The organism is Nocardioides sp. zg-1228 (genome assembly GCF_017086465.1).
Classification (GTDB): domain Bacteria; phylum Actinomycetota; class Actinomycetes; order Propionibacteriales; family Nocardioidaceae; genus Nocardioides.
The window spans coordinates 1,982,021-2,036,963 of sequence record NZ_CP070961.1 but is presented as its reverse complement, the minus strand read 5'-3'; the positions used below and the strand labels follow the sequence as shown (position 1 = coordinate 2,036,963).

53 protein-coding genes (2 of these 53 cut by a window edge) are annotated in these 54,943 nt (G+C 72.7%); 18 read left to right on the top strand and 35 right to left on the bottom strand.

Features of this window, described 5'->3' with window-relative positions:
- The 5 genes from JX575_RS09720 to JX575_RS09700 form a co-directional block, all read right to left on the bottom strand.
- On the bottom strand, positions 1-375 hold the 5' portion of the coding sequence (locus JX575_RS09720) for a Na+/H+ antiporter subunit E (protein ID WP_186342213.1). 201 nt of this gene lie to the left of the window's left edge; 375 of the gene's 576 nt are visible here — the first part of the coding sequence; its start codon is at positions 373-375; its stop codon lies off the left edge, out of view.
- Entirely contained in the window at positions 372-2,066 is a 1,695-nt protein-coding gene (locus JX575_RS09715) for a Na+/H+ antiporter subunit D (protein ID WP_186342212.1), read from the bottom strand. The genes JX575_RS09720 and JX575_RS09715 overlap by 4 nt, the downstream gene beginning before the upstream one ends.
- Entirely contained in the window at positions 2,063-2,554 is a 492-nt protein-coding gene (locus JX575_RS09710) for a Na(+)/H(+) antiporter subunit C (protein ID WP_186342211.1), read from the bottom strand. Before JX575_RS09710 ends, JX575_RS09715 begins: the two co-directional genes overlap by 4 nt.
- Entirely contained in the window at positions 2,551-5,421 is a 2,871-nt protein-coding gene (locus JX575_RS09705) for a Na+/H+ antiporter subunit A (RefSeq protein WP_206054622.1), read from the bottom strand. The genes JX575_RS09710 and JX575_RS09705 overlap by 4 nt, the downstream gene beginning before the upstream one ends.
- A 297-nt stretch (positions 5,422-5,718) precedes the next feature.
- Positions 5,719-6,315: a hypothetical protein gene (locus JX575_RS09700; RefSeq protein ID WP_206054355.1), complete on the bottom strand. Its 597-nt coding sequence runs from the start codon at positions 6,313-6,315 to the stop codon at positions 5,719-5,721.
- 94 nt (positions 6,316-6,409) lie between these two features.
- On the opposite strand from JX575_RS09700, the gene JX575_RS09695 reads away from it, so the two are divergent.
- The gene (locus tag JX575_RS09695; RefSeq protein WP_206054354.1) at positions 6,410-6,748 is read left to right on the top strand and encodes a helix-turn-helix domain-containing protein; all 339 of its coding nucleotides are present in this window, start codon (positions 6,410-6,412) and stop codon (positions 6,746-6,748) included.
- 54 nt (positions 6,749-6,802) lie between these two features.
- On the opposite strand, the gene JX575_RS09690 is transcribed toward JX575_RS09695, so the two are convergent.
- The gene (locus JX575_RS09690; RefSeq protein WP_186342208.1) at positions 6,803-7,642 is read right to left on the bottom strand and encodes an alpha/beta hydrolase; all 840 of its coding nucleotides are present in this window, start codon (positions 7,640-7,642) and stop codon (positions 6,803-6,805) included.
- A 38-nt stretch (positions 7,643-7,680) separates the two neighbouring features.
- Here JX575_RS09690 and JX575_RS09685 point away from each other — a divergent pair, with 38 nt between their 5' ends.
- Positions 7,681-8,163, top strand: coding sequence for a MarR family transcriptional regulator (locus JX575_RS09685; RefSeq protein ID WP_206054353.1), 483 nt, complete (start codon positions 7,681-7,683; stop codon positions 8,161-8,163).
- A 341-nt stretch (positions 8,164-8,504) separates the two neighbouring features.
- Here the strand turns inward: JX575_RS09685 and JX575_RS09680 are convergent, their stop codons facing one another.
- The gene (locus JX575_RS09680) at positions 8,505-8,894 is read right to left on the bottom strand and encodes a MerR family transcriptional regulator (RefSeq protein WP_186342207.1); all 390 of its coding nucleotides are present in this window, start codon (positions 8,892-8,894) and stop codon (positions 8,505-8,507) included.
- A gap of 51 nt (positions 8,895-8,945) precedes the next feature.
- On the opposite strand from JX575_RS09680, the gene JX575_RS09675 reads away from it, so the two are divergent.
- Together JX575_RS09675 and JX575_RS09670 are read left to right on the top strand one after the other, a co-directional pair.
- A complete protein-coding gene (locus JX575_RS09675) occupies positions 8,946-10,145 on the top strand; it encodes an MFS transporter (RefSeq protein WP_186342206.1) in 1,200 nt (399 codons plus the stop codon).
- Between the two features lie 248 nt (positions 10,146-10,393).
- The gene (locus JX575_RS09670) at positions 10,394-11,089 is read left to right on the top strand and encodes a hypothetical protein (RefSeq protein WP_186342205.1); all 696 of its coding nucleotides are present in this window, start codon (positions 10,394-10,396) and stop codon (positions 11,087-11,089) included.
- Between the two features lie 20 nt (positions 11,090-11,109).
- On the opposite strand, the gene JX575_RS09665 is transcribed toward JX575_RS09670, so the two are convergent.
- Both JX575_RS09665 and JX575_RS09660 read right to left on the bottom strand, forming a co-directional pair.
- Positions 11,110-11,301, bottom strand: a complete 192-nt coding sequence (locus JX575_RS09665; protein ID WP_206054575.1) for a hypothetical protein — start codon at positions 11,299-11,301, stop codon at positions 11,110-11,112.
- Between the two features lie 115 nt (positions 11,302-11,416).
- Positions 11,417-12,391 (bottom strand): calcium-binding protein, encoded by a 975-nt coding sequence (locus JX575_RS09660; RefSeq protein ID WP_206054574.1) that lies wholly within the window; start codon positions 12,389-12,391, stop codon positions 11,417-11,419.
- Between the two features lie 95 nt (positions 12,392-12,486).
- On the opposite strand from JX575_RS09660, the gene JX575_RS09655 reads away from it, so the two are divergent.
- Complete coding sequence (locus tag JX575_RS09655) at positions 12,487-12,933, top strand: MarR family winged helix-turn-helix transcriptional regulator (protein ID WP_186342203.1); 447 nt, start codon at positions 12,487-12,489, stop codon at positions 12,931-12,933.
- On the top strand, positions 12,930-13,583 hold the full coding sequence (locus JX575_RS09650; RefSeq protein ID WP_186342202.1) for a maleylpyruvate isomerase family mycothiol-dependent enzyme: 654 nt from the start codon (positions 12,930-12,932) through the stop codon (positions 13,581-13,583). Before JX575_RS09655 ends, JX575_RS09650 begins: the two co-directional genes overlap by 4 nt.
- 8 nt (positions 13,584-13,591) lie before the next feature.
- On the opposite strand, the gene JX575_RS09645 is transcribed toward JX575_RS09650, so the two are convergent.
- The 10 genes from JX575_RS09645 to JX575_RS09600 all read right to left on the bottom strand — a co-directional run bounded on the left by JX575_RS09645 (position 13,592) and on the right by JX575_RS09600 (position 23,180).
- A complete protein-coding gene (locus JX575_RS09645) occupies positions 13,592-14,314 on the bottom strand; it encodes a YoaK family protein (protein WP_186342201.1) in 723 nt (240 codons plus the stop codon).
- Positions 14,311-14,964, bottom strand: coding sequence for a GntR family transcriptional regulator (locus JX575_RS09640; RefSeq protein WP_186342200.1), 654 nt, complete (start codon positions 14,962-14,964; stop codon positions 14,311-14,313). The genes JX575_RS09645 and JX575_RS09640 overlap by 4 nt, the downstream gene beginning before the upstream one ends.
- A 7-nt stretch (positions 14,965-14,971) precedes the next feature.
- The gene (locus JX575_RS09635) at positions 14,972-16,666 is read right to left on the bottom strand and encodes an ABC transporter ATP-binding protein (protein ID WP_186342199.1); all 1,695 of its coding nucleotides are present in this window, start codon (positions 16,664-16,666) and stop codon (positions 14,972-14,974) included.
- Positions 16,650-18,470: a gamma-glutamyltransferase gene (locus JX575_RS09630; RefSeq protein ID WP_186342198.1), complete on the bottom strand. Its 1,821-nt coding sequence runs from the start codon at positions 18,468-18,470 to the stop codon at positions 16,650-16,652. The genes JX575_RS09635 and JX575_RS09630 overlap by 17 nt, the downstream gene beginning before the upstream one ends.
- Positions 18,470-19,357: an ABC transporter permease gene (locus JX575_RS09625; RefSeq protein WP_186342197.1), complete on the bottom strand. Its 888-nt coding sequence runs from the start codon at positions 19,355-19,357 to the stop codon at positions 18,470-18,472. Before JX575_RS09625 ends, JX575_RS09630 begins: the two co-directional genes overlap by 1 nt.
- Entirely contained in the window at positions 19,354-20,310 is a 957-nt protein-coding gene (locus JX575_RS09620) for an ABC transporter permease (protein ID WP_186342196.1), read from the bottom strand. Before JX575_RS09620 ends, JX575_RS09625 begins: the two co-directional genes overlap by 4 nt.
- Positions 20,310-21,998: an ABC transporter substrate-binding protein gene (locus JX575_RS09615; RefSeq protein ID WP_186342195.1), complete on the bottom strand. Its 1,689-nt coding sequence runs from the start codon at positions 21,996-21,998 to the stop codon at positions 20,310-20,312. Before JX575_RS09615 ends, JX575_RS09620 begins: the two co-directional genes overlap by 1 nt.
- Before the next feature lie 139 nt (positions 21,999-22,137).
- A complete protein-coding gene (locus JX575_RS09610) occupies positions 22,138-22,347 on the bottom strand; it encodes a sigma factor-like helix-turn-helix DNA-binding protein (protein WP_186342194.1) in 210 nt (69 codons plus the stop codon).
- A 31-nt stretch (positions 22,348-22,378) separates the two neighbouring features.
- Complete coding sequence (locus tag JX575_RS09605; RefSeq protein ID WP_206054573.1) at positions 22,379-22,735, bottom strand: DNA polymerase ligase N-terminal domain-containing protein; 357 nt, start codon at positions 22,733-22,735, stop codon at positions 22,379-22,381.
- A gap of 4 nt (positions 22,736-22,739) precedes the next feature.
- On the bottom strand, positions 22,740-23,180 hold the full coding sequence (locus tag JX575_RS09600; RefSeq protein ID WP_206054572.1) for a YiiD C-terminal domain-containing protein: 441 nt from the start codon (positions 23,178-23,180) through the stop codon (positions 22,740-22,742).
- A 67-nt stretch (positions 23,181-23,247) separates the two neighbouring features.
- Here JX575_RS09600 and helR point away from each other — a divergent pair, with 67 nt between their 5' ends.
- Both helR and JX575_RS09590 read left to right on the top strand, forming a co-directional pair.
- Entirely contained in the window at positions 23,248-25,449 is a 2,202-nt protein-coding gene (gene helR, locus JX575_RS09595) for an RNA polymerase recycling motor ATPase HelR (protein ID WP_186342327.1), read from the top strand.
- Between the two features lie 59 nt (positions 25,450-25,508).
- Positions 25,509-26,138, top strand: coding sequence for a sensor domain-containing protein (locus JX575_RS09590; protein WP_186342192.1), 630 nt, complete (start codon positions 25,509-25,511; stop codon positions 26,136-26,138).
- Between the two features lie 13 nt (positions 26,139-26,151).
- On the opposite strand, the gene JX575_RS09585 is transcribed toward JX575_RS09590, so the two are convergent.
- Complete coding sequence (locus JX575_RS09585; RefSeq protein ID WP_186342191.1) at positions 26,152-28,515, bottom strand: excinuclease ABC subunit UvrA; 2,364 nt, start codon at positions 28,513-28,515, stop codon at positions 26,152-26,154.
- 163 nt (positions 28,516-28,678) lie between these two features.
- On the opposite strand from JX575_RS09585, the gene JX575_RS09580 reads away from it, so the two are divergent.
- The 3 genes from JX575_RS09580 (at position 28,679) to JX575_RS09570 (ending at position 31,886) form a co-directional block, all read left to right on the top strand.
- Positions 28,679-29,161, top strand: coding sequence for a pyridoxamine 5'-phosphate oxidase family protein (locus tag JX575_RS09580; protein WP_186342190.1), 483 nt, complete (start codon positions 28,679-28,681; stop codon positions 29,159-29,161).
- Positions 29,162-29,171: 10 nt separating this feature from the next.
- Positions 29,172-29,972, top strand: coding sequence for an SRPBCC family protein (locus JX575_RS09575; RefSeq protein WP_186342189.1), 801 nt, complete (start codon positions 29,172-29,174; stop codon positions 29,970-29,972).
- A gap of 237 nt (positions 29,973-30,209) precedes the next feature.
- Positions 30,210-31,886 carry an alpha/beta-hydrolase family protein gene (locus JX575_RS09570; protein ID WP_186342188.1) on the top strand — a complete coding sequence of 559 codons (1,677 nt, stop codon included), beginning with the start codon at positions 30,210-30,212 and terminating at the stop codon, positions 31,884-31,886.
- A gap of 28 nt (positions 31,887-31,914) precedes the next feature.
- On the opposite strand, the gene JX575_RS09565 is transcribed toward JX575_RS09570, so the two are convergent.
- Positions 31,915-33,030, bottom strand: a complete 1,116-nt coding sequence (locus JX575_RS09565; protein ID WP_186342187.1) for a crosslink repair DNA glycosylase YcaQ family protein — start codon at positions 33,028-33,030, stop codon at positions 31,915-31,917.
- Between the two features lie 135 nt (positions 33,031-33,165).
- Between JX575_RS09565 and JX575_RS09560 the strand changes: the two genes are divergently transcribed.
- The gene (locus JX575_RS09560; RefSeq protein WP_186342186.1) at positions 33,166-33,312 is read left to right on the top strand and encodes a hypothetical protein; all 147 of its coding nucleotides are present in this window, start codon (positions 33,166-33,168) and stop codon (positions 33,310-33,312) included.
- A 7-nt stretch (positions 33,313-33,319) separates the two neighbouring features.
- Here the strand turns inward: JX575_RS09560 and JX575_RS09555 are convergent, their stop codons facing one another.
- On the bottom strand, positions 33,320-35,116 hold the full coding sequence (locus JX575_RS09555) for an alkaline phosphatase D family protein (RefSeq protein WP_186342185.1): 1,797 nt from the start codon (positions 35,114-35,116) through the stop codon (positions 33,320-33,322).
- On the bottom strand, positions 35,113-36,129 hold the full coding sequence (locus JX575_RS09550; protein WP_186342184.1) for a zinc-dependent alcohol dehydrogenase family protein: 1,017 nt from the start codon (positions 36,127-36,129) through the stop codon (positions 35,113-35,115). The genes JX575_RS09555 and JX575_RS09550 overlap by 4 nt, the downstream gene beginning before the upstream one ends.
- A 103-nt stretch (positions 36,130-36,232) precedes the next feature.
- Here JX575_RS09550 and JX575_RS09545 point away from each other — a divergent pair, with 103 nt between their 5' ends.
- Positions 36,233-37,756 carry a UDP-N-acetylglucosamine 1-carboxyvinyltransferase gene (locus JX575_RS09545; protein WP_186342183.1) on the top strand — a complete coding sequence of 508 codons (1,524 nt, stop codon included), beginning with the start codon at positions 36,233-36,235 and terminating at the stop codon, positions 37,754-37,756.
- 24 nt (positions 37,757-37,780) lie between these two features.
- Here JX575_RS09545 and JX575_RS09540 read toward each other — a convergent pair whose 3' ends face one another.
- Positions 37,781-38,041 carry a zf-TFIIB domain-containing protein gene (locus tag JX575_RS09540; RefSeq protein ID WP_186342182.1) on the bottom strand — a complete coding sequence of 87 codons (261 nt, stop codon included), beginning with the start codon at positions 38,039-38,041 and terminating at the stop codon, positions 37,781-37,783.
- Positions 38,042-38,075: 34 nt separating this feature from the next.
- Here JX575_RS09540 and JX575_RS09535 point away from each other — a divergent pair, with 34 nt between their 5' ends.
- From JX575_RS09535 to JX575_RS09525, 3 genes are all read left to right on the top strand, one after another.
- On the top strand, positions 38,076-38,888 hold the full coding sequence (locus JX575_RS09535; RefSeq protein WP_186342181.1) for a glycerophosphodiester phosphodiesterase family protein: 813 nt from the start codon (positions 38,076-38,078) through the stop codon (positions 38,886-38,888).
- Positions 38,885-40,237 carry an MFS transporter gene (locus JX575_RS09530; RefSeq protein ID WP_186342180.1) on the top strand — a complete coding sequence of 451 codons (1,353 nt, stop codon included), beginning with the start codon at positions 38,885-38,887 and terminating at the stop codon, positions 40,235-40,237. Before JX575_RS09535 ends, JX575_RS09530 begins: the two co-directional genes overlap by 4 nt.
- Positions 40,238-40,493: 256 nt before the next feature.
- A complete protein-coding gene (locus JX575_RS09525) occupies positions 40,494-40,874 on the top strand; it encodes an RNA polymerase-binding protein RbpA (RefSeq protein ID WP_186342179.1) in 381 nt (126 codons plus the stop codon).
- A gap of 12 nt (positions 40,875-40,886) precedes the next feature.
- Here the strand turns inward: JX575_RS09525 and JX575_RS09520 are convergent, their stop codons facing one another.
- From JX575_RS09520 to JX575_RS09490, 7 genes are all read right to left on the bottom strand, one after another.
- Positions 40,887-41,408, bottom strand: a complete 522-nt coding sequence (locus JX575_RS09520; RefSeq protein WP_186342178.1) for an FxsA family protein — start codon at positions 41,406-41,408, stop codon at positions 40,887-40,889.
- Positions 41,405-42,148, bottom strand: coding sequence for a polyprenol monophosphomannose synthase (locus JX575_RS09515; protein WP_241005408.1), 744 nt, complete (start codon positions 42,146-42,148; stop codon positions 41,405-41,407). The genes JX575_RS09520 and JX575_RS09515 overlap by 4 nt, the downstream gene beginning before the upstream one ends.
- A 23-nt stretch (positions 42,149-42,171) precedes the next feature.
- Entirely contained in the window at positions 42,172-43,710 is a 1,539-nt protein-coding gene (gene lnt / locus JX575_RS09510; protein ID WP_186342177.1) for an apolipoprotein N-acyltransferase, read from the bottom strand.
- Between the two features lie 403 nt (positions 43,711-44,113).
- Positions 44,114-44,524, bottom strand: coding sequence for a hotdog domain-containing protein (locus JX575_RS09505; RefSeq protein ID WP_186342176.1), 411 nt, complete (start codon positions 44,522-44,524; stop codon positions 44,114-44,116).
- Entirely contained in the window at positions 44,521-45,288 is a 768-nt protein-coding gene (locus tag JX575_RS09500) for an OAM dimerization domain-containing protein (RefSeq protein WP_186342175.1), read from the bottom strand. The genes JX575_RS09505 and JX575_RS09500 overlap by 4 nt, the downstream gene beginning before the upstream one ends.
- The gene (locus JX575_RS09495; RefSeq protein WP_186342174.1) at positions 45,285-46,877 is read right to left on the bottom strand and encodes a lysine 5,6-aminomutase subunit alpha; all 1,593 of its coding nucleotides are present in this window, start codon (positions 46,875-46,877) and stop codon (positions 45,285-45,287) included. The genes JX575_RS09500 and JX575_RS09495 overlap by 4 nt, the downstream gene beginning before the upstream one ends.
- Complete coding sequence (locus tag JX575_RS09490) at positions 46,877-47,956, bottom strand: L-erythro-3,5-diaminohexanoate dehydrogenase (RefSeq protein ID WP_186342173.1); 1,080 nt, start codon at positions 47,954-47,956, stop codon at positions 46,877-46,879. Before JX575_RS09490 ends, JX575_RS09495 begins: the two co-directional genes overlap by 1 nt.
- Positions 47,957-48,125: 169 nt before the next feature.
- On the opposite strand from JX575_RS09490, the gene JX575_RS09485 reads away from it, so the two are divergent.
- Both JX575_RS09485 and JX575_RS09480 read left to right on the top strand, forming a co-directional pair.
- Positions 48,126-49,604, top strand: a complete 1,479-nt coding sequence (locus tag JX575_RS09485; protein ID WP_186342172.1) for a lysine 2,3-aminomutase — start codon at positions 48,126-48,128, stop codon at positions 49,602-49,604.
- A gap of 182 nt (positions 49,605-49,786) precedes the next feature.
- Entirely contained in the window at positions 49,787-50,725 is a 939-nt protein-coding gene (locus JX575_RS09480; RefSeq protein ID WP_186342171.1) for a hypothetical protein, read from the top strand.
- A 132-nt stretch (positions 50,726-50,857) separates the two neighbouring features.
- On the opposite strand, the gene JX575_RS09475 is transcribed toward JX575_RS09480, so the two are convergent.
- From JX575_RS09475 to JX575_RS09460, 4 genes are all read right to left on the bottom strand, one after another.
- Positions 50,858-51,508: a maleylpyruvate isomerase family mycothiol-dependent enzyme gene (locus tag JX575_RS09475; protein ID WP_186342170.1), complete on the bottom strand. Its 651-nt coding sequence runs from the start codon at positions 51,506-51,508 to the stop codon at positions 50,858-50,860.
- 40 nt (positions 51,509-51,548) lie between these two features.
- Positions 51,549-52,001, bottom strand: a complete 453-nt coding sequence (locus tag JX575_RS09470; protein ID WP_241005407.1) for an Lrp/AsnC family transcriptional regulator — start codon at positions 51,999-52,001, stop codon at positions 51,549-51,551.
- Positions 52,002-52,011: 10 nt separating this feature from the next.
- Positions 52,012-52,947: a 5'-3' exonuclease gene (locus JX575_RS09465; protein ID WP_186342168.1), complete on the bottom strand. Its 936-nt coding sequence runs from the start codon at positions 52,945-52,947 to the stop codon at positions 52,012-52,014.
- A 65-nt stretch (positions 52,948-53,012) separates the two neighbouring features.
- Positions 53,013-54,943, bottom strand: the 3' portion of a protein-coding gene (locus tag JX575_RS09460; RefSeq protein WP_186342167.1) for a DEAD/DEAH box helicase. It continues 874 nt past the right edge of the window; 1,931 of the gene's 2,805 nt are visible here — the last part of the coding sequence; its start codon lies off the right edge, out of view — the gene reads right to left on this strand; its stop codon occupies positions 53,013-53,015.

The window sequence follows — 54,943 nt, the reverse complement described above, 5'->3', positions numbered from 1 at the left end:
CGACGCGACCAGGGTCAACAGGAAGTCGGACTCGGTCTCCAGGTCGACCGCCACGACGGCGTTGCGCACCGGCCGGCGGCGCAGGACCACCCCGGCCACCTCGATGCTGGCCCGCACGATCTCGGCCAGGAAGTGGGCGATCACGCCGAGCAGCGGGATCGGGCGTACGCGCGAGCCCAGGTCGATCGGGGGCAGCGGGAAGGCGAGGCAGACCAGGACCGCCACGATCACCCCGCCCACGACGAGGAGCGGCGTCACGTCGCCCCACATCGCCAGCCACACGACGAGCAGCCAGGCGACCGCACGCGGCTGGACGGCCCGGTGCCGAGCGGGCCGGGTGCTGCCGTCGGGGCGGGTGCGCACCACCGGGCTCATGGCTGGTCCTCGGTGAGGACGGAGGAGAGGTAGGGCGTGCGCTCGTGCAGGTCGACGGCCGCACGGTCGCCGAGCGCGTAGAGCGGTCCGGCGATCACCGTCAGCAGCACGCTGGCCACGACCAGGCCGCTGGCCGGCAGCAGCATGCCCAGCGGCGACGTGCGGCTGTCCTCGCCTGCCTGGATCAGGGTGTAGAAGTCGCGGTCGGGCTCGTTGTCGTCGCCGAGGCGTCGCGCCTCCTCGATGTCGCGCCTCGACACGCTGCCCGACGCGGTGTGCACGTGCCCGCGGTGCTGGAGGGCGGGCTGGCTGTCGTAGCCGGGGATCGGGTCGCCGCCGGTGTCACCGATGGCCTCGAGCGCCTCGTGGGCCTCGCGCGGCGTGCGCCAGAACGCGACGGTCCACGTCTTGGCGACCGCGTAGAGCGTGAGCAGGCTGGTCGCGGCGCCGGCGGCGACGAGCGTCCAGGCGAGCGGGCTGCCGTCGAGCTGGGCCGCCTGGAACAGCCCGACCTTGCCGATGAACCCGGAGAACGGCGGGATGCCGGCGAGGTTCATCGCCGGCACGAAGAACAGCACCGCCAGCACCGGGGCGAGGCGCGCGAGCCCGCCGATGCGCATCAGGGCCGTGCTGCCGGCTCGCCGCTCGACGAGGCCGAGCACCAGGAAGAGCGCCGTCTGGATGGTGATGTGGTGGACGACGTAGAACGTCGTGCCCGCGGTGCCCGCCCGGCTGTCGAGCGCGATGCCGAGGATGAGGTAGCCGATGTGGCTGACGAGAGTGAACGACAGCATGCGCTTGATGTCGGACTGGGCGATGGCGCCGAGGATGCCGATGATCATCGTGAGCAGCGCCGCCCACAGCAGCAGGCCGGTCAGAGGGCTGTCGGGGAAGAGGAGGGTCTGCATGCGCAGGATCGCGTAGACGCCGACCTTGGTCAGCAACCCGGCGAACACCGCGGTGACCGGCGCGGGGGCGGTCGGATAGCTGTCGGGCAGCCACAGCGACAGCGGGAACACCGCCGCCTTGATCGCGAACGTCGTGAGCAGCAGGAGCTGGATCATCAGCGACACGTGGTCGGGCAGCTCCGCGAGCCGCTCGGCCAGGTGGGCGAGGGTGAGCGTCCCGGTGGCGGCGTAGGTGACCGCCAGGCTGATCAGGAACAGGGTCGAGGAGAGCAGGTTGACCAGCACGTAGATCGTGCCGGCCCGCACCCGTGCCGCGGTGCCGCCGAGGGTGAGCAGGACGTAGCTGGCGAACAGCAGCATCTCGAAGCTGACGAACAGGTTGAACAGGTCGCCGGCGAGGAACGCGTTGGCCACGCCCGCGACGAGCACCAGGAAGGTCGGGTGGTAGATCGAGATCGGCGCACCCTCCTCGTCCTCGGTCATGCCCTGCCCGACCGAGTAGGCGAGAACCGCGAGTGTCACGACGGCGCTGACGAGGAGCATGAGCGCGGCGAGCCGGTCGGCGACCAGGACGATGCCGATGGTCTCCGGCCAGGCGCCGATCCACACCGTCTGCGGACCGTGCTGGTCGGCCTGGTAGAGCAGCACCGCGGCGACCACGACGACGACGCTGAGCACGCCGAGGGCGAGCCAACGCTGGATGCGCGGGTGGTGCAGCAGCGCGAGCGACGCGCCGGCACCGAGGATCGGCAGCAGCACCGGGAGCGGGACGAGGGCGTTCACTGTGACCTCATCTCGGCGGCGTCGGCGGCCAGCGGGTCGTCGTCGGGACCTTGGCCGAGGTCGCCACTGGAGTCGTCGCCGGGGAAGTCGGAGGTGGTGGCGTCGTAGGCCTCGGACGTGACGTCGCGGTGCGCGAGCCTGCGGATGGTGTCGTCCTCGATGTCGTCCTGCACGTCGTCGTGCCCGTTGAGCTGCCAGCTGCGGTAGGCCATGGCCAGCACGAACGCGGTGGTGGCGAGGGTGATGACGATGGCCGTGAGCACCATCGCCTGGGGGAGGGGGTCGGTGAGGCCCGTGGTGTCGCCGCCCTTGGTCACGATGGGCGCCCGGCCGGCGGGACCGCCGGCCACCATGAAGGACAGGCTGACGCCGTTGCCGATCATGACGAGGCCGATGAGCACCCGAGACAGGCTGCGCTCGAGGACGAGGTAGACGCCGCAGCCGAGCAGCGACGCCGCGATGAGGACGAGCGTGAGGTTGACGGTCATGCGTTCTCCGTCTCCGTGCGGCGCAGCTCGCGCTGGATGTCGCGGTCGATGTGGGACCCGAGCGCGCGCAGCAGGTCGAGGACGAGCCCGACGACCACGAGGTAGACGCCGACGTCGAAGAGGGCGGACGAGACCAGGTGCAGGTCGCCGAGGAGCGGCACGTGCAGGTCGATGACCGCGGACTGCAGCACGACGCCGCCGAACGCCAGGGGCAGCAGCGCGGCCAGCGCGGCGACGGCGAGTCCGCCGCCGATCAGGCGCCCGGCGTCCACCGGCGCGGCCTCGTCGAGCTCGTAGCGGCCGCCGGCCAGGTAGCGGATCACGAGGGCCAGACCGGTGGTCATGCCGGCCGCGAAGCCGCCGCCCGGGGCGTTGTGCCCCGCAAGCAGGAGGTAGACCGAGATCACGATCAGCGTGTGGAAGAGCAGCCGGACGATGACCTCGAAGACGATCGAGCGCTTCTCGGGCGCCAAGGTGCGCGAGCCCGGGAGCCAGGCTCGTCGGCCGGGGGACGTCGCGACCTTCTTGACGCCCACGGGGAACGGGATGTCGTGGACGCGGCGGATGTCGGCTCCGCGGGCGTTGACGTAGACCAGGCTGGCCACACCGGTGGCCGCCGCCACCAGCACCGAGAGCTCGCCGAGCGTGTCCCACGCGCGGGTGTCGACGAGGATGACGTTGACGATGTTGCCTCCGCCGCCGAACTCGAGCGCCTGCTCGGGCAGCGTCAGCGAGACCGGGTCGCTGACGCGCGCCGCGCCCGCCATGAGGAGGAACCCGGCGACGACGACCGCCACTGCGAGCCCCAGCGCCATGCGGACCCAGCGCTGGGCGGTGAGCGGGCGGTCGGTGAAGTACTCGGGCAGCCGGCGCAGGGCCAGCACGAACACCACCACGGTCAGCGTCTCGACGAGCGCCTGCGTGAGGGCGAGGTCGGGGGCTCCCTGGAGGACGAACAGCAGTGCCGTGCCGTAGCCCGTCACGCTGACGAGCAGCACGGCGCGGATGCGGCGGCGCGACCGGGCGGTCAGCACGGCGGCGGCGACGATGATGACGCCGATGACGGCTTGGGCGGGGTTGTCCCACGCCTGCACGTCGACGTCGCCGAGGCCGCCGAGGAGCGTCGAGCCGGGCAGCACCACGAGGACGACGAGGATGATGCCGAGGTAGGCCGCCGCGGAGCCGCGCTGGACCACACCGGTGACCTCGACCGCGGTGCGGTCGAGCAGCCGCATCCCGCCGCGGTAGGCGCGTTCGAGGCTCCAGTCATGGGCAAGGGCGGCCTGGAAGCGGGCGACGGGCTCGCGGGCGACGAACAGGACGGCGCCGGCGGCGAGCGTGATCGCCGTCAGCAGCAGTGGCAGCCCCGTGCCGTGCCACAGGGTGAGCTCGGGCTCGTGGGCCCCGGGCGGGAACGCGTCGGCCTGCCCCGCGAGGAGCGAGGTGAGCGGCCCGCCGGAGGCGCCGAGCAGGAGCGACAGGGCGGCCAGCACGACGGGCGCGGCGACGAAGGCGGCGGAGGGGGAGTGGACCGACGGAGGGGACGCGACGCCGCGGTTGGCGAACGCGCCCCACAGGAACCGCGCGGAGTAGGCCGCGGTGAGGATGGAGCCGACGACCACGCCGGCGACCAGCAGCCATCCGTTGGCCGTGGTGATCCCCGTGCCGTCACCGTCGCGGGCGACGTCGACGAGGGCGACCAGGACGCTCTCCTTGGCGACGTAGCCCAGGAGCGGCGGGACGCCGGCCATCGAGGCGGCGGCGAGGGCCGCGGCACCGGCGAGGACGGGCATCCGGCGGGCCAGGCCGGTCAGCTCGCGCAGGTCACGGGTGCCGGTGCTGTGGTCGATGATCCCGACGACGAGGAAGAGCGTCGCCTTGAACAGCGCGTGGGCGAGCAGGAGCGCCAGGCCGGCCATCATCGCGCTGCGGGTGCCGGTGCCCAGCACGAGCACTAGGAAGCCGAGCTGGCTCACGGTGCCGTAGGCGAGCAGCAGCTTGAGGTCGTGCTGGCGCAGGGCGCGGACCCCGCCGAGCACCATGGTCGCGAGGCCGAGGACGAGCAGCGTGGTGCGCCAGCCGGTGACGGCGGCGAAGGCGGGCGCGAGGAGGGCCACGAGGTAGACCCCGGCCTTCACCATGGACGCCGCGTGGAGGTAGGCGCTCACCGGGGTGGGCGCCGCCATCGCGGAGGGCAGCCAGAAGTGGAAGGGGAGGAGGGCCGACTTGCTGATCGCCCCGACGAGGAGCAGCAGCACGCCGACGGTCACCGCGATGCCCGTGGGCGGGTCGGCGAGGATCTCGGAGATGCGGTAGGTCCCGGCGGCGTGGCCGACCAGGATCGCTCCGACGAGGAGCACGAGGCCGCCGAGCGTCGTGACGACGAGCGCCTGGATGGCGGCCCGCCTGCTGGCTCGTCGGGCGGAGTCGTGGCCGATCAGCAGGAAGGAGAAGACCGTGGTCAGCTCCCAGAACACGTAGAGCAGCAGCAGGTCGTCGGCCAGGACGAGGCCCAGCATCGAGGCCACGAACGCCACCAGCACGCCCGCGAAGCGAGGCACGCCGTCGTCGTCGTCGTCGAAGTACCAGGCGCAGTAGCCGAGGACGAGCGCACCGATGCCGAGCACGATGAGGGCCATCAGCCACTGCAGGGTGCCCATGGCGAAGGCGAGATCCATGCCGATGCTGCCGACCCACGGATGCACCTCGACGAGCATCTCGCCGTCGTGCACGGCGGGCGTCTGCGCGGCGACCCAGATCGCACCGGCGAGAGGTACTGCCGCCAGGGCCAGGAACACGCGCCGTCCGGCACGCAGCACGAGCCACGGCGATGCCACTGCCGCCGCCAGCAGCACGGCGATCAGCATCAGCACAAGCGGGGGTCCTCGTCGTCGGTGGCGGGTATCCCCAACCGTACAGGCGCTCTCGACCCGATCACGCCCGTGCGGGCGCCGGCGGACAAAGATGGGGGACGGACCCCATCTTCGGTGATCGCGCCCCGTCGGACGGGGGCTTCGGAGATGGAGGACCCCGGCCGCTACGGGGGAGGAGCGGTCGGGGTCTGAGACCAGAATAGCGACCCGCGACCCCCCGTTGGGGTGATCGTGAGGCGGCTCACCCCGTCAGGGGTGTGGTCCCGGCCACGCACGCTGGAGTCGGCCCGGCTACCGGATCCGCCGGTCGACGGCGATCCAGTTGGTCTCCCAGGTCACGCCGCCGTCGTCGGAGAACGCCTGCTCGAACCGCGCGGTGTCGCGGCCCATGCGGAAGACGAGGAACCGCACCTCGATCGATCGTCCGTCGAGCTGGTCCTGGCCGTAGAACTCGCCGACCCCGTCGTCGCGGAAGCCGCCGTAGACCGATGGCGTGAGGAGGCCGTCACGCATGTTGACGAATGTCGAGCTCCAGCGATCGGCCTGCGGCTCGTACAGACGCAGGTTGAGGCCCTCGATGCGGCCCGCCTCGCCGGAGACGTCGAGCTCGACGACGTTGGCCCGACCGCCCATCAACGCTCGCACGACGCTCCGCCCCCGGAACCGCAGCCACTCCTCCGACCCGGAGAGCGGATCGGCCAGCACGCGTACGTCGGTGCGCCACACCCCGAGCTCCCAGTCGAAGTCATGGCGCCCGTCTGACGTGGCGGCGGCAGGGACGGGCGCCGCGGGCTGCCCGGTGGCGGCCGTCGCGGTCAACAGGACCGCCGCGAGGGCGGTGACCAGCATCCGCCGAGGTGCCAGGATCCTTCTGAGGGAGAGGTTCATAGACCGAGCATCCGAGCGGAGCGAGACCATGGACAAGAACGCACCTTCAGGTAACGCCCACTCGTCGCGGCCCAACCCACTGCCCGGGTGTCCGATGGCCGCGGCGTTCGCGGCGGTCGGCGGCAAGTGGAAGCTGACCTTGATCTACTGGCTGGCGCACGGTGAGTCGCACTTCGCCGGACTGCGCCGCCACGCTGAGCCGATCACACCGAAGGTGCTCGCCGAGCAGCTCCGCGAGCTGCAGGCCGACGGACTGGTCGAGCGGACCGAGACCGGGCCGGTGCCCGCACCCGTCGTCTACCGCCTGACGCCCTACGGCGCCACGGTGCTGCCGGTCGTGGAGAGCGTCCGGCTGTGGGGGGAGTCCCACCTCGAGCGCACCGGCGGGCCGACCCGCGACGATGCGATGGCGTGCGGTCGGGTGGTCGCCTGATCCGCTCCACACCGGACCGTGCCGGCGGGTGCGCCCTTGCCGGCCCGGGCCTGCTCAGCGACGCCCGACCTGCCGGGTGAGGAACGCCGCTGCCGAGTCGACCGCCCGCGCGGCGGTGGGGTCGGTGAGGTGGTCGTGATGGAAGACGTGGGTGGCGCCCGCGTACACCTCGAGCGCGACGTCGACGTCCGCGGTCGCGGCGAGGGCGGCGAGGCGGGTGCTGTCGTCGAGCAGGACCTCCCGCGAGCCGACCTGGAGCAGGAGCGGGGGCAGTCCCCGCAGGTCGGCGAGCAGAGGGCTCGCGCGCCGGTCGTTGCCGTCGCCTCCGGCGAGGTAGGTCTCCGCGTACGCCGTGATGTCGGCGGCGTCGAAGACCGGATCGGCCTCCTCCTTGCCCGTCAGGCTCGCTCCGGAGAGCGTGAGGTCGAACCATCCGGACAACGCGACCAGGCCGGCCGGGAGGTCCAGCCCGGCGTCGCGCGCGGCGACCACGGTCGCCAGCGCGAGTCCGCCGCCCGCCGAGTCGCCCGCGAGCACCAGGCGCGCCGGGTCGACGTCGAGGAGCAGCTGCCGGTAGGCCTCGAGCGCGTCGTCGGTCGCCGCGGGGAAGGGGGCCTCCGGAGCGAGTCGGTAGTCGAGGGAGACGGCGCGCAGCCCGGCCCGCGCGGCGAGCGCGGCGGCGAGCGGGACGCCCGTGTGCGCCGAGCCCACCGCGTATCCGCCACCGTGCAAATAGAGCAGCGTCCCGGCCGGCGGTTCGGACACCGGCACCGTGATGGCGACGGCCGGCACGCCGCCGATGGTGGTCTCGGTGGTGCGGGTGCCCTCGGGCAGCGGCCGGTGGCCGAAGGAGGCGTAGAAGGAGCGGATCCCGGCGAGCGACTTCTGGTCCATCGGTTCTCCTGGGGTGGGGTCGGGGTAGGCATGGGAAGATGCATTCCATGGAAGATAAAGCGGATTCCCGGGAATCTATTCCGGGGGAGGTGGACGGGGCGCGGCTGCTCGACGACCTCGTCCGTGTCGAGGTGCGGCTCTACGCGGTCGTCGACGCTCGTCTTCGGTCCGCGGGCGGGCACGGCCTCGGCAGGCTCGAGGTGCTGCGCGCGGTCGCGCGGGTGCCCAGCTGCCGGGTCGCCGACGTGGCCGGCCAGCTCGGCATCACTGTCGGTGCGGCGAGCAAGGCGGTCGATCGCCAGGTCAGGGACGGACTCGTGGAGCGCCTGCCCCACCCCGAGGACGGGCGCTCGTCGATCCTCGAGCTGACCACGTCGGGCCGAGCGGCCCTCGACGACCTCGAGCCGTTGCTCGACCGCATCACTGCTGAGGTCTTCGCGGCCTCAGGCGTCGAGCCGGCCGAGCTGCAGCGCCTGGGACGCACGCTCCGGGATCTGCGCTCCTCCTTGGCGGCCCTCTGACGAGGGCGACCTACGCCGGGGGACTGCGCGGGGCGGGCGCCGCGCCGGGTCGCCCGCGGTGGCGCTGGGTCGTGCGCCCCAGCCGCGGCACGGCGCTGGGGGAGGAGGGGTCGGTGGCGGTTGGCCGCTCGGACATGCGGTGCCTTTCGTCGATCGTCGAGGTCACCGATCGTCGCCCGGCTCGGCTGAAGCGTCGTCCGCCGAGGGGCGGTGGGGCTCACGCACATCGGCGTAGCCGGTCACGCTCTGAGGCGCAGCCGTGAACGCCCTCGGGCGATTGGCCTGCTGTCTCGGCCATCGCAGTGCCACTCGCCCTGACGGGGCGAAGGCAAGTGGGTGGGTCAGCCCGAAGAGGGAGGTGAACCAGCCGGGGTGCGCAGCAGCGTTCTGCCGTTGGCCCGCCGCAGGTAGTCGCGCACGGCGTCCCGGCTGAGCGTGAGGCAGGCGATGCGGCGTTCGAGCCGCTCGGCCTCCTCGCCGAGGAGTGCCCGCACCTCGGTGTCGGCCCCGACGTCGACCGACCGGGACCTCTCGAGCAGCACGCCGATGAGACGAGTAGGAAGGCCAGAACGGATGAGGCTGCTGACAAGCGTTGCGCGCTCGACGTCGTCCTCTGTGTAGGAGCGGTAACCGTTGCGCTCCCGACCTGGCGCGAGCAAGCCCTGCTGCTCGTAGTAGCGCAGCATCCGCACCGACACCTGGGTGCGCTGGGAGAGCTCTCCGATTCGCATGCGCATCCTCCTTGACCCTGACACCGGTGTCAGACTTTAGCGTCTGGTGGCGTGACATCCTCAGACAACGGCCGGGGCTCGACGCGGGACTTCCAGCTCCCGCTGCGTCCCTTGATCTTCCTCTCCGCGACCGCCTTCGCCACGGTGACGGCGGAGCTCATGCCGGCGAGCCTGCTGCTCGAGCTGTCTCGCGATCTGGAGGTGTCGAGGGCTCAAGCAGGACTCGTGGTCGCTGCCTGGGCGCTGACCGTGGCGGCGACGAGCCTCCCGATGGTGCGAGTGACGCGCCGCATCAAGCAGCAGGTGCTGGTGCCATCGATCTTGCTCGTGCTGTCGCTGGCGACGTTGGTGACAGCGTCGGCGCCGACGTTCGAGGTCGCTGTCGCAGGGCGAGTGGCGGCGGCGGTGGCGCACGGCCTGTTCTGGTCCTTGCTGGTGCCGATCGCGGCGGCGCTCGTGCCACCCGAGAAGGCCGGTCGGGCCATCTCGGTCGTCCTGGCCGGACCGTCGGTGGCAGGCATCGTCGGCATTCCGCTCGGTGCGGCGGTTGGATCGGCCCTCGGTTGGCGCGTGTCCTTCGGCGCCCTGGCGCTGCTTCTCCTGGCTGCGGCGGGTGTGGCCGCACTGCTTCGCCTTCCTGACGCCACTCGCCCCGGCCAGGACCGAGCTCCGCAGGCGTCCGGGTACAGGAGTGTCGTGCTGCTCTCGTCGGCAGGAGGGCTGATCCTCACGGGGCACTTCGCGCTGTACACGTTCGTCTCGCCTCTGTTGGAGGACCTCGGGCACTTCGGCTCACGTTCGAGGGCAGCACTTCTGCTCGTGTTCGGGGCGGCCGGGGTCGTGGGCACGCTGCTCGCCGGGTCGATCTCCGATCGCCACCCCACGCACGCCTTCACCTGGGTCGCGGTCGCGTTCGCGCTGAGCGCCTTCTCCCTCCGGCTCGTCGCCCAGAGCACCCCGGCCGCCGTCGCGGCCATCACGGCGTGGGGCCTCCTGATGGGTCTGCTCCCTCCGGTGTTCCAGACCCGATTGCTTCGCTCGGCGCCACCGGGCCGGGAAACGACGGTCAGTGCGCTCGGCATCACCGTGCTGAACCTGGGCATCGCCGCCGGTGCGGGCATGGGCGGCGTCACCGTCGCGGTCGCCGGACCGGGCGCCTTGCCGTACGCCGCGGCGGCCGTCATCGGGGCAACGGCGGCCGGCCTGATCGTCTCGGCGGCGCCCATGCGCGAGGCCCCGGCCCGCCGTTGAGCCCGGTGGCGGCCCATCAACTTGTTGTCACGTCGACCTCAGCGGTCAGCGGTCTGGTGACTGTCGGCGGGGTAGGGGATCAACCGGAGACGACCTGGTCCCATCTGGTGCTCCGAAACACGGAGAGTGACATAATGTCAGTTATCGGCGAACCAAACTCACGGGTGCGCAGCCCCTGTCCAGGCCGAGATGTCCTCGTGGCGCTGGCTGCGATGACAGGGCGGACTCGGCGACGTAGCGTGGTTCGCATGTTGCGGACGGTCGTCGCCCTTGCCGCGGGAACTCTCGTGGCCCCTTTGGCTACGGCCGCTCCAGCCCACGCTGCCAACGAAGTCTCGATCAGCATGCCTGGCGGGGTGCTCTACGACAGTTGCGGCAACTATGCCTACTCGTACAGCGCCGCCCTGCCAGCCGGGTACGCCAGCAACTGGGACATGGAGCTCCGGCTCGTCGGGCCAGACGGCAACGACGTCGACACGGACTCTCTCTCGGGGCGCACCTTGTCCGGGGCCGGCGACTTCTTCCTGTGCGAGTCCCCGAATCTTGCAGGCACCTACGCAGTCATCGGAACTGGACAGGCCTGCAATGCGGACGATGAATGCGTGCCGATCAGCGCTAGCGGTTCAACGTCTTTCCGGCTCCCCCAGACGCGTACCACCCTGCGATTCGCCCCGAAGCGGCCAGCCAAGGGCGAGACCATCCGGTTCGTCATCACGTCGAAAGACGAGCGTCCGGCTGGATACTTCGGGACCTCGGCCGCAATGGTGCGACTCCAGGCGCGGCGGAGCGGATCGTGGCGCACGATCCGCAAGGCCGGCACCAATGACTTCGGCAAGGCCGTGATCAAGGCGCGCTACTCGGGCCGACCCGTCAAGGTGCGCGCCGTGACGAGATCAGACGGCCACCGCACCGGGTCTGCCTCACGCGTCGTCGTTGTGCGCTGACCAGCCCCTCCGGCTCGACGTCAACCGGGTTCGCCCACCGGTCGCACCAGCGCCGCCGAGACCCACGCCTGCGTGAGCAGGACCTCGACACCGACGCCCGTCGAGTACGACTCCGCGCGCACCACCCACGCCTCCCAGCCGCGGCGGTCGGTGCGCCGCCAGGCCAGCAGGACCCCCGGCGCGGGTCCCGACCACTTGCCCGTCAGGTCCACCCATACGTGGAACGGGGGCGTACGTGGCATGTGCCAAGAATAGAACACGTGTTCGATTCATGGATCTGTCCCCTGGCTCGCCAACGTGTGCGTCCGCGACGGGCTCGGCGCGCGGTCAGCGCTCGCAGCGCCGCTCCCGCTCGGCGTTGCAGCGGTCGCGGCCCTGGCCGCCGTCGGCCCGGTCGCGGCCCGGGCCGCCGAGCAGGAGGTCGTCGCCGCCCTGGCCCCGGATGTCGTCGCGGCCGGGTCCGCCGCGCAGGACGTCGTCGTACGCCGTCCCGATGATCTCGTCGTCGCCGGCGCCGCCGAACGCGGACACCCGGCGGTGCGGGCACTCCGCGCGTGGGGTCGCACGGTCGACGAACGCGACGAGCTCGTCGTCGCCGCCCCGTCCGCGCAGCACGCTCGTGCCGCACGCGGCACCGGCCAGGCGGTCGAATCCGGGCGTCCCGACCAGCGTGACCCGCTGCGCGACGCCGTACAGCATGCGGGGCGAGACGTCGAAGGTGGTCACCACGCGGCCGTCGAGGCGGACCACGCCCTCCGGGCCGTCGATCACGAGCCGGCGGCCGGGGGCCACCACCTTGATCCAGCCGTCCGTGCGCTGCGCCGTCAGCGTGCCCACGACGTCGGAGACGGGTGCGCCGCGGTCGATCGTGTAGGTCACGTCGTCGCCGCCGCGGTCAGCGACGACGGTGTCGTCGAGGCTGGCCTTGACCCAGTCCTCGCCGTCGCCTCCGTGGAACACGTCGCGCCCCGGGCCGAGGTCGGTCGTCGAGCTGGTGCCCTCCCGCTCCACCAGGACGACGTCGTCGCCCGCGCCTGCCCGGACCCTCGTGTTGGTCACGTGGGGGTCGTCGGCGGGACGCGTCACACACACCACGTCATCACCGTCGCCGGCGTCGACCCGGCTCGACCCGTTGGTGACGATCACGTCGTCACCGACCGTGCCCAGCACCGAGGTGTCGGGCGCCCCGACGATCGTCGCCGGTCTGCCCCCGCACGTCTCGGCCGCACCGGCGGCGCCCGTCGGAGCGAGCAGGGCGACGCCGAGCAGGCCCGCAGCGGTCAGTGTCGTCGTACGACGCATGGTGTCTCCCCCGGGATCGTGTGGTGGTGCATCCGCGGGTGGGATGCACCCCGACGGCAGAGAGTTGCGCGCACCACTATGACATCATTGTTGTCATGAGTCGATCCGAGCTCGTGTACGACGTGCTCCGTCACGTGCGACCGCTGGTCCTCAGCTCCGGGCGGGTCGTGGAGAGGCGGGTGCGGAGGGAGGGCTGGACGCTGGGCATGCGTGCCGTGGTGGAGGCGCTCGCCGATCAGGGCGATGCCACCGTGCCTGCCATCGGGCAGCTGTTGGACCTCCCCCGGCAGGCCGTGCAGCGCCATGTGAACGATCTCGTCGTGCGTGGCCACGTGGACACGCATCCCAACCCGACCCACCGACGGTCCGTGCTGGTGCGCCTCACCGACGACGGGCTCGACGCGTTCGAGCGGGTGCGCGCCGCCGAGATGCTCGAGCTCGCCGACCTTGCGGACGAGTGCAGCAGCTCGGAGCTGCTGATCGCCTCTCGGGTGCTGGCGGCCCTCCTCCGTGACGTCCGGGCGAAGGCCGCCGCGGCATGACACGCGATGACGCCTGGATCTTCGCGGCGACCAGTGAGAATCGCGTGCGCCTCGCCGATCTGCTCGACGCCCTCCCCCGCTCCCGGTGGTCGGCCGACACGTTGTGCGACGGGTGGTCGGTGCACGTGGTGGGAGCGCACCTGCTCCAGCACGCCTACGTGACGTTCCCCCGGTTCGTGCTCGCCGCGCTTCGCCGGCGCGGGGACACCGATGCGACGGTCGACCACTTCGCCAGGCAGCTGGGGCGACGGCTCGGACCGTCCGAGATCGTGGGCCTGCTGCGTCAGCATGCCTCCGACCGGGTGGCGCCGCCGCGCGTCGGCCCGTGGGGCCAGCTCGCGGAGACCTGCGTCCACCTGCGCGACATCGCCCGACCGCTGGGCCTGGACGCCGACGTCCCGGGCGACCACTGGGCGGCCCTGCTCGACTACTACACCTCCCCCGCGGTGGCTCCGGCCCTCGTGCCACCGGGCCTGCTCGACGGACTGAGCCTCGTGCCGACCGATCTCGGGGGATCGTTCGGCGACGGTCTCCCGGTCCATGGCCGCGCCGAGGCACTGACGATGGCGGCGTCGGGTCGAGCGGTGGCGCTGGACGACCTCTCCGGGGACGGCCTCGAGGTGCTCCGGCGCCGACTCGCGCCTGGCTGAGCCGCCGATCAGCCGGTGGCCGCGTCGAGGCTGTCTCGGCGCCGGTCCCGCACCACGCGTACGACCATCGTCGACGCGACGACGAGCAGGAGCCCCGACGAGATCGCCACCGGGAGAGCCACCCCGGCCCGCAACGTGAAGGCCCCGACCACGGCGCCACCGAACATCGTGCCCACCGCCCCGGCCCTGCGCAGGGTCGTGGCGCGTCCCGCGGTGCCGCCGGTCCACGCCGCCTCGGCGAACAACCCCGCGAGCGTCGACGTCACCACCACGGTCGACACGTCGCCCACCGCGACGCGACGGGCCGCGACGGCCTGGGCGCCCATCGCGGCCCCGAGGGCGCCGGCGAGCAGGTCGAAGACGGTCGCGCCGGGGTCGACCAGATGGAGCACGAGTGCGGAGCCACCGACCGTGAGCGCGCAGGCCATCAGCAGGCTCGCGGCCACCACGTCGGCGTTGGGGCGGGCGTGGTGCCCGCGCTGCACGGTCCCGGCCAGGATGGCGCCCATCGCGAAGCCCACGAGCGCGACGGTGGCGCGGAGCAGCGGCACGTCCTCGGCGTCGGCGAGCCCGAGGCCGACGAAGATCACGTTGCCGGTCATGTTGGCGGTGAAGACCTGGTCGAGCCCGAGGTAGGTGGCGGCGTCCAGCACGCCGGTGCCGAACGAGAGCACCAGCATCGCCGCCGTGGAGAGGCCGTCCGCGCCGGCCGGACCGGCTGCCCCACTCATCGCGTGTGCCGTCGCAGGTAGCCGTCGAGGGAGTTGTGCACGTGCTGCCGCATCAGCCCGGCCGCCTTGCGCGGGTGCCCGGCGAGGACGGCCTCCGCGATCTCGTCGTGCTCCTGCCACGAGTGCTCGCCACGCGCGGCGACGTCCATCCCGTAGAGCCACTCGACCTTGCCGCCGATCTGGCGCAGCAGCCCGAGCAGCGAGGCGTTGCCGGCGAACTCGGCGATCGCCAGGTGGAACCGGGTGTTGAGCGGCGGCAGGTCGGTGCGGCCGGGCGCCTCCAGGCCGCTGCGGCCGGCGGCCACCAGCTCGCGCAGCAGGTCGGCGAACCGGCGCACCTCGTCGTCGTCACGGTGGGTACGACAGCGCTCCGCGGCCCGTCGCGCCGTCAGCTCCTCGATGGTGCTGCGCACGGCGAAGATGTCGGCCGCCTCGTCGCTGTCGAGGTGCGCCACCCGCACGCCGGCGTAGGCGACGCTGGTGACGAAGCCCTCCGCCTCGAGGTGGCGCAGCGCCTCGCGCACCGGCACCCGCGAGACGTCGTACGCCTCGCACAGCTCCGACTCGGTCAGTCGGGTCCCCGCCGGGTGGGTGCCCGCGACGATGTCGGCGCGCAGCGCGCGGAGCACCTGGTCGGCGCGCCTGCTCACCCGTGCCTCACGAGAACACCCCGGCTCCCGGGATCGCGGCCAGCAGCTCGCGGGTGTAGTCGGAGGAGGGCCGCTCGAAGACGTCGTCGACGGCGCCCGTCTCGACGAGCCGGCCCTGCTGCATCACCACCACGTCCTGCGCGACCAGCCGCACCACGGCGAGGTCGTGGGTGATGAAGAGGTAGGAGAGCCCGAGGTCGCGCTGCAGGTCGGCGAGGAGCGTGAGGATCTGGTCCTGCACCAGCACGTCGAGCGCCGACACCGCCTCGTCGCACACCACCAGCCGGGGGTTGAGCGCGAGCGCGCGGGCGATCGCCACGCGCTGCCGCTGGCCGCCGGAGAGCTCGTTGGGGTGGCGCTGGGCCACCGAGTGCGGCAGCGCGACGTGGTCGAGCAGGTCGGCCACCCGGGCCCGCCGCGTACGCCGGTCGCCCACCCCGAAGACCCGCAGCGGCTCGTCGACGATGTGCTCGACGGTGAACATCGGGTCGAGGGAGGCGTACGGGTCCTGGAAGACCGGCTGCATCACGCGCCGGATCGCCCGCCGCTTCGCTCCCCTGGCCGCGGCCACGTGGGCGCCGTCGACCCGCACCTCGCCCGCGGTCGGCGTGACCAGCCCGAGCACCATCCGGGCCACGGTGGTCTTGCCCGACCCCGACTCCCCCACGACGGCCGTCGTGGTGCCTGCGGGCACCTCGAACGACACGTCGTCGACGGCGGTGAGCCGGCCGCGCCCGCCGCGCAGGTGGTACTCCTTCGTCAGGTGCTCGACGGCGAGGATCGGCCCGGTCCCCTGCTCGGACGACCCGTCCCGAGGTTCGGTCCGGACGCCGACGGGCGCCCCGGCCGCGACGCGGGCGCTGGCGACCGACGGCGCCGCGGCCACGAGGCGCTGCGTGTACTCGTGCTGCGGGTGGCGCAGCAGCTCGCGTGCCGGTCCCTGCTCGACGATGCGGCCCTCCGACATCACCACGACCCGGTCGGCGCGGTCGGCGGCCAGCCCGAGGTCGTGGGTGACGAGCAGCATGGACGCGCCGCGCTCGGCCCGCAGCGTCTCCAGGTGGTCGAGGATCGTGCGCTGCACCGTCACGTCGAGGGCCGACGTGGGCTCGTCGGCGATCAGCAGGTCGGGCTCGCACGCCAGCGCGATGGCGATGAGCACTCGCTGCCGCATCCCGCCGGAGAACTCGTGCGGGTACTGGCGGCTGCGCCGCTCGGCGTCCGGGATGCCCGCCTCGCCGAGCAGCTCCACCGCGCGACGGCGGGCCTCTCGTCGCGAGGCGAGCCGGTGGGCGACCAGCGTCTCGGCGACCTGCTGGCCCACCCGGGTGGCCGGGTTGAGGTTGGACATCGGGTCCTGCGGCACCAGCCCGACCTGTCGTCCGCGGAGGCGGCGCAGCCGTCGTTCGTCGGCGTGGGTGACGTCCTCGCCGCGGAACTCGATGCGGCCGCGGGTCACGGTGCCGCCGCCGGGGAGCAGGCCGATCACGGCCGCCGCCGTCGTGGACTTGCCCGACCCCGACTCCCCGACCAGGGCCACCCGCTCCCCCTCGGCGACGGTGAGGTCGACGCCGTGCAGCGCTGGGGTGCCGTAGTAGCTCACCTCGAGGTCGGTGATCCGCAGCAGCGGCGCCGCCTCGGGCACGGCCTCCTGCGCTGTCCCTTGCGTGGTGACGGGCGTGGTCTCAGCGTCCGACGGCATAGCCCTGCTCCCCTCTCGGGTTGGCGGCGGCCTCCAGGAGGCCGGTGGCCGGGTCGCGCGCGACGGCGGAGAGCCGGCCGAGCGACCAGTCGCCGGCGCGGGTGACCACGTGTCCGCGCCGCTCGAGGTCGGCGATGACCTCCTCGCCGAGGCGGTCCTCCACGACCGCGCCGCCCGGGGTCCAGGTGCGCGGCCAGAACGAGCCGGGCATCGAGGTGGTGTGGAGCGCGGGGGCGTCGATCGCCTGCTGCGGCGAGTAGCCACCGCGCAGCACCCGCAGCAGGTAGAGCAGCTGCCACTGGTCCTGCTGGTCGCCGCCGGGGGTGCCGAGCGCGCACCACGGCCGGCCGTCGCGCAGCACGAGCGTGGGGCTCAGGGTCGTGCGCGGGAGCCGGCCCGGGCGCAGCGCCGACGGTGCCCGCTCGTCGAGCCAGGTCATCTGCAGCCGGGTGCCGAGGCAGAACCCCAGCTCGGGGATCGTGGGCGAGGACTGCAGCCAGCCGCCGGAGGGCGTCGCGGAGACGAGGTTGCCCCACCGGTCGACGACGTCGAGGTGGCAGGTGTCACCGCGTCGTACGTCCCCCACCGCGCCGACGGTCGGCTCCCCCACGGCGGCGTCGGCGGAGTCGTCGGGCGCCTCGGTGAGCAGGGGCGGCAGGTAGACCGCTGTGGAGCCCACGTCGCCCGGCCGGTAGTCGTGGGAGGCCGCCTCGCCGATGAGCGCGCGGCGCTCGGCCGCGTAGGCAGGCGAGAGCAGCACGTCGAGGGGCACGCCGGGGCCGTCCGCGGGGTCGCCGTAGTGGGCGTCGCGGTCGGCCAGCGCGAGCTTGAGCGCCTCCAGCACCCGGTGGGCGCCGGCGCCGGTGGACGGGTCGACCTCGTCGTCGGCGAAGCCGGCGAGGATCGCGAGCGCCTGCAGCAGCACCGGGCCCTGGCCCCAGGCGCCGGTCTTGCAGACCGTGACGCCGTGGACGTCGAGGGTCGCCGGCTCCTCGTAGCCGGCGCGCCAGCCGGCCATGTCGGCGCGGGCGAGCACACCGGCGTGGTCGGCGCCGTCGCTGTGGCGGTGCGGGGTCGCGACGAACGCCTCGACCGCCTCGGCCACGAACCCGCTCCCCCACGCATCACGGGCCGCCTCGATGCGGCCCGCGCGGTCGCGCGCGCCCGCGCCCGCACCGACCAGTCGGCGCAGGGTGGTGGCGTACGCCGTCAGCCGGACGACGTCGCCGGCGCCGGGCGGTCGTCCCTCCGGCAGCCAGAGGTCGGCCGAGGTGGGCCAGTGCTCGCGGAACAGCCCGGCGGTGGCGGTCACCGTCTGCGCCGCGCGCGCGGAGATCTGGTGCCCCTCCTCGGCGTACTCGATCGCCGGCGCGAGGACGTCGGCGAGCTCCCAGGTGCCGTGGTCGCGCAGGAGCAGCAGCCACGCGTCGACGGCGCCCGGCACCGCCGCGGCCAACGCACCCGTGCCGGGCACGAGGTCGAGGCCCTCGGCCCGGTAGTGCTCGATGCTCGCGCCGGCCGGGGCCGGACCCTGGCCCACCAGCACCCGCGGCCTGGGGTCGTCAGCGGTGGCGAACAGGCCGGTCATGTCGCCGCCGGGGCCGTTGAGGTGCGGCTCGACCACGTGGAGCACGAAGCCGCCCGCCACCGCCGCGTCGAAGGCGTTGCCGCCGCGCTCGAGCACGGACTGCGCGACCGCGCTCGCGACCCAGTGGGTGGACGCGCACATGCCGAACCTGCCCCGCAGCGTGGGCCTCGTGGTGTGCTCGGGGGGCGCCACGAAGGCGCCGGGGTCGGCCGTCATCAGCGCCTCCGGGTGGTGGGGTCGAGGGCGTCGCGCAGGGCGTCGCCGAACAGGTTGAAGCCCAGGCAGATCACGGCGATCGTGAGGCCCGGGAAGATCGCCGCGGCCGGCGCGCGGAAGATGTACTGCTGTGCGTCGGAGAGCATGATGCCCAGGCTCGGGGTGGGCGGCTGGATGCCGAGGCCCAGGAACGACAGCAGCGCCTCGCCGATCACGGCGACCGGCATGATGACGGTGGCCTGGACGATCAACGCCGACGCCGCGTTGGGCAGCACGTGCTGCCCCAGGATCCGGGCCCCGGAGGCGTCGAGGGCGCGGGCCGCGAGCACGAACTCGCGCTCCTTCACGCGCAGCGTCTCGGCCCGCACCACCCGCACCATGGTGGGCACCTGGGCGATGCCCAGCGCGATCGCGGCGTTGTAGACGCTGGGTCCGTTGATGGCGGCGAGCCCGACGGCGACGATGAGGAACGGGAAGGCCAGCGTGAGGTCGGTGAACCGCGAGACCACCACGTCGGCCCAGCGCACGTAGCCGGCCAGCAGCCCGAGCGGGGTGCCGACCACCACCGCGAGGAGCACGCTGAGCGCGCCCACCAGCAGGGAGACCCGGGTGCCGTAGACGATGCGCGAGAGGATGTCGCGGCCGAGGTCGTCGGTGCCGAACAGGAAGCCGTCGGTGAAGGCGCGCTGGAACGGGAGGTCGAAGTGCACCTCCTCCGGCGGGTAGGGCGCGATCAGGGGCGCCAGCACCGCGGTCAGCACGACCAGCAGGAGCAGCGCCCCGCCCACGAGGCCGAGCGGGTTGCGCGCCAGCTGGCGCAGCACCTGGCCGCGCTGCTGCCCGAGGTCGATGTCGTCGACGGTGACGACGGGTGTGGCCTCGCTCATCGGGCCCCTCCTGCCACGCGGATCCGGGGATCGATGACCGAGTAGAGGACGTCGATCGCCAGGTTGATGACGATGTAGGCGAACGTGGTGACCAGCACGACCGCCTGGATCACCGGGTAGTCGCGGGTGAAGACGCTGTCGAGGGTGAGCTTGCCGAAGCCCGGCAGCCCGAAGATCCGCTCGGTCACCACGGCTCCGGACACCAGCCCGCCGAGCTGCAGGCCGATGATGGTGACGACGACGATGAGCGAGTTGCGCAGGGCGAACCGGGTCAGCACGCTGCGCCCGGGCATCCCCTTGGCGCGCGCCGTGCGTACGTAGTCGGCGGAGAGCGTGTCGAGCATCGACGAGCGGGTCTGGCGCATGATGACGGCGGCCAGCGCGGTGCCGAGCACGAGCGCCGGCAGCGTCAGGCAGTAGAGACCCCGCAGCGGCTCCTCGCTGACCGGCACGTAGCCGGACGCCGGGAACCAGCGCAGCCCCACCGCCAGGTAGAGGATCGCCAGGATGCCGAGCCAGAAGCTCGGCACCGACAGGCCCACGAGGGTGAAGCCGTTGGCCAGCCACTCCGGCCAGCGACCCCGGTGCACCGCGGCCGCGACCCCGGCGCCGACCCCCACCACGACGGCCACCACGACGGCGTAGAGGCTGAGCCACAGCGTGACCGGCAGCGTCGTGCCGAGGAGGTCGGTGACCGGGATGCCCGTGGCGATCGAGGTGCCGAGGTCGCCCTGCAGCAGGTTCTTCACGAACGTGCCGTACTGCACGAGCAGCGAGTCGTCGAGGCCGAGCTCGGCGCGCACCGCCGCCAGCGTGGCCGGGTCGGCCTCCTCCCCCGCGGCGGCCAGGGCGGGATCCCCCGGCAGCGCCCGTACGCCCCAGAACACCACGACGGAGGCGAGGAACATGGTGACGACCGCCTGTGCCAGGCGCCCGAGCAGGTAGCGCACCATCACGAGCCCCCGTCCGTGACGAACGCCGCGCGGCTCAGCCGCACCACCCCGTCGCCGTACGTGCTGACGCCGGCGACGTCCTCGGAGTAGCCGGTGAGGTTGCGCTGGCGGTAGAGGTAGACGATCGGGTCGACCTCGTGCACGAGGGTGACCACCTGCCCGTAGAGGTCGGCGCGCCGGCCGGTGTCGACCTCCCCGGCCGCCCGCTCGAGGAGCGCATCGACGCGCTCGTCGCTGAATCCGGAGTAGTTGTTGGCCTGGCCGGTGGAGAGGAAGGAGAACATGTTGCCGTGCGGGTCGATGCGGCCCGACCAGCCGAGCTGCAGGATCTCGAAGTCGCCGCCGGTCTGGTCGTCGAGCAGCGTCGTGTACTCGACCGGCTCGAGCTCGATGTCGAACCCGCCGGCCGAGACGCTGCCCTGGATCGCCTGCGCCAGTCGGAGCGTGTCGGGGGTGTTGGAGACCTTCATGGTGAGCTCGACCGGGGTGTCGACGCCGGCCTCGTCGAGCAGGTCGCGGGCCCGCTCGGGGTCGAAGGGCGGGCACTCGTTGCTGGCCTCGGTGGCATAGACCGTGTCCGGCGAGATCGGCGAGCAGGCCGGCTCGAACCAGTTGTCGAACACCGAGTTGACCAAGGCCTCCCGGTCGAGCGAGAGCTCGAACGCCGCGCGCACCCGGGGATCGCTGGCGACCGGGGTGTCGATCGTGCCCGGGGGCGTGCCGACGCCGTCGGTGTTGCCGAGGTTGAACGTGATGCCCTGGTAGCCCAGCGAGCCGGTCTGCAGCAGCCCGATGCCCGGCTCGCGCTCGAGGGTCTCGATCGTGGTCGGCGAGACGGTGTCGATCACGTGCACGTCGCCGGACTGCAGGTTGGCGGCGCGGATGTTGGCGTCGGTCATGATGCGGTAGGTGATCGTGTCGAGGTGCACCTCGTCGGCTGCGTAGTACTCCGGGTCGCGCTCCACCACGATCGACGTCGCCGGCACCCGCTCGACGAACCGGAACGGACCCACGCACACCGGCGAGGTGCCGAAGTCGTCACCGAGGTCGTCGAGGGCGCGCGGGCTCAAGATCATGCCCGCTCGGTCGGCCAGCGACGCGGTGACGGGCGCGAACGGCGTCGCGTACCTCAGCTCGACGGTGCTGTCGTCGACGGCGACGACGCTCTCGACCGGCCCCATCTCGGCCGCGCGCGCCGAGTCCTCCTTCTCGAGGTGGCGCTCGAGGGTGCGCTGCACCGCCTCGGCGTCGAACGGCGTCCCGTCGGCGAAGGTGACGCCCTGCCGCAGCGGGATCCGCACGGTGCGGCCGCCGTCGTCGAGCTCGGGGAGCTCGGTGGCGAGCTGGGGCACGATGCGCCCCTGGGCGTCGATGTCGTAGAGCTTCTCGCAGATCGAGCTCATCACGTAGCGCGTGTAGAGCGACGAGGACGTGGTCGGGTCGAGCACGTCGGGATCGGCCGAGAGGCCCATCACCAGGTCGCCGCCGTCGGCCAGCGACACGCCCTCGGCCGGGACGCTCGACACGTCCTTGCGCTCGGGCGTCTCGCCGCGCGGCTGCACGGCGTAGCACGCGGACAGCAGCACCGCGACGACGACGGCCAGGACGGGCGCGGCCCAGGGCCGGCGCAGGAGCGGTCCGGGGCGGGTGGCCCGTCGCGGAGAGGGGGGTGGACGGTGGTGCGGCATCCGAGTCTGCCTGGACGTCACGGTGAGTCTCCCGAGAGGGTGTGGTCACGCGGACTGGCGTATACAGTTTTGTATACGATCCTTGTTCTAACACCGGCCCCGGGGGCTGGTCAACGGATGCCGGGCTCGCGTGCAGGCGTCAGGCGGACCTGCCGTACTTCTTGTGCATCGCCTGCTTGCTCACGCCCAGCAGCGTGCCGATCTCGGCCCAGGTGAACCCCTGGACGCGAGCGCGCCGCACCGCGACGGCCTCGGCGGCGGCCAGCTCGTGCTTGGCGCGGGCGATGCGCACCAGCTCGTCGAGCGGACCGCGCTCCCCCGGCTCTTCGGCGTCGATGGCCGTCCTCATCCGTCAACTATTGTTGACCTGCGCCGAGATGTCAACCCCCGTTGACGGATTCCGGCTGGGCCCGCGTCAGGTGCAGGAGCCACTGCGTGCCGCCGGTGTGGATGAGCGCATAGCGGCGGACGCCCTCGCGCCCGTGCAGGGAGAACACGATCCGGCGGCCGTCGCGGTCGTGCTCCTCCCACGTGCCGGTGTCGGCGACGGACTTGTGCTCGTCCTCGTAGGCGAGGTGGTCCAGGTCGTGGTCGTCCACCGCGATGGCGAGCCGGTCGCGCCGACTGTCGTCCGGCAGCCCCTTGGGCACCGCCCAGCTGCGCAGCACGCCCTCCTCCTCGAGTCGCAGGTCGAAGTGCGGGCTCGGGCGCCGGTGGTCGTGCAGCACGAACCTCACCGGCTCACCCCAGGCGCCGGACCTGGTAGGTCCCGACGGTCGTCGCCACGACCTCCCCGACGGCGTCGGTGAGCGTTGCCTCCAGCACGAACTCGCCCCGGCCGGACGCCAGCGCGTCGGCCCGCACCCGCGCCGCCTCCTCCTGCGACAGCGACGCCGTGGCACGCACGACGCCCATCGCCGGGCGACGGAAGCGGATCGTCGACTCCTTGACGAGTGGCACGAAGCCGGCGAGCTCGCCCTCGAGGTCGAAGGTCGCCAGGCTGAGCAGCCCGCCCAGCATCTCGGCGACGCTGAACAGCGACCCGGCGTAGGTCACGCCGAAGTGGTTGACGTTGGGCTCGGGCGGCAGCTCGGCCACCGCGTGCCCCGCGCGGACCTCGACGACACGGATCCCCATGGCCTCCAGGATCGGGACCGAGCCGATGCGCTGGACTGCCTCCACTCTCAACGTATAGGCCATCGAGGGCCTTGCCGCAAGACCCCGGTCGGCCCCCACACTGCACGGCGTGATGCCACCAGGACGCCCGCACGAGGCCCTCCCCGAGGCCCTCCCCGACACCTTCCCCTTCGCGCTCCCCGAGGCGCTCACCGCCAAGGCAGACCCCGACCTCATCGACCGCGACCGCACGCACTTCGCCCGCATCGCCCACGCGCTCGAGCGGGCGATCGCCGACCTCGAGGGCAGGCTCGCCGAGGCCCGAGCGGCCCCGGCGCGCCACGGCACTGCCGCCCTCGAGCGCGACCAGGAGGTGCACCGACTGTCGTCACGCCTGCGCGCGCTGCGCCGCTACGACCTCGACCTCTGCCTGGGCCGGATCGTGCACGAGGGTCGCGACGAGCCGACGTACGTCGGGCGCCTCGGGCTCGCGGACGCCGACGGGCAGCGGCTGCTCGTCGACTGGCGCTCCCCGGCGGCCGAGCCCTTCTTCGCCGCCACCCACGCACACCCGCGGGGCCTGGAGAGCCGGCGCCGCTACCGCTGGTCGGGCGGGTGGATCGTCGACTACTGGGACGAGGCCTTCACCGAGGACGCCCTACGCCACGGCGCCGCGCTCGACGACCAGTCGGCCTTCGTCGCGACGCTGGGCGGCAGTCGTACGCCCCGCATGCGCGACGTCCTCGCCACGATCCAGGCCGACCAGGACGCCATCATCCGGGCCGGCTCACGTGGCGCGCTGGTCGTCGACGGCGGTCCCGGCACGGGCAAGACCGTCGTCGCGCTGCACCGCACGGCCTACCTCCTCCACGCCGACCCGCGGCTGGGCCACCGGCGCGGGGGCGTGCTCTTCGTCGGCCCGCACCAGCCCTACCTCGTCTACGTCGGCGACGTGCTGCCGAGCCTGGGTGAGGAGGGCGTGCAGACGTGCACGATCGGTGACCTCGTGCCCGAGGCGACGTCTGGCCCGGAGCCCGACCCCCGTGTCGCCGCCCTCAAGGGCGACCGGCGCATGGTCGAGGCGATCCAGCCCGCGGTCGCGCTGTACGAGGAGCCGCCGGCGGAGTCCTACCTGGTCGAGACCCCGTGGGGGGACGTCCGGATCACCGCCGCCGAGTGGGCGGAGGCGTTCGCCTCCTCCGATCCCGGCACGCCCCACAACCTGGCCCGCGACGAGGTGTGGGACGAGCTGCTGACGGTCCTGGTGGACAAGGCGGCCGACGATCTCGACGACCTCTCCCCCGACGACCTGCGCCGCGTCCTCGACCGCCATGCAGGGCTGCGCGACGCGTTCGACCGGGCCTGGCCGCTCATCGAGCACACCGACCTCGTCGGCGACCTGTGGACGGTGCCGGCCTACCTGCGCCACTGCGCGCCGTGGCTGGCTCCCGACGAGGTGCGGGCGCTGCGACGCGAGGACCCCGAGGCCTGGACCGACGCCGACCTCCCGTTGCTCGACGCGGCACGGCTGCGGCTCGGCGACCCCGACGCCTCGAACCGTCGGCGTCGTACCGCCGTCGTCGAGGCACGCGAGCGGGCGCGGATGGACGGGGTGATCGACGACCTCCGCACGACCGCCCGCGAGTCCGGTGCCGACGACTACGGCGAGGGGCTGGTGTCGATGCTCGTGCACGACGACCTCCAGAGCGCGCTGGTCGACGACGCGGCCCTGCCCGACGCCGACGTGGACCGCCTGGCCGGTCCGTTCGCCCACATCGTGGTCGACGAGGCGCAGGAGCTCAGCGACGCCGAGTGGGCGATGCTGCTGCGGCGCTGCCCCTCGCGCAGCCTCACGATCGTCGGCGACCGTGCGCAGGCGCGCCACGGCTTCGGCGAGTCGTGGGCCGAGCGCCTGGCGCGGGTCGGTCTGCCCGAGGTCACCGTGGCGCCGCTGACGGTCAACTACCGCACTCCCGCCGAGGTGATGGCCGAGGCGGAGCCGGTCATCCGGGCCGCGCTCCCGGAGGCCAACGTCCCCACGTCGATCCGCGAGAGCGGGATCCCGGTCCTCCACGCGCCCGTCGAGGAGCGCGACGCCATCATCGGCGCGTGGCTCGCCGAGCACGCCGAGGGCACCGCCGTCGTGGTCGGTGATCCGACCTACGCCGACTCGGCGCGCGTCCGCTCGCTGTCACCGCAGCTGGTCAAGGGCCTCGAGTTCGACCTGGTCGTGCTGGTCGATCCCGACGGGCTGGGCGACGGCGTGACGGGCGCGGTCGACCGCTACGTCGCGATGACCCGTGCGACGCAGCGGCTGGTGGTGCTCACGCGGTGAGAACGCCGGGGCCCAGCCGGCCGTTGCTGGTGGGAGGGGTCGGGGCGCATGCTGGTCGGATGCGCAGCGTGCTGGTCGCCCTGGCCGTCCTCGTGACGCTGCTGGTCCCTGCGCCGGTCGTCGCTGCGGAGGAGCCACCTCGGCCGCTGCAGCGCCGGCACCTCCTGACGTTGGATGAGTACCAAGCCATCTACGGCTACCTGCTCTCCAGCCGCGTGAAGGTGCGGCGCTCCCCCGTCCTCGCACCCCACAGGTGCGTCGACCGAGCAGCAGAGGTCAGCGGCGCCAGCCGGATCCAGGGCAGCGTCTACGCCGACGAGCGGCCTCCGTCGGTGCGTGATGTCGAGCAGACCGTCGTCCGCTTCCACTCCACCCGCGAGGCGCGCGCCCTCGTGGATCGCTATCGGACCTTCAGCAGGCGCTGCGTGGGCGAGTCCGACGTCATCATCGACGGGGATCAGTGGCACATCGAGAAGCGCGCCTGGTTCCCCCGCACGCTCGGGGACGAGTCCGCCGGGATGCTCATCGTCTCCACCGGACCGTGGGAGGGCGAGTCCTACTTCGATCGCGTGCTCGCCGTGCGAGTCGGGCGCACCGTGTCGGTGCTTGACGTCCGCTACTGGTTCGCCGTCCCACCCAGGATGGAGCTGGTCGTCCTCGGTCGGCGCGCCGTCGAGCACCTGCGCTGACCCGGCCGCCGCCTCAGGCGCCCACGTAGGCGGCCAGGTGCTTGCCGGTGAGGGTGGGCTCCTCGGCCGCCACCATCTCGGCGGGTGGTCCCTCGAAGACGATCGTGCCGCCGTCGTGGCCCGCGCCGGGGCCGAGGTCGATGACCCAGTCGGCGTGGGCCATCACCGCCTGGTGGTGCTCGATGACGATGACCGACTTGCCGGAGTCGACGAGGCGGTCGAGAAGGCCGAGGAGGTTGGCCACGTCGGCGAGGTGCAGGCCGGTGGTGGGCTCGTCGAGGATGTAGACGTCGCCCTTCTCGCCCATCTGCGTGGCCAGCTTGAGGCGCTGGCGCTCCCCGCCCGACAGCGTGGTGAGCGGCTGGCCCAGCGAGAGGTAGCCCAGCCCGACGTCGACCAGCCGCTCGAGGATCTTCACGGCGGCCGGGATCCGGGCCTCCCCCTCGCTGAAGTGGGCGCGGGCGTCGACCACCGACATCTCGTGCACCTCGGCGATGTCCTTGCCGCCGAGGGTGTGCTCGAGGACCTCCGCCTTGAAGCGGCGCCCCTCGCACTCCTCGCACGGCGACTCGACGGTCGCCATCGGGCCGAGCTCGGTGAAGATCACGCCCGCGCCGTTGCAGGTCGGGCACGCCCCCTCGGAGTTGGAGCTGAAGAGGGCGGGCTTGACGCCGTTCGCCTTGGCGAAGGCCTTGCGGATCGGCTCCAGCAGGCCGGTGTAGGTCGCCGGGTTGCTGCGCCGCGAGCCCTTGATCGCGCCCTGGTCGATGACGATCACCTCGTCGCGGCCGGCCAGCGAGCCGTGGACGAGCGAGCTCTTGCCCGATCCGGCGACACCGGTGACCACGGTCAGCACGCCGAGCGGGATGTCGACGTCGACGTCGCGCAGGTTGTGGGTCGAGGCGCCCCGCACCTCCATCGCGCCGGTGGCCTCGCGCACCGACTCCTTGAGCCGCGCCCGGTCGTCGAGGTGCCGGCCGGTGATCGTGTCGCTGGCGCGGAGGCCGTCGACGTCGCCCTCGAAGCAGATGGTGCCGCCCGCGGCGCCCGCGTCGGGCCCGATGTCGACGACGTGGTCGGCGATCGCGATCGTCTCCGGCTTGTGCTCGACGACCAGCACGGTGTTGCCCTTGTCGCGCAGCTGCAGCAGCAGGTTGTTCATCCGCTCGATGTCGTGCGGGTGCAGCCCGATGGTGGGCTCGTCGAAGACGTAGGTGACGTCGGTCAGCGACGACCCGAGGTGCCGGATCATCTTGGTGCGCTGGGCCTCGCCGCCCGACAGCGTGCCGGCCGGGCGGTCGAGGGAGAGGTAGCCCAGCCCGATCTCGGAGAACGAGTCGAGCAGGTGCTGCAGGCCCTTGAGCAGCGGTGCCACCGACGGCTCGTCGAGCTCGCGCACCCACTCGGCGAGGTCGCTGATCTGCATCTCGCACAGGTCGGCGATCGACCTGCCCCTGATCGTGGACTTCCGGGCCTCGGGGGTGAGCCGCGTGCCCCCGCACTCCGGGCAGGTCTGGAAGGTGACCGCGCGGTCGACGAACCGCCGGATGTGCGGCTGCATCGCCTCGGGGTCCTTGGAGAGCATCGACTTCTGGATCTGCGGGATCATCCCGGTGAAGGTGAGGTTGACGCCCTCGACCTTGATCTTGGTCGGCTCCGACCACAGCATCGTCTCGAGCTGCTTCTTGGTGAACGACTTGATGGGCTTGTCCATCGGCAGCCCCATGCCCTCGAAGAGCCGGCCGTACCACCCGTCCATCGAGTAGCCGGGCACGGTGAGGGCGCCGTCGTCGAGCGACTTCTCCGCGTCGTAGAGCGCCGTCAGGTCGATGTCGTTGACCTTGCCCATGCCCTCGCAGCGCGGGCACATGCCGCCGAGGTAGACCTCCTGCTTGACGACCTGGCGCTCGGTGCGCCCGCCCTTCTCGGTGGTCATCATCCCGCTCGCCTTCCGCGTGGGGACGTTGAAGGAGTACGCGGTCGGCGGGCCGACGTAGGGGTCGCCGAGGCGGCTGTAGAGGATCCGCAGCATCGCGTTGGCGTCGGTGGCGGTGCCGACGGTCGAGCGGGGGTTGGCGCCCATCCGCTCCTGGTCGACGATGATCGCGGTGGTGAGTCCCTCGAGGTGGTCGACGTCGGGCCGGGCGAGGCTCGGCATGAAGCCCTGCACGAACGCGCTGTAGGTCTCGTTGATCATCCGCTGCGACTCCGCCGCGATGGTCGCGAAGACGAGCGAGCTCTTGCCGGAGCCGGAGACCCCGGTGAAGACGGTCAGCCGCCGCTTGGGCAGCTCGACACTGACGTTCTTGAGGTTGTTCTCCCGGGCCCCTTCGACCCTGATCAGCGCGTGGTCGTCGGCCGGGTGCGTGGTCGTCATGCTCTGCGTCTCCCCTGTCTGGTCGCGGACCCGGCGGAACGGGCCTCGTGCCCCTGCAGTGCCGGGGCAATCCTGCCAGTACGACGGCCCGCGCGCCGCCGCTGTGACCGCACCAGCCTCCTGGGTGGGGTGCCGGATTGGCGACGCGTGTCACTGTCGGGAGATGAGGACTCACGACGACCAGACCGCCACCGTGGCCGAGATCATGGACAAGACCGACATCGCCGTGCTGACCTACGTGTCGCTCGACGGCCGGCTGGTGTCCATGCCCATGGGCACCCAGGACTTCGAGGAGCCAGGCACCACCTGGTTCATCACCGAGCGCAGCAGCGACAAGGTGCGCGCGATCGAGGCCGACCCGCGGGTCAACGTCTCCTACTCCAGCAAGGCCGGCTGGGTCTCGCTGCCCGGCACCGCTCACCTCAGCCACGACCGCGCCAAGCTGCGCGAGCTGTGGGACGCGTCCGCCGGCGCCTTCATGTCGGGCGGGCCCGACGATCCCGAGAGCGTGCTGCTGCGCATCGACGGCGACACGGCCGAGTACTGGGAGTCGCCTGGGAAGGTCTCCCTCGTGGTCCAGGTGGCCAAGGGGCTCGTCACCGACGCCCAGCCCGACCTGGGCGACAACGACACCGTCCAGCTCTGAGGGCGGCGCCATGCTCGTCGACGCGCACGGTCCCGCCGCCGCCGACGAGGCGTGGCGCCGTTTCACCACCCCCGCGACATGGTCGTCGTGGGCACCGCTGATCCGCGACGTCGAGTCGTCCGACGACGTCCTGGCGCCCGGCACCACCGGCCGGGTGCACGGCCCGGCCGGGGTGGCCGTCGACTTCGAGGTCGTCCGCGTCGACCCCGGGCTGCGGTCGTGGAGCTGGCGCGCCGGGCGCGGTGCCGTCACCACGACGATGGACCACCACGTCCTGCCCGCACCGGGCGGTGCCAGCCGGGCCCTGCTCCGGGTGCCCGGTCCCTCGGCCGCGGTGCTCCAGCCCTACCGGGTGCCGGCGGCCGCCGCCCTGCGCGGCCTCGTGCGCGAGCCCGGCGGCCAGGGCTCCCCCGAGGCGGTCGAGGCGTTCGACTTCGCCTTCGCGCCGTCCTACGTCACCCCGGCGCGCGCCTTCGGCGTCACCCCGGCCAGCACCGCGGTGGAGGTGGGCCCCCAGTGGCTCTACGTCCGCTTCGGCCCCTGGCGCCTGGTCACCCCGCGCGCCAACCTGGCCGGCGCGCAGCTCTCCGGCGGCTTCTCGTGGCTCAAGACCGCCGGCCCCGCCCACCTGTCGGCCGCCGACCGCGGCGTCTCCTTCACGACCAACGGCGAGCGTGCGCTCTGCCTCACGTTCCACGACGCGGTCCCCGCCATCGACCCGACCGGCACGATCACCCACCCCGGCGTCACGCTCTCGGTGGCCGACCCCCACGCGCTGGCCGCGGCGCTCGGGCTCCCGCTGGACGAGTAGGCCCGTCTCCGCGCCGCCGCCGCCGACGGTTCATCAAGGTATGTCGCTGGACCGGCACTTCCCTCGTTGAGCTCACGCTGGGAAGTGCGGGTTGGCCTGCATACCTTGATGGACCGTCAGGCCGACCCGTCGGTCGGACCGCGCGACGGTGACCCGCGCGGACGGGGTGTGGGATAGTCCGTCTGGGTGCGAGGAGCCCGTCGCGGGCACCTCGCCGTGACGGGCAGGAGGTGCCCGATGGCAGGCGACGCCACCGGCGCGGCCCTCGCACGACTGGACACGCTCGCGCGGACGTCCGCGCGCCGGCTCGCGCTGGTGCCCCCGGGAGTCGCCGGGGCGCTGCTGCTCGCCGCCGTCTCGCTGACGCCGTCCCTGCTCCCCCGCCCGCCGCTGTTCCAGGGCATCGTCACGGGTGTCGCCGCGGCCGCGGGCTACGGCCTCGGCGTGCTCTGCTCGTGGTGCTGGAGCGCGGTGCGGGACCGGCCGCGGCGCGCCTGGCCGCGCTGGGCGACGACCGCGCTGGCCGTGGTCGGCGCGGTGGGCGGGATCGTGATGCTGCTCCTCGGCGCCCGGTGGCAGCGGGAGGCCCACCGCCTCGCCGGCAGCGAGCCCACGCCCGTCGCGTCCGTGCTGCTCGTGCCGGTGATCGCGGTGCTCGTCGCCGGGCTCGTGCTCGTCGCGGCGCGAGGGCTGCGGGCGCTGACCCGGCGCCTCGTCCGGCTGCTCCAGCGCCGGATCGGGCCGAAGGCGGCCCAGGCCCTGGGGGTGCTCGTCGTGGTCGGCCTCGGGGTCACGCTGGTGAGCGGGGTGCTCGCCGACGCCGGCCTGCGCGCCCTCGACGCGTCGTTCGCCGTCGGCGACCTGACGACGCCCTCCTCGGCGCGACGGCCCGAATCCGCGCTGCGCTCGGGCAGCGCCGAGTCGCTCGTCGGCTGGGACGACCTGGGCCGTGAGGGCCGCGTCTTCGTGGCCGGCGGCCCGACCGCGGAGCAGATCGAGGACGTCGTGGGGACGGCCGCGATGGACCCGATCCGCGCCTTCGCCGGGCTCGGCAACGCCGACGACGCCGAGGAGCGCGCGGAGCTCGCCGTCGACGACCTCGAGCGCGCGGGCGGGTTCGACCGCGAGCACCTGCTCGTGGTCACCACGACCGGCACCGGCTGGGTCGAGCCGAGCGCGGCCGCCGGGTTCGAGTACGTCACCGGCGGCGACTCCGCGATCGTCGCGATGCAGTACTCCCACCTCCCGTCCTGGCTGTCGTTCGTCGTCGACGCCCAGCGGGCCCGCGAGGCCGGGCGCGGGCTGTTCGATGCGGTCTACCAGCGGTGGACGGCGCTCCCGCCCGACGACCGGCCGCGGCTCTACGTCTTCGGTGAGAGCCTGGGCTCCTTCGGCGCCGAGGAGGCGTTCAGCGGCGAGTTCGACCTGGCCAACCGCACGACCGGCGCCCTCTTCGTGGGCCCGCCGAGCTTCAACCGGCTGTGGGGCGAGCTGTCCGCCGACCGCGATCCCGGCTCGCCCCAGATCGAGCCGGTGTACCGCGACGGGCGCGTCGTCCGGTTCGCCACGCGGGCCGAGAGCCCGCCGCCTGCCGACCGTCCGTGGGAGGGCAGCCGCGTGCTCTATCTCCAGCACGCCTCCGACCCGGTCACGTGGTGGAGTCCCGACCTGCTCCTCCGACGACCCGACTGGCTGGAGGACGAACGCGGCGCCGACGTCCCGGGCGGCATGCGCTGGGTGCCGCTCGTGACGTTCTTCCAGGTCTCGGGCGATCTCGCGATGGCCTTCGACACCGAGCCGGGCCACGGCCACAACTTCTCCGGCGAGCACGCGGCGGCGTGGGTTCAGCTCGTGCGGCCCGACGGGTGGACCGAGGACACGACGGAGGAGCTGCGCCGGCTCCTCCGGCGTTGACCGCCTCGGGTCGGTCCGCGCAGCGAGCTCACCGGCGGACGACCTCGAGCCCCAGCCACTCCCCCAGCGCGGCGATCTCCGCCTCGACCCGCCGCCGGCGGGCCGCCGACCAGCTGCCGTCCTCGTGCACGGCGTCCACCACGAGCACGCCGGCGTCGCGCTCGGCGGTGGCGTCGACCTTGCCGACCAGATCCTCGCCGTCGAGCACCGGCATCGCCCAGTAGCCCCACTGCCGTTTCGCCGCGGGCTTGTACATCTCCAGCTGGTAGTCGAAGGCGAACAGGTCCTCCATCCGCTTGCGGTCGAAGACCACCCGGTCGAGCGGCGAGAGGATCGCGGTGCGTCCGGCGAAGTCGTCGAGGTCGACCAGCAGGTCCGGGTCGACGCGCCACTGGCCGCGAACGCCCTCGACGCGCGCCGGCTCACCCGTGTCGCGGACGTCGTAGCGCTCGTCCCACGCCTCGAGGGCGCGTGGGCGCGCGATGCCGAGCGCGCGGAGCCGCCGGCGGGCGAGCGTGCGGTGGGCCTCCTCCGCCGGCACCGCCGGGTCGCCGGGGTGGACCCGCTCGGCGAGGTCCCACCGCCGCTCCCTGCCCTCGCGCGAGGCGACCGCGACCTCCCCGCGGCCCTCCATGCACTCGAGGAGCTTCATCACGTTCTTGTCGTTGGTCCAACCGGTGGAGCGCCACGGCACCTCGCAGGTGTCGGGCAGGTCGCGCGCGGGCGTCGGTCCCTCCGAGCGCAGCAGCGCGAGGATGTCGCGGCGGCAGCCGTCGTTGGCGGCCACCCAGTCCGCGAGGTCCTCCTGCCACTCCTTCAACGGCGGGTCCCCCGGCCACGCGTCCATGTCGGCGCGCAGCAGAGCCACGTCCTCGCTGGGCAGCAGCATGCCCCTGACCTCGACGAGCGCGCCGTCGCCGACGAGGTCCTCGAGGTCCTCGGGCTCGTACGAGCCACCCAGCCGGGTCCACAGGGCGAGGTCGGCGTGAGGTGCCACGACGCGGGTCAGGTCGACCTGCAGGAACCCGAGGTGCCGCACCACGTCGAGCACGTCGTCGGGCCGCGGCTCCGCGAGCAGCTGGGCGCGCACGGCGATGCGCCGGGCCTGCTGCGGCGTGAGGTCGTGACCGGTCCGCGCGCCCATGCGGCGATCCTAGGGCGCCGGTGCGGGACGGACGGGCCACACGCCCATGGCCCGAACGGGCCATTCCGTGCCCCAGATCGGGCATTCCGCAGCATTCGGGTCCGCGAGCCCGCGTGCGGTGCCACCCTCGAGAGCATGTGGGACACCGTCGAGGCCAGCTCGGTCCACCTCTCGCACGACCTCCCGTGCACCGGCTGCGGCCACGGCCGGCACACCTACCTGCCGTGCTCGGACACCTGCGACTGCGTCCACGGGCGCGACCGCAGGCTCAGCAACGCCTGACCCGCCCTCACCGCTCACGGACCAGGTCGCCGTTCGCGCGCCGCGCGATCCGGCGGCGCACCCTCGACGCCACGCCCTCCAGCGGTGGCGGGTTGCCGTCCTCGTCGAGCGCGTAGGACTCCACCTTGGCCAGCCGCGGACGCTCGTGGTCGCCGACGACCTCACCGGTGACCCACCACATGCGCAGGCTCGGCCCGGCCAGGTCGAGGAACGCCAGGTTGTTGTCGAACCACGGCCCCTCGGCGTAGGTCCACGTGAAGGGGGTGTCGGGGACCCGCGCCGACCTCGCTGCCAGCCGACCTGCCGGCCCGGCCACGCCGTAGGACAGCACGGCCGTCGCGAGCCTCAGGCCGCGCGCGAGCGGGTTGCGCATCGGCGAGCAGACGGCCTGCAGGATCGTCGACCCCAGCTCCGGCCCGCCGTGGACCGGACGTGCCTGGCTGACATAGCTGTGGTGCACGTCGCCGGAGAGGAACGTCACCGTGGACGGCGCCCTGCCCCGCTTGCCGGCCGCGACCTCCATCACCTGCCGGGCGACCTCCTGGAAGCTCGTCTGGAACGCTCCCCAGTGCTCGAGGTCGACCAGCTGACGCGCCTTCTCCCCGAGCCGGCCGGCCCGCTCGCCCCATGCCCCGCGGGCGAGCGCCTCGCTGAACGCCTCGAGGTGGTGGAGCCCGCGGGCCAGCAGGAAGGGCAGCGACGTGCCGATGAGCAGGTGGTCGACGTCTCCGCGCAGCTGCTCGTCGAGCCAGGCAGCCTCGGAGGGGTCGAGCATCGCGCGGTGGTCCGGGTCGAGCCGGCGGGCGGCCCGCGAGTCGACGACGACGAGGCGGGCCTGGGTGTCGTACTCGCGGGCGAAGCTCCAGCGGTAGGTCTCGGGCTGCTGGTCGACCCGGGCCGCGAAGGCGTCGAGGAGCGGGCCGAGGTCCTGCTCGTCCTGGCCGCGGTGCGCCCGCACGAGGCCGTACACCTCGTCGACCTCGCGGTCGGCGGGCGCGAGGTTGCCGAGGTGCTGGTGGACCCAGTAGGACCCGAGGCCGGCCACGATCCGGCCGTGCCACCACGACGTGGCCTCCATCTCGCGGCGCCACTCCAGCGAGGTGTTCCAGTCGTCGCGGATGTCGTGGTCGTCGAAGATCATCGCGCTCGGCACGGTCGACAACAGCCAGCGGTTGGCCGGGTCGGACCACGCGAGCCGGTAGAGGTGGGCGTACTCCTCGTAGTCCTGCAGCTCGGTCCACGGCGGCTCGTCGATGTCGCGGCGCGACTCGATGAACTCCCGCATCGCGTCGGTGGTGTCGTCGGCGTAGACCTGGTCGCCCAGGAACAGCACCAGGTCGGGCAGCCGGTCCGGGGTGAGGTCGGGGTCGTCGGGGTCGGCCGGCTCGACCTGGCCCCCCACGCGCAGCGCCCAGGCGCGCAGCGCGTCCACGCCGTGCGAGCGGTTGCCCTTCGCGTCGTGCGCCACCGACGTGCGGCACGAGCCGAACGCGAGGTGGAGGGGGCGGCCCGCCTCGAGGGTGGCGATCACCGGGTCGGGGAACGGCGACCCGGCCGGGGGCCACGCCTGCTCGCCGTCGACGGCCACGGTGTAGGCCTCGGTCGTGCCCGGCTCGAGCCCGTCGAGCTCGACCAGGGCGTAGTGGTGGCCGTGGACCAGGAACGTCGGCGCGCTCGCGGTGGCGGCGCCGCGGACGACGCTGACCGTGCCGGGGGCGTCGGTCTCGACCCAGACCGAGGCCGAGGTCTCGTCGACGTAGCGCAGCAGCGGCCCCAGCAGCAGCCGGCCGTCCGACCGGCTCATGGGCGCAGCAGCACCTTGATCGCGCGGCGCTCGTCCATGGCGCGGTAGCCGTCGGCGACCGCGGCCATGGGCAGCGTCAGGTCGAACACCCGCCCGGGGTCGATCGCGCCCGAGAGCACCCGCTCGAGCAGGTCGGGCAGGTAGCGACGCACGGGCGCCATCCCGCCGGCGAGGCCGACGTTCTTCTGGAACATCCGGCGCACCGGCAGCTCCACGCCGTGCGGCACGCCCACGAAGCCCACGGTGGAGCCCGGCCGGGCGACCGTGAACGCGGTCTTCATCGCGGCGTCGGTGCCCACGCACTCCAGGACGGCGTCGGCGCCGATGCCGTCGGTGAGGTCGGCGATGCGGGCCTCGCCCTCCTTGCCGCGCTCGGCGACGACGTGGGTGGCGCCGAAGGCCCGGGCGATCTCCTGGCGCGGCGCGTGGCGCGACATCGCGACGACCCGCTCGGCACCCATCTGCGCGGCGGCCAGCACCCCGCTGAGCCCCACCGCGCCGTCACCGACGACCACCACCGTGTGGCCGGGCTGCACGCCGGCCGCGACCGCCGCGTGCCAGCCGGTGGCCATCACGTCGGTGAGCGCGAGCAGGGACGGGATCAGGTCGTCGTCGGGCATCCCGTCGGTGGCCACCAGGCTGCCGTCGGCCTGGGTCACCCGGGCGTACTCCCCCTGCCCGCTCGAGGTGCCCCCGAGGTTGACGCACGCCGACTGCACGCCCGCGCGGCAGTGGGCGCACGTGTTGTCGCAGTGGCAGAACGGCACGATGACGAAGTCGCCGACCTTGGTCCTCGACACCTCCGAGCCGACCTCCTCGACGATGCCGATGCACTCGTGACCGATCGTCGAGCCGGCCTGGATCTTGTTCTCGCCGCGGTAGGGCCAGAGGTCCGAGCCGCAGATGCAGCCCGCGACCACCTTCACCACCGCGTCAGTGGGCTCCTCGATGCGCGGATCGGGCACCTCCTCGAAGCGGATGTCACCGGGCGCATGGATCGTCGTGGCACGCATGGCGCCGATCCTGCCACGCGGCCGAAGCGCCTTCCCCGCCCTTGGGAGGGGGGCCGGCGCGCGCCGAGTGGCGCTATCTCATATCTGAGATACCGTGTTGGACATGGCTGACTACAAGGGCCGGATCGGCAACCTCATCCGCGACGCGCGCAAGCACCGTGGGCTCACCCAGCACCAGCTGGCCGAGCTGCTCGGCACGAGCCAGAGCGCGATCAACCGCATCGAGAAGGGCCACCAGAACCTGTCCCTCGAGATGCTCGCCCGCATCGGTGCGGCCCTCGACTCCGAGATCGTCGCCCTCGGCGCCGGGCCGACCCACCTGCGCGTCGAGGGCCCGACCACGCTCTCCGGATCGATCGACGTCAAGACCTCCAAGAACGCCGGCGTCGCGCTGCTGTGCGCCTCACTGCTCAACCGCGGCCGTACGACGCTGCGCAAGGTCGCCCGGATCGAGGAGGTCAACCGTCTCCTCGAGGTGCTCAACTCGCTCGGCGTCGCCACGCGGTGGCTCAACACCGACAACGACCTCGAGATCATCCCGCCGGCCGAGCTCAACCTCGCCGCGATCGACGAGGGAGCCGCCCGCCGGACCCGCTCGGTGATCATGTTCCTCGGCCCGCTGCTCCACCGCACCGACGAGTTCGAGCTGCCCTACGCCGGCGGGTGCAACCTGGGCGAGCGCACGGTCGAGCCGCACATGGCCGCCCTGCGGCCGTTCGGCCTCGACGTCAAGGCGACCGACGGCGCCTACCACGCCAGCGTCAACCGTGCGATCGAGCCGGAGCGACCGATCGTGCTCACCGAGCGCGGCGACTCCGTCACCGAGAACGCGCTGATGGCCGCCGCGCTCCACCCCGGCACGACCGTGATCCGCAACGCCTCGTCCAACTACATGGTCCAGGACCTCTGCTTCTACCTGCGCAAGCTCGGCGTCGAGGTCGAGGGCGTCGGCACCACCACCCTGCGCATCACCGGCCGCGCGTCGATCGACGTGGACGTCGACTACGCGCCGTCGGAGGACCCCATCGAGGCGATGTCGCTGCTCGCCGCCGCGATCGTCACCAAGTCCGAGATCACCATCCGCCGGGCGCCGATCGAGTTCCTCGAGCTCGAGCTGGCGATCCTGGAGGAGATGGGCTTCCGCTACGACCGCTCGGCGGAGTACGTGGCGCTCAACGGCGAGACCCGCCTGGTCGACATCACCACGCACCCGTCCGAGCTGCGGGCGCCGCTCGACAAGATCCACCCGATGCCGTTCCCCGGGCTCAACATCGACAACCTGCCCTTCTTCGCGGTCATCGCCGCGGTCGCCGAGGGGCAGACGCTGCTGCACGACTGGGTCTACGAGAACCGGGCGATCTACCTCACCGAGCTCAACAAGCTCGGCGCGCAGGTCAAGCTGCTCGACCCGCACCGCGTGCTCGTCGACGGCCCGACGCACTTCTCCGGAGCGGAGATCGTCTGCCCGCCCGCCCTGCGCCCCGCCGTCGTGCTGCTCATCGCGATGCTCGCCTCCAAGGGCCGCAGCGTGCTGCGCTCGACCTACGTCATCCACCGTGGTTACGAGGACCTGGCCGAGCGGCTCAACGAGCTGGGCGCCAACATCGAGACCTTCCGCGACATCTGAGCCGCGGAGGTCCGCCCCTCGGCGTCAGCCGAACAAGGTCTCCACCCAGGCCCGCGACACCCGGCCGGTGGTGGGCGGGGCGGTCATGTCGGCGGTGATGCGCGGGAGCGGCGCGGTGTGCTGGCCGGTGTTGCGGTGCCAGTCGTTCTCCGCCTCGACCAGCAGGCCGAGGTCGGCCCGGGCGAGGAACACCCCGTGCCCCTCGGGGCACACGCTGACCTTGGCCTCGCCGTGGGTCCGCTCCACCATCTCGACACCGCACTGGGGACACGTGATGCTCTCCATCCCTCGACGGTACCGCTGACCGCATACTTCTCGCGTGCCATCCCCTCATCCACGCGTCCCTGCCTACCTCGACGCGCCCCGACCGCTCGCGTTCGCCCACCGCGGTGGTGCCTACCACCCGGAGATCGAGGGCCTGGAGAACACGCTCACCGCCTTCGCCCACGCGGTCGAGCTCGGCTACACCTATCTGGAGACCGACGTCCACGTCACCAGCGACGGCGTGCTCCTGGCCTTCCACGACACGGTCCTCGACCGGGTGACCGACCGCACGGGCAGCATCGCCGACTCGACCTACGCCGAGGTGCAGCGCGCGGCCGTCGGCGGCAGCGAGCCGGTGCCGACCCTCGCCGAGCTGTTCGACGCGTTCCCCGCCACGCGGTTCAACCTCGACCTCAAGGCCGACGGGGCCGTGGAGGCGCTGGCCCGGTTCGTCGAGGAGCGTGCGGCCTGGGACCGGGTGCTGGTCGGCTCGTTCTCCCGCCGCCGGCTCGAGCGGTTCCGCCGCCGCACCCGGGGGCGGGTGGCGACGTCGGCGCACCCCCTCGAGGTGGTCGCGTTCGTTCTCTCCCCCAGCGCCCGCCTCGCCCGGTGGCTCACGCGCGGACGGCCCGTCGCGCTGCAGGTGCCGCACCACCGCGGCCGCGTGCTGGTCGTCTCGCGCGGGCTCGTACGACGCGCGCACGCCGCCGGCCTGCAGGTGCACGTGTGGACGATCGACGACCCGATCGAGATGAACGCCCTCCTCGACCGTGGTGTTGACGGCATCATGACCGATCGCACGGACATACTCAGGGACGTGCTCCGCGCCCGCGGACAGTGGAACGGCCACGTGGAGGATGAGGAATGAGCAAGGTAGGCGGCATCGCGGACCTGACGCCGTTGGCGCAGGCCAAGGAGCAGCGGGCCTGGTACTTCTACGACTGGGCCAACAGCGCCTTCGCCACGACGGTGTCCGGCGTCCTCTTCGGGCCCTACCTGATCGCTGTCGCGAAGGAGGCCGCGGTCGACGACCGGGTCTCGGTGCTCGGGCTGTCGATCGCCCCCGGCGCGCTGCCGGCCTACGTCATCACGTTCTCCACGCTCATCTCCGCGCTCGTGCTGCCCCTGCTCGGCGCCGTCGCCGACCGCACCTCGCGCAAGAAGGACCTCCTCGCGGGCTTCGCGTGGGCCGGCGCGTTCTTCGCCGCGCTCCTGTTCTTCATGACCGGCGACAACTGGCGGCTCGGCGCGATCACGTTCATCCTGGCCAACCTGTGCTTCGCCGCGTCGGCGGTGGTCAACGACTCGATCCTGCCGATCATCTCCACGGAGTCCGACCGCGACCGGGTGTCCTCGCGCGGCTGGGCCTACGGCTACGCCGGCGGCGGTCTCCTGCTGGCGGTCAACTTCGTGCTGGTGAGCATGCACGACACCTTCGGCCTCACCGAGGGCATGGCGGTGCGGATCTCCCTGCTCTCGGCCGCCGTGTGGTGGGCGGCGTTCACCTTCATCCCCTACCGCGGGCTGCAGAACCACCCGCCGGTCGATGTCGAGCCCGTCGAGGGAGGCGTCCTGCAGCGCAGCTTCGGCCAGCTCTGGATCACCCTCAAGGAGCTGCGCAACTACCCAGTCGCGCTGACGTTCCTGCTCGCCTACCTGTTCTTCAACGACGGCATCCAGACCGTGATCAGCCAGGCCTCCGTCTACGGCGTGGAAGAGCTCGGCTTCCCGCAGGGCACCATGCTCGGCGTCTACCTGCTGGTCCAGTTCGTCGCGGTGGGCGGGGCGCTGCTCTTCGGCCGCATCGCCGCGCGCCGCGGCGCGAAGAACACCATCCTCGGCGGCCTGGTCATCTGGATGGGCATCGTCACCGCCGGCCTGGTCATCCCCGAGAAGTCGCTCGTCCCGCTGCTCGTGCTCGGCGCCGCGATCGGGCTGGTCCTGGGCGGCACGCAGGCGCTGGCCCGCTCCTACTTCTCGCTGCTGATCCCGCGCGGCAAGGAGGCGGAGTTCTTCAGCTTCTACCACGCGATGGAGCGCGGCACCTCGTGGTTCGGCACGCTCGTCTTCGGCCTCGTCTACACCTTCACCGACTCCTACCGTCCGGCGATCTTCGCGCTGATCATCTTCTTCGTCGTGGGTGGGCTCCTGCTGATGCGCGTCGACACCGCCAAGGGAATCCGCGACGCCGGCAACGACATGCCGGCGGTCATCTGAGCCTCGTCCGGGACCGATCGCCGGGGCCCGGAGCGGATCCACCCCTGGGGGTGCATTCCGTCACGCCTGAGCGTGGCGGGTGCCGCGGGAAATCCGCGGAATTGGAGCGACCCCGCTACCGTTGAAGATCGTAGGAGTTCGGTGCAGGCGAGCCGCGTCGTCACAAGCGACGTCACCATCACGGTCCTGGCTCGTTGCACCGGAGAAACCCGAACACAACACAACGGGTGTCAGCAACCCAATGGAGGTGGGCACGGTGGCGGAGCGCACACTACGTGGCGCACGGCTCGGCGGCCAGAGTTTCGAGGACGAGCGCGGCATCGAGTTCGCCGCTCGCCAGCAGGTCGGTTACCGGTGCAAGCAGGGTCACGACTTCGAGGTGACGATGTCGGTCGAGGCCGACATCCCGGCCGTGTGGGAGTGCCCGCGCTGCGGCGCGGAGGGGCTGAGCACGGCGGGGATCCTCCCCGAGGAGAAGGTGGAGAAGCCCGCGCGCACGCACTGGGACATGCTCCTGGAGCGGCGCTCGGAGAAGGAGCTCGAGGACATCCTCAAGGAGCGCCTCGAGCTGCTGCGCGGCGGCGAGATCGGCCCCGCGCACCTGCACCGCGCCAACAAGAAGAAGCGGGTCAGCTGAGCAGCTGACGCGTCACTCGACGACGTCGCCCCGGACCACCGGGCCTTCGGGCCCCGGTCCGGGGCGACCGTCGTTCCCGGGCCCGAACGGGCCGGGCGCGAAGCCGAAGCCCGGTGCGACCACGAGGCGACGCTCGACCACCTTGGTGAGCAGCCGGCGCGCCACCGGGCGGGTGAAGGGCAGGATCAAGATGATGCCCGCGATGTCGAGGACGAATCCCGGGCTGAGCATCAGGGTGCCGCCGATGAGGATCAGCGCACCGTCGGCGATCTCCCGCGCGGGCATCCGGCCGCTGTAGAGCGCTTCGCGGAGCGCGGCCCACGCCCGGGCGCCCTCGCGCCGGATCAGCCACGCGCCGAGCATGCTGTCGAGGATGAGCAGCGCGATGGTCCACCACGGTCCGACGAGCTGGCCGACCTCCAGGATGACCCAGATCTCGACCAGCGGCACGACGACGAACGCGGCGACCAGGAGCAGCCGCAGCCACCGGCGCGGGCGCCGGGGCCGCGGGGACACCGGGAAGGGCTGGGTCATGACCTGCCCCGCAGCTGCGACCACCGCTGCGACAGTCCCCATCGGGTGATCATCCGCAGCGACTCACCGGCCACCTGGCCGCTCATCTTGGAATCCCCGCGCTCACGCTCGACGAAGTCGATCGGCACCTCGGTGACCCGGAGGCCACGCGCCACGGTGCGGTGGGCGAGATCGGTCTGGAACACGTATCCAGTAGACCTCACCGAGGCAAGGTCGATCGCCTCGAGGGTGGTGCGGCGGAAGACGCGGTAGCCGGCGGTGGCGTCCTTGACCCGCATCCCGAGCAGCAGCCGGACGTAGAGGTTGCCGCCCCGCGACAGCAGGAGGCGCCGCAGGGGCCAGTTGACCACCGAGCCGCCGGGCACGTAGCGCGACCCGATCACCAGGTCGGCGCTGCGCAGCGCGTCGAGGAGCCGCTCGAGCTGCTCGGGCTGGTGGGACCCGTCGGCGTCCATCTCGCCGACGACGTCGTAGCCCGCCCGGAGCGCGACGTCGAAGCCGTGCAGGTAGGCGGCCCCCAGCCCCGCCTTCTCGGTGCGGTGCACCACGCTGATGGCGGGGTCGGCGGCGGCCAGCCGGTCGGCGAGCTCGCCGGTGCCGTCCGGGCTGTTGTCGTCGACCACCATCACGTCGACCCCGGGCTGGGCGGCCCGGAGCCTGCCGACGACCCACGCGAGGTTCTCCGACTCGTTGTAGGTCGGCACGACCATCACGCAGCGGCCGAGTCCGTCGACGCTCACGCGTGCGCACCTCACTCCAGGGCTCAGGGGCTCGCCGGGGAGTCCGGGCGAGGATCGGCGACGCGGTCACGCTGCCGGCGACGACGATAGGCGATGAGGACCACGACCGTGTGGAGGACGAGGAACGCGAGCGCGAGTCGGGCGGGCCAGACGCCGAGGCGGACCGCGGGGGTGATCGTCGTGCTGAGGCCGATCTCCTCCACCAGGACCTCCTGGCCGCGTGCGGGCACCGAGGCGACCACGGAGCCGTCGGGACGCACGACCCCGGAGATGCCGTTGATCGCCGCCACGACGACCCAGCGGCCGGTCTCCTGCGCGCGCAGCCGGCTGATCTCGAACTGCTGGGCGAGCTGGCCGGTGCGGCTGAACATCGCGTTGCTGGTCTGGACGGTCACCAGCTCGGCCCCGCGCGCGACCTGGCCGGCGATGCCCTCGTCGTAGGCGACGTCGAAGCAGATCGCGTCGGCGACGCGGATGTCGCCCGCCCGCAGCGGCTCCAGGCTGGTGCCGCGCACCATGTCGCGAGCCACCTCGGTGAGCCGGCCGTAGCTCGAGGGCATCCAGCTGCTGCCCCGGAAGGGGATGTACTCGCCGTAGGGCACCGGGTGCCGCTTGGTGTAGCGGTCGCCGCTGCCGAGTCCGGGCTGGAAGACGATGCCCTGGTTGAGCACCTGGGTGTCGTCGAGCGGGTTGCTGTTGGTGCCGCCCACGAGGATCGGGACGTCGATGGCGTCGGAGGCGGCGACGATCTCCCCGTGCACCTCGGTGTCGCGGAACGGGTCGACGGCCGTGGAGTTCTCCGGCCACACCACGAAGTCGGGCCGCGGCTGCTCCCCCGCCGCGACCGCGTCGGCGAGCTCGCGGGTGAGCCGCGCGTGGTCGGCCGTGACCTGCCGGTGCACCGCCGGGACGTTGAGACCGGTCCCCGGGACGTCGCCCTGCACGGCGGCCACCGTGGCGCTGCCGGTGCGCTCGAGCGGGTAGGGCACGAGCGCGGGGGCCAGGGTGACGACGACCAGGGCGGCCACCGCGACGTACGTCGAGCGCGACGGTGAGCGCAGCTGCAGGACCACCCACGCCAGCGTGGTGCCGGTGAGGGCGACGAGGAGGCTGACGCCGGTCATCCCGATCCACGGCAGCGCGTCGGCCCAGGGCGTGTCGGCGGTCGCGAACACGAGCCGGCCGAAGGGCATGCCGCTGAAGGGGAAGCCGCTGCGCAGCGTCTCGATCCCCACCCACCACAGGGCGGTGAGCACCGGCCACGCGCGCACCCGCATGCTCCACGCGAGACCCACGCCGAGGGGCACGAAGAACGCCGACTCCATGGCGCACATCGCGATCCACGCGTCGGTGCCGACCGATCGCATCCACACCATGACCGCGAAGATGAATGCCACCCCGAACGCGAGGCTGGGCAGCCAGGCGCGGCGGGGCGGGAGGCCGCGTACGCACAGCACCAGCACCGCGATCGCGGGGGGCATCAGCCAGGCATGGCCGATCGGCTCGAACGCGGCTGCCAGGACGAGGCCGCCGGCGAAGGCGATGAGGACGCGGAGCGGCACGCTGAGACCGTAGCCGACGGCTGATCGCCTGCAGCGGTGCGGGAGGGGCCCTGGGGCTTCGGACCAACGCGCACCCGTCTGGCTGACGCGCGCGCGAAGTTGTCTACGGCCGCGGGACCCCTCCCGCATCCGGCCCTCGCGGGACACCCTCGACGAGTCGACGGACGACGGGCATCGCTGGCGTCACGTACCCCACGTTCGTCTCCCTTCTGCCGAAGGCGCCACCCGCGAGCTGCACAGGCGGACCCCGAAACCCTCCCTCGCGTGCGGGAGGGTGTCAACACGGGCCTGACCTGCGCGAACGTGCGTTCGCGCAGGTCACGGGAGGGTGCTCCCGCCCAAACTCGCGGGACAAATCTCAAAGTCGTCGGCGTGTCGGCGCATGACACGCCGACTCGTGTGCCTACGTCCCGGCGGCGGGGGGGACGACGACGGTGCCCGTGGCGGTCGTGGCGACGACCGGCGGGTCGAGCACCTCCGCCCGGCCCGGTGCCACGGCGCTCGGCGCCCCCCGACCGACGACCTGCACGGTGAAGTCCATCACCCGGCTGCGGGTGCCCTCGCGCACCAGCGTCGCGGTGACCTCGACCACGTCGCCGGCTCGCACCGGGGCCCGGAACTGGACGTCGGAGTAGGAGGCGAACAGCCCCTCGTCGCCGTCGAGGACGATGCACATCTCCGTGGCCACGTCGCCGAACAGGCCGAGGCTGTAGGCCCCGTCGACGAGGTTGCCGGCGTAGTGGGCGTGGGAGTAGGGGACGTAGCGGCGGTGGGTGACCACCGTGCCGACCCGGCTCCCGGCGGGCTCGCTCATGAGGCCTTCTCCTTCTCGTCCTGCTGGCTGCTCGGGCGGGGTCCGGCGAGCCGGTGGACGATGAACGACGCGACCTCGCCGGGCGTGGTGCCCCGGCTGAACACGCGGTCCACGCCGAGCTCGCCGGCCATCTTCTCGTCGAAGCGGGGCCCGCCGACGACCAGCAGCGGCCGCTGCGCGGCCGGGTAGGCCTCGCGGAACGCCGCCGACATCTCGCGGGTGTTGAGCAGGTGGGCGTCGCGCTGGGTCACGACCTGCGAGACCAGCACGGCGTCTGCCTTCTCCTCGCGCGCGGCCTCGACGAGCTGCGGGACGGAGACCTGGGCGCCGAGGTTGACGACCTTGAGCTCGCGGTAGTACTCCAGGCCCTTCTCCCCCGCGAACCCCTTGATGTTGAGGATCGCGTCGATCCCGACGGTGTGGGCGTCGGTGCCGATGCAGCCGCCGACGACCACGAGGCGGCGGCGCAGCGAGCGCTTGATCGCGGCGTTGGCCTCCTTGGGGGTCAGCAGCGGGTAGTCGCGCTCGACGACCTCCACCGTGCTGGGGTCGACGAGGTGGTTGACCCGGCCGTAGACGACGAAGAACGTGAAGCCCTCCCCCACGGCCTTGGAGTGGACGACCAGCGCCGGGTCCATGCCCATCTTGTTGGCGAGCTGGACCGCTGCGCCCTCGGCGACCTTGGAGTGCTCGATCGGCAGCGTGAACGACAGCTGCACCATGCCGTCGCCGGTGGTGTCGCCGTAGGGCCGGATCAGGCTCATCGGTCTGCTCCTTCGAGGATCTCGGTGGCCGGGTTGTAGTAGTCGCCGGCCTTGCGGGCCACTCCCTCGAGGCCCTTCCCCTTGTCGGCCGGGCGCTTCATCAGGCCGAACGTGCCGTCGGCGATGGCAGAGAGCAGCGGCGGCTGCCCGGGGACGCTCCGGTCGGCCTTGATCTCCTCGAGCAGGCCGATGGCCTCTCCGAGCACCTCGCGCGCCCGCCCGGCGATGAAGCCGTCGGGCGCCGGCCGGAAGTCCTCGTGCAGGTTGCCGGCCGCGTTCATGACATAGCGGACGTTCTGCAGGGCCAGGTCGCGGTCGGAGATCCACGGGGTGACGACCGCCTCGGTCATCATGCCCACGAGCAGGATCCCCTGGCCGGTGAGCGCGCCCACGAGGTTGAAGAAGCCGTCGAGCAGGTAGCCCTTGAAGATGTCGCCGGTCATGTGACGCGTCGGCGGCATCCACTTCAGCGGCGCGTCGGGGAACAGCTCGCGCGCGAGCATGGCGTGGGCCAGCTCGAGGCGGAAGGAGTCGGGCACGGCCGGGTCGATCTCGAAGGCGTGGCCCAGGCCGAGCTGCCAGTCCTCGAGGCCCGCCTCCTTGGCGAAGTACTCGTTGAGCAGCTGGCTGGTCGTCACGGTGTGCGCAGCCTCGACCGCGTCGGCCGTCGTGAGGTAGTTGTCCTCGCCGGTGTTGATGATGATGCCCGCCCGGGCGTGGACCTGCCGGCTGAAGCGCTGGTCGACGAAGGTGCGGATCGGGTTGATGTCGCGGAAGAGGATCCCGTACATCGAGTCGTTGAGCATCATGTCGAGCCGCTCGAGGCCGGCGAGCGCCGCGATCTCGGGCATGCACAGACCGGAGGCGTAGTTGGTGAGCCGGACGTAGCGGCCGAGCTCCTTCGACGTCTCGTCGAGCGCGGCCCGCATCAGGCGGAAGTTCTCCTGGGTGGCGTAGGTGCCCGCGAACCCCTCACGCGTCGCGCCCTCGGGCACGAAGTCGAGCAGCGACTGCCCGGTGGAGCGGATCACCGCGATCACGTCGGCGCCCTCGCGGGCGGCGGCCTGGGCCTGCGGGATGTCCTCGTGGATGTCGCCCGTCGCGACGATGAGGTAGATCCACGGCTTGCTGGGGGCGTCGCCGACCCGGGCGATCATCCGCTCGCGCGCCACCCGCTGCCGGTCGACCCGCGTGATGCCGGCGCCGACCGCCTTGCGCGCCGCGGCCCGCGCCCGCCGCGCATCCGTGCCCTCCGGGACCCGGAAGCTCACCGACCCGGCGGCGGCCTTCTGGGCGAGGGTGAGCAGGTCGTCTCCCTCGCCGCGCAGCAGCGCGTCCCAGACGGGCGCGCTGACGCCGTGCTCGAGGCCGACATCGGCGCGGACGGCGTCGGCGAGCCGGTTGACCCACGGGGTGCCGTCGGGGTCGGCCCCGCCGAGACCGGCGAGCCGCAGCGTGGCCCGCTCGACGCTGACCGTGGTGTGGCGCTGGGCGAGGTCGACGATGGGCTTGCCGACCTGGCGCGCGAGGGTGCGCGCGCGGCGTACGTCGGCGCGGTCGAGGCCGAGCCGGCTGGTCGTGGACGTCATCAGAGCCTCCGCTCGAACAGGGCGCGCACGCCGGCGTCGCCGCGCAGCAGGTCCATGGCGAGCGCGGCGTGGCCGGGGACGTAGCCGTTACCGACGAGCATCCGCACGTCGGCCGCCAGGCCCTCGGCGCCCAGGGCCGCCGCGCTGAAGCTGGTGGCCATGGAGAAGAAGATCACCGTGCCGCCCTCCGCGGTCGCCAGGATCGCACCGCCCTCGCAGCCGGGCACGTCGACGCAGACGACCGTGACGTCAGCCGGGCCGCCGGCCGCCACCACGGCGTCGCGCAGGGCGATCGGGTCGCGCGCGTCGGCGAGTGCCACCGCGTCGGCCAGGCCGGCGCCGGTGAGCAGGTCGTGCTCGCCCTGGTGGGGCACGATGCCGACGGTGCGGCGCGCGCCGGCCGCGCGGGCGGCGGCCAGGCTGAGCGAGCCGGACTTGCCGGCGCCGCCGATGACGGCCACGGTCGGTGCCTGCCCGCGGGCGACGTACTCCTCCACGACGCGGGCGGTGAGCGCCGGGGCGCCGCAGACGTCCATCACGCTGAGCGAGAGGGCGGGGTCGAGGTCGTCGGGGATGACGGCGGCGATGGAGCGCCCGAAGAGCACGGCGTAGCCGTCGCACGGCACCTGCTCGCTGCGCCCGTCCCAGCCGCCGAGGCCGTCCTCGATGACGAGCGGCGTCAGGGTGAGGCTGACCAGCGTGGCGATGCGGTCGCCCACCGACAGGCCGAGCGGCGACTCGGGGCCGACCTCCTCGACGGTGCCGACGAGCATGCCGCCGGAGCCGGTCTCCGGGTTCTGCATCTTGCCGCGGGTGGCGACGATGTCGAGCACCTCCGCGCGCACGGCGTCGCCGTCGGTGACGCCGTCTCGGGTGTGCGTCCGCTCGAGCTGGCGGAACGACGCAGCGTCGAGGTTGAGCCGCTCGACGCGCACGCGCACCTCGTCGGGCCACAGCGCGGCGCGGGTGTCGAGCCGCTCGGCCGCCTGCGGCAGCACCGTCTGCTCGTCGAGCACGCGGTGCAGGCCGGTCGGGTCGCTGGTGCGGACGTCCGTCTGGACGTCCGAGGAGGTGTTCATGCAGGGCATCCTTCTACGTTCGTGATGAACCGCAAATCTTGCGGCGTGGCATTGGACTGGCCGCACGTTCTCCACGTACTCTCCCAGACGTGTCGACGCGCACACAACCGGCGCGCCGCCCGACCTGACCCCGCTCCCGCCCGGCCCGGGGCCACCGCAAGGAGACCAGATGAGCATCGAGACCGCCCCCGCACCCGGGACCGACCTCGCCACCGGCCGCGATGCCGGCCAGCCCTACCCCTACCGGCGCGTGGAGCTCGTCGAGCCCGACTGGACGCGGTTCCCCGGCTGGTCCGACGTCACCGCCGCCGAGTGGGCCTCGGTGCAGTGGCAGCGCGCCCACTGCATCAAGAACGTCAAGCAGCTGCGCGAGCTGATGGGCGACCTGCTCGACGAGCGGTTCTACGCCGACCTCGAGCGCGACCAGGCCGAGCGGGCGACCATGTCGATGCTGGTGCCGCCGCAGATGATGAACACCATGGTGCCGGGCATCGAGCCCGCCGGCGCCGGGTCGCTGACCGAGGCGTTCTACGCCGACCCGATCCGCCACTACATGATCCCGGTCTTCAGCGACCGTCGCACCGACTGGCCGTCGCACCCGCACGCCGCGCGCGACTCCCTCCACGAGCACGACATGTGGGCCACCGAGGGGCTCACCCACCGCTACCCCACCAAGGTGCTCGCCGAGCTGCTGCCGACCTGCCCGCAGTACTGCGGCCACTGCACCCGCATGGACCTGGTCGGCAACTCGACCCCGGTCATCGACAAGCTCAAGTTCGCCGGCAAGCCCAACGACCGCCTCGGTGACATGATCGACTACCTGCGCCGGACGCCGTCGGTGCGCGACGTCGTCGTCTCCGGCGGCGACGTGGCCAACATGCCGTGGCCCCGCCTCGAGTCGTTCCTCATGTCGGTGCTCGAGGTCGACAACATCCGCGACATCCGGCTCGCCACCAAGGCCCTCATCGGCCTGCCGCAGCACTGGCTGCAGCCCGACGTGGTCGAGGGCGTGGCCCGCGTCGCCGCGGTCGCCCGCTCGCGCGGCGTCTCGCTCGCGATGCACACCCACGCCAACCACGCCAACTCAGTCACCCCGATCGTCGCCGAGGCGTCGCGAGCGATGCTCGACGCCGGCCTGCGCGACGTCCGCAACCAGGGTGTCCTGCTCCACGGCGTCAACGCCGACCCGCACACCCTGCTCGACCTGTGCTTCCGCCTGCTCGACGGCGCCCAGGTCATGCCCTACTACTTCTACATGTGCGACATGATCCCGTTCTCGGAGCACTGGCGGGTCTCGCTCGCCGACGCGCAGCGCCTCCAGCACCACATCATGGGCTACCTGCCGGGCTTCGCGACGCCGCGCATCGTGTGCGACGTGCCGTTCGTCGGCAAGCGCTGGGTGCACCAGAACGCCGACTACGACACCGAACGCGGCATCTCCTACTGGACGAAGAACTACCGCACGTCCATCGAGGCCGACGACGCCGAGGCCCTGTCGCGCCACTTCGAGTACTACGACCCGATCCACACCCTCCCCGACGCCGGGCAGCAGTGGTGGGAGGAGCACGGCCGCCTCGACGAGGCCTCGCTCAAGGCCGCCGAGATGGCCGAGGCCTCCCGCCGCACCGCCGCCCTCCAGGCCTACTGACCCCTCCCCCTCTCCTCCGTTCCTCCGGGTTGTGTCGGAGTCCCCGCTCGAGCGGGGACTCCGACACCTGGAGGCCGTTGCAACCCCCTCGAAGTGTCGGACTCCTCCACCAGGTCCGCCGGCATCCACAGATCGCGCCGCCCCGGTTTGTCGTCAAGGGCTGACCGGGCACCACGTCAGGCATGACCTTTCAGATCGCGCCTGACGACGTCCTCCTGCGCCGTGACCTCGTCGCGGACGGCCTCACCGACCGCGACATCCGCCACCAGGTGGCCGCGGGCGCGCTCACCAAGCTCCGCTACGGCGCGTACGTCCCCACCGAGCTGGTGAAGGACCTCGACGCGGTGGGCATGATGCGTGCCCGCTCCCGCGCCGTGCTGCGGACGTCCCACGACAGCGCGGTGCTCACCCACCAGAGCGCGCTCGCCGAGCACGAGGTGCCGCTGTGGGATGTCGGGCTCGACGAGACCCACCTGACGCGCACCGACGGGCGCCCCGGTCGCAGGGAGGCCGGCGTCGTCCACCACCGCGCCGCGCTCGGGCAGCGGTGGTGGACGCTGCGCGACGACGTACCAGTGACCCACCCGGCACGAGGGGCCATCGAAGTGGTGACGCTGTACGGCGCCGAGGCGGGGCTCGTCGCCGCGTGCGGCGTGCTGCACCTCGGACTCGCGACGCTCGAGGAGCTGCAGGACGTCGCCACCACCGCCCGGCATTGGCCCGGCAGTCTGGCGACCCGGCTCGTCCTGGGGCGTGCCGACTCGCGCCTGACCAACGTCGCGGAAGCCCGCGTCTGGCACTTCTTCTTCGAGCACCGCGTCCCCCGCCCTGAGCCCCAAGTCGAGGTCGTCGACGATGACGGCAACCTGCTGGGGGTCGTCGACTTCGCCTGGCGCGGGCTCGGCGTCTTCCTCGAGTTCGACGGCCGCATCAAGTACGAACGGCACCGGCGCCCCGGCGAGTCGTTGGCCGACTACCTGATGCGCGAGAAGCGGCGCGAGGAGCAGATCTGCCTGGCGACGGGGTGGATCTGCCTCCGCATCACCTGGGGCGACCTCGAGCGCCCGGTCGTGCTCGCCCGCCGCATCAAGCGGGCGCTGGCGAGCCGTACGGCCCGCTGAGCGCCGACCTGGAGGGGTAGTCCGACACCTGGAGGGGGTTGCAACGGCCTCCAAGTGTCGGAGTCCCGCTCGAGCGGGGACTCCGACACGACCGACCAACACCCGCTGCCGGCGACGCGCCCAGAGCCCGGATCAGAGGCGGGCGAGCACCACGCTCGCCCCGGGGCCGGAGAGCTCGGCGGGGGCGGGCGCGCGGCCGTGGAGCAGGAGGAGCACCGCCTCCGCGCTCGTGCGGACCTCGGGGCCCGAGCCGTGGGACCAGCCGGCGTCCTCGGCGACGAGGCGTACGCCCGCCACCCGGCGCCGCGCGCTGCCGCCGACCACGGCGGTCAGCGGCCACGGCGTGCGGAGGGCGAAGTCGGCCACCGGGGCCAGGGCCTCCGGCGGCACCGCGTGGGGCAGGCCGAGCGGGCGGCGCACGTCGAGGCCGTGCACGACGGCGTCGGCCAGGGCGGCGACCACCGGCATCCCCGCCGGGCGGGCGTCGTCGGCGAGGTTGCGCTCGAGCCGGTCCAGGATCGCCTTGTGCCCGCGACCGGACCACTCGACCGCCGACCGCTCGATCATCCGGTTGATCGAGAAGCCGTGGCGGGCCAGCGCGGCCGCGGCGGCGCCGGGGCCGAGGACGGGCGCCCATGCCAGGTGGGCGGCGACGTCGACCACCCGCCAGCCGGCGCAGAGGGACGGCACCTGCCACCGGGCGTCGTCCAGCGCGCGCAGCGTGTCGATCAACGCGCCTCGCTCGGTCCGGAGGAGGTCGAGAAGTGCGGAGTCGGTGGTCATGGCGCTCTCCTGCCGAGGGCGACGTCCGGGACCTGCCCGGTCAGTCGAGTGGACGGTTCTCGTAGGGGGTCGACAGCACGATCGTGGTGCGGGTCGACACGCTCGCGGCCGCGCGGATCCGGGTCAGCATCTCCTCGAGCGCGTACGGCGTGGCGACGCGGATCTTGAGGATGTAGGACTCCTCGCCGGCGACCGACCAGCACGACTCGATCTCCGAGATGCCCATCAGCCGCTCGGGGTAGTCGTCGGGCTGGGAGGGGTCGATCGGGGTGATCGAGATGAACGCCGTGAGCGGGCGGCCGAGCTGCTCGTGGTCGATCGTCGCGCCGTAGCCCTTGATCAGCCCGCGCTGCTCGAGCCGCTTGACGCGCTGGTGCACCGCGGAGGTCGACAGGTCGGTCGCCTTGCCGAGGTCGGTGAACGACATCCGGCCGTCGGTCGCCAGCAGCGCGAGGATCTGGCGGTCCTTGGCGTCGACCTCGGAGGAGCTCACGCTCGCCACCCTAGTCCGATCCCGACAGCGCCTGCACGAGGCGCACGGCCGACGAGCCGAGGCCCCAGCGGGCGTCGAGGGCGACCACCGCGTCATGGTCGGCGGGCGTACGCGGGCGGGTCAGGTCGGGCGAGCCGAGGTCGAGGTCGCGACGCACGGCGACCACGCGCGGCGCCACCGCCAGGTAGTCGGCGGCGGCCTTGATCTTGCCCCGCGGACCGGGTCCCATGTCGGAGTCGGGGTCGCCCGCCGCCGCGATGATCGCCTCGACCGTGCCGAACCTGCCGAGCAGCGTCGCAGCCGTCTTGTCGCCGACCCCGGCGACGCCGGGGAGGCCGTCGGAGGCGTCGCCTCGCAACGTGGCGAGGTCGGCGTACTGCCGGGCGTCGACGCCGTACTTGGCGCGCACCCAGGCGTTGTCGACCCGCTCGTGCTTGCTGACGCCGCGCGCGACGTAGAGCACCCGCACCTCGGCCTCGTCGTCGACGAGCTGGAACAGGTCACGGTCGCCGGTGACGATGTCGACCGGCATCCCCGCGCCGGTGGCCAGGGTGCCGATGACGTCGTCGGCCTCCATCTCGGCGTGTCCCACCACGGGGATGCCGTAGGCCGCGAGCACCTCGCGGATGACCGGCACCTGCGCCTCGAGCGGGTCGGGCACCTCCTCGACGTCGGGCCGCGGGCCAGGCACCTCGCGCACCACCCGGTGCGCCTTGTAGGACGGGAGCAGGTCGACGCGCCACTGCGGGCGCCAGTCGTCGTCCCAGCAGCAGGCCAGGTGCGTCGGGTCGTACTCCCCCACCAGCCGGCTGATGAAGTCCATCAGCCCACGCACCGCGTTGACCGGCGTCCCGTCGGGCGCCTTGACCGAGTCGGGCACGCCGAAGAACGCCCGGAAGTAGAGCGAGGCGGTGTCGAGCAGCAGGAGGCGGTCGCCGGTGGCCATGGCCGGAAGCCTTCCACATCCGGGCGTCGGCGACCGGCCGCACCGGTCGCCGACTCGCGGGGTCGTCAGTCGGCCAGGACGCTGTAGGCGATCACACCGCGCTTGAGCAGGCGGGCCGTCGCGCGGGCCGTCTCGCGCAGCTCACGCTCGCCCGCCGCGTCGGCCACCTGGCCGCAGAGGTCGAGGAGCTGCTTCATCCAGCGGACGAAGTCGCCGGCCGACAGCCCGGTCACCATCAGCACGTCGTCGAGGTCGTCGCCCTCGGCCCAGCGCCACGCCGCCCACGCGAACCCGAGGTCGGGCTCGCGGAGGAAGTCGAGGCGGTGGTCGCGCTCCAGCGCGTCGAGCTGGCCCCAGACGCGCACGAGCTCGGCCAGCACCGGCCGCACCTGCCCGCCGGGCATCTTCGGCGAGGAGGCGTCGTCGGCGCGGCGCGCCTCGAAGACCAGCGCCGAGAGCACCGCCGCCAGCTCCGACGGTGCGAGGTCGTCGAAGAGCCCGGCCCGGATCGCCTCGGCGGCGACGAGGTCCATGTCGGTGTAGAGGCGCCGCAGGTGCGAGCCCTTCTCGGTGACCGTGTCGCCCTCAAGGTAGTCGAGCGCCGTCAGCACGTCGCACACCCGGTCGAAGGTGCGCGCGACGGTGTTGGTGCGGTTGTCGACGCGGCGCTTGAGCGTCTCGGTGTCACGCTCGAGCTTGTACCAGCGCTCGGCCCAGCGGGCGTGGTCCTCGCGCTCGGGGCACTGGTGGCACGGGTGGGCCTTCAGCTCCGCGCGCAGCCGGCCGATCTCCCGGTCGGTGGGGGTGTCGCTGAACGAGTCGCGCTGACGGGTGCGGCGCGCGCCGGGGGCGTCGAGGCCGTGGGCCTTGGCGCGCAGCGCGGTGGCGAGGTCGCGCCGCATGGCGGGGTTGCGGCCGTTGAACGACTTGGGGATCCGCAGGCGCCCGATCGCCTCGACCGGGGTCGGGAAGTCCATCGGCGCGAGTCGCCGGGCCTGTCGGTCGGCGGTGACGACGTAGGGGCGGGGCTCGTCGCCGGAGTGGCCCGGGTCGATCACCACGGCGAGCCCGCTGAACTTGCCCGCCGGCACGTGGATCACGTCGCCGGGCCGCAGCTTGCCGAGGGACTTCATCGCCTCCTCGCGCCGGTCGAGGCGGCGCTCGCGCGCGGCGCCCTTCTCGAGGTCGGAGATCCGGCGGCGCAGGCCGGCGTACTCCATGAAGTCGCCGAGGTGGCACGTCGCCGCCTCGCGGTAGCCGTCGAGGGCCTCCTCCGCCTTGTGCACCTGCCGGGCCAGACCGACGACGGCCTTGTCGGCCTGGAACTGGGCGAACGACTGCTCGAGCAGCTCACGTGAGCGCGCGCGGCCGAACTGGTGCACCAGGTTGACGGCCATGTTGTAGGACGGGCGGAACGAGGAGCGCAGCGGGTAGGTGCGGGTGGAGGCGAGCCCGGCGACCTCGCCCGGGTTCATCCCGGGCTGGTAGAGCACGACGCCGTGTCCCTCGATGTCGAGCCCGCGACGACCGGCCCGCCCGGTCAGCTGGGTGTACTCCCCCGGGGTCAGCTCGGCGTGGGTCTCGCCGTTCCACTTCGAGAGCTTCTCGATCACGACCGTGCGCGCGGGCATGTTGATGCCGAGCGCCAGCGTCTCGGTGGCGAAGACGACCTTGACCAGGCCGTCCTGGAACAGCTCCTCGACGACCTGCTTGAACGCCGGCAGCAGCCCGGCGTGGTGGGCGGCGACGCCGCGGGTGAGGCCGTCGAGGAACTCGTGGTAGCCCAGGACGTGGAGGTCCTCCTCGGGCAGGGTGCGCGAGGCCTCCTCGACCCGCGCGAAGATCTCGTCGCGCTCGGCCGCCGTCGTGAGCCGGATGTTGGCCTGCACGAGCTGGGTGACGGCGGCGTCGCAGCCGGCCCGGCTGAAGATGAAGACGATCGCCGGGAGCAGGCCCTCGCGGTCGAGGCGCTCGACGACGTCGACGCGGCTCGGGA

What these genes read in the sequence shown, in the direction of transcription:
- JX575_RS09495 (WP_186342174.1), bottom strand. Translation starts at nt 46,877, where the DNA reads ATGACGTCCACGACCAGCCGGCTCGGCCTCGACCGCGCCGACGTACGC.
- JX575_RS09650 (WP_186342202.1), top strand. Translation starts at nt 12,930, where the DNA reads ATGACACGCGATGACGCCTGGATCTTCGCGGCGACCAGTGAGAATCGC.
- JX575_RS09700 (WP_206054355.1), bottom strand. Translation starts at nt 6,315, where the DNA reads ATGAACCTCTCCCTCAGAAGGATCCTGGCACCTCGGCGGATGCTGGTC.
- JX575_RS09565 (WP_186342187.1), bottom strand. Translation starts at nt 33,030, where the DNA reads ATGGGCGCGCGGACCGGTCACGACCTCACGCCGCAGCAGGCCCGGCGC.
- JX575_RS09500 (WP_186342175.1), bottom strand. Translation starts at nt 45,288, where the DNA reads ATGAGCCTGATCCGGCCCTACGGCGACACCACCGGCGACGGCATGGTG.
- JX575_RS09540 (WP_186342182.1), bottom strand. Translation starts at nt 38,041, where the DNA reads ATGGAGAGCATCACGTGTCCCCAGTGCGGTGTCGAGATGGTGGAGCGG.
- JX575_RS09505 (WP_186342176.1), bottom strand. Translation starts at nt 44,524, where the DNA reads ATGAGCGAGCCCGCCGGGAGCCGGGTCGGCACGGTGGTCACCCACCGC.
- JX575_RS09475 (WP_186342170.1), bottom strand. Translation starts at nt 51,508, where the DNA reads ATGACCACCGACTCCGCACTTCTCGACCTCCTCCGGACCGAGCGAGGC.
- JX575_RS09465 (WP_186342168.1), bottom strand. Translation starts at nt 52,947, where the DNA reads ATGGCCACCGGCGACCGCCTCCTGCTGCTCGACACCGCCTCGCTCTAC.
- JX575_RS09560 (WP_186342186.1), top strand. Translation starts at nt 33,166, where the DNA reads ATGTGGGACACCGTCGAGGCCAGCTCGGTCCACCTCTCGCACGACCTC.
- JX575_RS09630 (WP_186342198.1), bottom strand. Translation starts at nt 18,470, where the DNA reads ATGACGGCCGACCCCGGCGCCTTCGTGGCGCCCCCCGAGCACACCACG.
- helR (WP_186342327.1), top strand. Translation starts at nt 23,248, where the DNA reads ATGCCACCAGGACGCCCGCACGAGGCCCTCCCCGAGGCCCTCCCCGAC.
- JX575_RS09530 (WP_186342180.1), top strand. Translation starts at nt 38,885, where the DNA reads ATGAGCAAGGTAGGCGGCATCGCGGACCTGACGCCGTTGGCGCAGGCC.
- JX575_RS09710 (WP_186342211.1), bottom strand. Translation starts at nt 2,554, where the DNA reads ATGACCGTCAACCTCACGCTCGTCCTCATCGCGGCGTCGCTGCTCGGC.
- JX575_RS09520 (WP_186342178.1), bottom strand. Translation starts at nt 41,408, where the DNA reads ATGACCCAGCCCTTCCCGGTGTCCCCGCGGCCCCGGCGCCCGCGCCGG.
- JX575_RS09680 (WP_186342207.1), bottom strand. Translation starts at nt 8,894, where the DNA reads ATGCGAATCGGAGAGCTCTCCCAGCGCACCCAGGTGTCGGTGCGGATG.
- JX575_RS09575 (WP_186342189.1), top strand. Translation starts at nt 29,172, where the DNA reads ATGCTCGTCGACGCGCACGGTCCCGCCGCCGCCGACGAGGCGTGGCGC.
- JX575_RS09480 (WP_186342171.1), top strand. Translation starts at nt 49,787, where the DNA reads ATGACCTTTCAGATCGCGCCTGACGACGTCCTCCTGCGCCGTGACCTC.
- JX575_RS09580 (WP_186342190.1), top strand. Translation starts at nt 28,679, where the DNA reads ATGAGGACTCACGACGACCAGACCGCCACCGTGGCCGAGATCATGGAC.
- JX575_RS09705 (WP_206054622.1), bottom strand. Translation starts at nt 5,421, where the DNA reads ATGCTGATCGCCGTGCTGCTGGCGGCGGCAGTGGCATCGCCGTGGCTC.
- JX575_RS09555 (WP_186342185.1), bottom strand. Translation starts at nt 35,116, where the DNA reads ATGAGCCGGTCGGACGGCCGGCTGCTGCTGGGGCCGCTGCTGCGCTAC.
- JX575_RS09485 (WP_186342172.1), top strand. Translation starts at nt 48,126, where the DNA reads ATGAGCATCGAGACCGCCCCCGCACCCGGGACCGACCTCGCCACCGGC.
- JX575_RS09585 (WP_186342191.1), bottom strand. Translation starts at nt 28,515, where the DNA reads ATGACGACCACGCACCCGGCCGACGACCACGCGCTGATCAGGGTCGAA.
- JX575_RS09490 (WP_186342173.1), bottom strand. Translation starts at nt 47,956, where the DNA reads ATGAACACCTCCTCGGACGTCCAGACGGACGTCCGCACCAGCGACCCG.
- JX575_RS09545 (WP_186342183.1), top strand. Translation starts at nt 36,233, where the DNA reads ATGGCTGACTACAAGGGCCGGATCGGCAACCTCATCCGCGACGCGCGC.
- JX575_RS09645 (WP_186342201.1), bottom strand. Translation starts at nt 14,314, where the DNA reads ATGAGTGGGGCAGCCGGTCCGGCCGGCGCGGACGGCCTCTCCACGGCG.
- JX575_RS09660 (WP_206054574.1), bottom strand. Translation starts at nt 12,391, where the DNA reads ATGCGTCGTACGACGACACTGACCGCTGCGGGCCTGCTCGGCGTCGCC.
- JX575_RS09590 (WP_186342192.1), top strand. Translation starts at nt 25,509, where the DNA reads ATGCGCAGCGTGCTGGTCGCCCTGGCCGTCCTCGTGACGCTGCTGGTC.
- JX575_RS09610 (WP_186342194.1), bottom strand. Translation starts at nt 22,347, where the DNA reads ATGAGGACGGCCATCGACGCCGAAGAGCCGGGGGAGCGCGGTCCGCTC.
- JX575_RS09625 (WP_186342197.1), bottom strand. Translation starts at nt 19,357, where the DNA reads ATGAGCGAGGCCACACCCGTCGTCACCGTCGACGACATCGACCTCGGG.
- JX575_RS09670 (WP_186342205.1), top strand. Translation starts at nt 10,394, where the DNA reads ATGTTGCGGACGGTCGTCGCCCTTGCCGCGGGAACTCTCGTGGCCCCT.
- JX575_RS09655 (WP_186342203.1), top strand. Translation starts at nt 12,487, where the DNA reads ATGAGTCGATCCGAGCTCGTGTACGACGTGCTCCGTCACGTGCGACCG.
- JX575_RS09690 (WP_186342208.1), bottom strand. Translation starts at nt 7,642, where the DNA reads ATGGACCAGAAGTCGCTCGCCGGGATCCGCTCCTTCTACGCCTCCTTC.
- JX575_RS09685 (WP_206054353.1), top strand. Translation starts at nt 7,681, where the DNA reads ATGCATTCCATGGAAGATAAAGCGGATTCCCGGGAATCTATTCCGGGG.
- JX575_RS09695 (WP_206054354.1), top strand. Translation starts at nt 6,410, where the DNA reads ATGGCCGCGGCGTTCGCGGCGGTCGGCGGCAAGTGGAAGCTGACCTTG.
- JX575_RS09615 (WP_186342195.1), bottom strand. Translation starts at nt 21,998, where the DNA reads ATGCCGCACCACCGTCCACCCCCCTCTCCGCGACGGGCCACCCGCCCC.
- JX575_RS09620 (WP_186342196.1), bottom strand. Translation starts at nt 20,310, where the DNA reads ATGGTGCGCTACCTGCTCGGGCGCCTGGCACAGGCGGTCGTCACCATG.
- JX575_RS09550 (WP_186342184.1), bottom strand. Translation starts at nt 36,129, where the DNA reads ATGCGTGCCACGACGATCCATGCGCCCGGTGACATCCGCTTCGAGGAG.
- JX575_RS09635 (WP_186342199.1), bottom strand. Translation starts at nt 16,666, where the DNA reads ATGCCGTCGGACGCTGAGACCACGCCCGTCACCACGCAAGGGACAGCG.
- JX575_RS09570 (WP_186342188.1), top strand. Translation starts at nt 30,210, where the DNA reads ATGGCAGGCGACGCCACCGGCGCGGCCCTCGCACGACTGGACACGCTC.